Here is a 54,451-nt window from a genome sequence, read left to right as displayed (position 1 = left end):
TTCAGAAGCGGGACAACCGCGTAACGGTCCGCATGTTGATTGGCCACGGAGCTGATTTCGCGTAGCTCGTTAGCCGCACGCTGACGCAGCAACGGCGACTTGGCCGAAGCCGCCGCCACGCTGGTGTTGATGATCCAGGCCCATGGCTCGATCCCGGCACGGCGCAAGTCGGCTTGCAGGTTGGCGGCCTCCAGTACCGGCGTCGTCTCCGCCAGCGTGACGACCAGCACCTTCGTTTGCTTCGGGTCCTGCAATTGCATCATCGGCGTCGTGAAGTGCATGCCGGTCTTGCCCACCTGCCGGGTCACTTCGCGGTGATAGGCGCCCGTCGCGTCGAGCAGAAGCAAGGTGTGCCCGGTCGGGGCCGTGTCCATGACGACAAACTTCTTCCCTGCCTCACGAATGATCCTGGAGAACGCCTGGAAGACCGCAATCTCTTCCGTGCAGGGCGAACGCAGATCCTCTTCCAACAGCGCGCGGCCTTCGGCATCGAGTTGAGCGCCCTTGGTTTCCAGCACGTGCTGGCGATAGCGCTCGGTCTCTGCATGCGGATCGATCCGGCTCACGGTCAGATTGTCGAGCGAGGAATTCAGGGTGTCGGTCAAGTGAGCAGCAGGATCGGAGGTCGTCAGATGCACCGGCAAGCCGCGATGCGCCAATTCAACTGCGATGGCGGTCGCCAGGGTCGTCTTGCCTACACCGCCTTTGCCCATCAACATGACAAGCCCATGTTCATCCGCCGCGATGCCGTCGATCAGGTCGGCCACGCCGGGCTCGTCGAGTTCGATCGGGGAATCAGCAGCGACGGGAGCTTGTGGGGGAAGGTCGGTCAGCAACTGCCGCAACGCGTCGAGGCCGACGAGATTAAAAGGCTTGAGTTCTACATGGTCGCGCGGAAGCGCGGTCAACGTAGCCGGGATGTTCTTAAGCGCCGTTTGTTCCCGTTCGTGGATTGCTGCGGCCAGCGGGTCGGTGGCGGCTTCGATGTGAGGTAGGATGCCATTGATGACGAGATGTTGCTTTTTGAGGCCTATGGCAGCCAGTTCTTCGTGGGTTCGGGCTACCTCGCGCAAGGTCGCCTGCTGGGCGCGAGCGACCAGCACCAGCCGGGTTTGCGGCGGATCGGCCAAGGCTTCAACAGCCGCCTTGTACTGAATACGCTGCTTTTCCAGACCGGCCAGCGGGCCGAGGCACGAGGCATCGCCCTCGCCGGCCTCCAGGAAGCTGCTCCACGCGCCCGGCAGTTGCAGCAAGCGGATGGTGTGGCCGGTGGGTGCCGTATCAAAGATGATGTGCTCGTAATCAGCCGTGAGCGCCGCGTTGGTCAGTAGCGCGGTGAACTCGTCAAATGCGGCAATTTCGGTGGTGCACGCTCCGGACAACGATTCTTCGATGCCCTTCACCACGTCATCAGGGAGCACGCCGCGTACCGGGCCGACCAGGCGCTCCCGATAGGCGCTGGCCGCCGCCTCGGGATCAATTTCCAGGGCAGAAAGATGTGGAACCGCCGGAATCGGTGTGACGCGATTACCAATATCAACACCAAATACCTGCCCGACGTTGGATGCCGGGTCGGTACTGACCAGGAGGACGCGCTTTCCGGCTTCGGCCAACTGAATGGCCGTGGCACAGGCAATCGAGGTTTTGCCGACGCCGCCCTTGCCGGTGAAAAACAGAAAGCGGGGAGGAAGTCGCAGAAAATTCATCGTCATTTTTTCCATGTTGTTCAGCAGCAGCCACGCGGGCCGGCGCAGCAACCGCCCGTCGCCAGCTTGGCGGCGTCCGCCGCTTGATCAATGCCGATCCAGAGGGCCAACTCGGCCCGCTTCGGATAACGCCCCGCGAGGGCTACTTCCCCATCGACCAGGATCAGTGGTAGCGCATCCTGACCGGAGCGCCGCAGAAACCCTCGAACGGTCGCATTGTCGGCAAACATCTGTGGCTGCTGCGCTAGGTTGTAGCGCTCGATGTGCGCGCCGTTCTGCTTCGCCCAATCGACATCAGCGGCAAAGATAACCAAAGCTTGGTCAACATCGACGCCGCAGACGCCGGTGCTGCAACACAGCGACGGGTCAAACACTTCGATTTTTTTCATTTAAATTCTCCATCAACTATACAAATGTCAGTCCAAAAAAAACGCCTCAAAGCGCCCCAATCCGATCCAGTTCCGCCTTCAAGCGTGTGCGGTCGTGCGCCAGTTGCGCCAACGGCAACGCGAGGAAGGCCGCGATGCGACGCCGCAAGATACGGTAGGTTGTCGTGAACGCGGCTTCGATTTCCGCTTCGGTCCCTGTGGCATGAGCGGGATCGTCAACGCCCCAATGCGCACGCAGTACCGGGCCAGGATACGCTGGACAGGTTTCCCCGGCGGCATTGGCGCACACGGTGATGACCACATCCGGAGCCAGCGGCAGGTTGTCCCATGATTTACTGTGCAGTCCATCTGTGTCGATACCTTCACGTGCCAAGAGCGCCAGGGAACGCGGATGGACCGTCCCGGTCGGCTGACTTCCCGCGCTCATCGCTTTCCAGCCTATCGGAGCCAAGTGGTTGAAGGTCGCTTCCGCCAAGATAGAACGGCAGGAGTTACCGGTACAAAGAAACAGAATATTCATGTTGTCGCTTTTGCCGGAGTGGGTGACAAGGGCGGCAAGAGTTCCTCTGAACACATCGAGGCGGTACGCAGTTCAAGGCATTGATCGGGGCTACCCGAACAGCATTCTTCGGTGAGATACGCGATCAAATCCAACATTAAGTGGATGTTCGCTCGGTAACGTTGGAAGCGGCCCTCCTGCTCAACCGTCACTAGGCGAGCCTGCGACAATGCCTTGAGATGAAAGGAAAGGTTGGCCGGCGGTACATCCAGCGCGTTAGCAATCTCGCCTGCCACCATGCCGCCCGGCCCCTTCTTGACCAACAGCCTGAACACGTCCAAGCGCAGACCCGAGGAGAGAGATTCGAAGATTGATGTTGCGGCTTTCTTTTCCATATTCAAATAATACTACAACTATCAAAACGATGCAATCATATCGTCGTGTCCGATTAGGCTATGGATCGCTTGGCGCGCCCCGTCGCCAGACGGCGCTCCAGCTCCGAGACATTGAGCCGCGCTTGCCGGGCGAGCGCGGCCAGTTCATCTTTCTCTTCCGGGGTTATCCATGCGCCGATCAAGACGCGGTTTTTCGCCGGCATATCGATCGCCCTCTATCGGCTAAAATGGGGTCTGGTGGTTTTTGTCGAGCGATGGCAGGGGGACGAGACCCTCAACCGGGACACCCAGTTGTAGGGTGAGGCCTTTCGTCGCACCGTCCGTGAGTAAGGTTTCACGGCGAGCCTGAACCACCTTGACCGTAACGTTGCGCTGATCCCAAGTTTCCCCTTGAAGCTTTTTAGGATCGAGCCGCGGGGTTTGCTCGTATATCGGCGCGGACTGACAGACCGAGCCGCGTTTTATATCCTGAAAATCGACCGGCGGCATCAGCTTGGAAAAGTTTGAGATCAAACGCGGCAATATCACTGAAACCACCCTCGATCGGGGGTCGGGTCCTATGATTCAGCCTTTGCGACGCCATTTTTCTAAGGATTGACGGTTTTTGGCTCTGAAATAATTTAGGAAGGGATCCGGGTGGTCCGAAATTCTGGTGTGGATTCCACCGCGAAGTCGGGGTCGCTAATTTTTTTATCGCGTGATTTTTGCGTTGTGCGCGACTGTTGTCGGCGGAAAGTTCCTGTCGCCATTGGGGGGCATTTGGCGTTCGGAACGGACCTTGTCAAGGTCGCGAAGAATACACAAGATTTAATCTTGTGTGGGGGCATTATGTTGTTGCGGATCCGTTGTTTTTGATCCGGTCGCGAAAATCAAACAGCCATTTTAGGTTGCGTTCGATTTGGGAAATGTCGTGATCCAGCCACGCGACCAAAAAGCCGCCGTCGTCGGCGTGATGGGCGCGCAGGTCTTCGATGCGGGCCAGTTCGGTTTGCGCCGCCTCGATCAAAAGTTCGGCTTGGTCGTTTTGCTCATCGGGGTTCAGGAGATTGAGGAAACGGAATTTTAGGGTCACGATCAGCTTGTTGAATTCGCTGGCGCTAGAACGAATGCTGGCGGTCATCAAAAGGCGCAGTTCCTGGCGGCCTTGTTCGGTAAGCGCCAATTCGGCGTCGTCTTCCATGCCGGTCCCGGTGACCGCTTCGACCAGGCCTTCATATCTTAAAAGTTCGACGGAGGTCCCCATAACATCGAGGGAAGGCCCCGTAATGCGGCTGGTGAAATGCCGAATGGCGTTCGCTAGAACGCTGTAGCGCATCGGTGATTTGGACTGTGCCAAGGTGCCTAAGGCACACAGTCGAACCGCTTCTTTGGGGGTCAGTGTGTTATCGGCGTACATGACGTTTCGATGAGCTTCTCGACGGTTCCAAGGGCGCGCGCGCAAAGGCGGCGTTTCACGCTTCGCGAACGAATCCGCAGGCAGTGTACCGCAATAAAGATAATTTTGACGAGGGCGTATCGGCAAGCCCGATGGCTTGATGGATAGGCGCGGCGGTAAAGGCTACCACCCACGAAGCCGGGGCGCTCACGAAGCAAGGGTGAGGACGACACACGCATATCCGGCGACGTAAGGAAAACGAGGTTAGGCGGCGGCCTTTAACCCCAACCGAGTCCAGACCTCTTTCAGCGCATCGATCAGATAGTCCATGTCCTGGTCGCCGTGCAGGGGGGTCGGGGTAAAGCGCAGCCGTTCAGTGCCCCGCGCTACGGTAGGATAGTTGATTGGCTGAACGTATATGTCGTGGCGGTTCATCAGGTCGTCGCTGGCCTGCTTGCACAGCACCGGATCGCCGACCAGTACGGGAACGATGTGACTGACCGAATCCATCACCGGGAATCCCGCCTCGCGCATGCGCCGTTTCAAAGTGGCGGCGCGTTCTTGGTGACGTTCGCGTAGCTCGTTGTGGGCTTTGAGGTAGCGGATGTTCGCCTGCGCCGCGGCGGCGACGGCGGGGGGCATCGAACTGGAAAAAATAAACCCGGCCCCGTAGGAGCGGATGAAATCGGTCATCGCCTTGGACCCGGCGATGTATCCGCCGACGACGCCAAAGGCCTTGGCCAAGGTTCCTTGAATGATGGTCAGGCGGTGCATCTGGCCGTCGCGTTCGGCGACCCCGCCGCCGCGGTTGCCGTACAGGCCGACGGCATGTACCTCGTCCAGGAAGGTCATTGCCCCGTACTGGTCGGCCAAGTCGCAGATTTCCTTGATCGGCGCGATATCGCCATCCATCGAATAAACCGATTCGAAAGCCACCAGCTTAGGCGCGTCCTTCGGCGTTTCGCGCAGCTTGCGTTCCAGATCGTCAAGGTCGTTGTGGGCGAAAATTTTCTTGTCGGCGCGCGAATGGCGAATGCCTTCGATCATCGAATTGTGGTTTTCGGAATCGGAGATGATGACGCATCCGGGGATCAGCGCGCCCAGGGTGCTGAGGGTGGTCATGTTGGCGATCCAACCCGAACCGAACAGCAACGCGGCCTCGGTTCGGTGCAGGTCGGCCAGTTCTTCTTCCAGAAGGACGTGGTTATGGCATGTCCCGGAGATATTGCGCGTCCCGCCGGCGCCGACGCCGCGCCGTGCGATAGCGTCGTGCGCGGCGTCAATGGCTTCGGGGTTTTGCCCCATGCCCATGTAATCGTTGGAGCACCAAACGGTGATTTCCTTGGTCGAGCCATTCTGAAGATGAACCCTGGCGCGCGGAAAGGCTCCGGCGTGGCGGTCGAGATCGGCGAAAACGCGATAGCGTCCCTCGGCTTTTAAATCTTTAATTTTATTTGAAAAAAAATTCTCATAGTCCATGTAGGGAACCTCCGCGGCATACCCGAAACGGGTCCCGCCCCTTTAAAATACCCCTCCGATTGTAATCTATTCGCGGGACGCACCGCAAGGCGGCGTTTCGTATTCGGGCTTTGGATGAAAAGGTGTGACGATTCCAGGGGGGAATCCAGGGGCGGAAAATTACCCAGGTCGAATTCCCGTCTCATCGGCCCAGCGCGCGGTCGCGTCAAGGGCCGCGCCGAGGCGGCGCGCGATGTCGGAAATTTCATCCTCGGTAATGATCAGCGGTGGCGACAGGGCGATGCTGTCGCCCAATGCGCGCACGATCAGGCCGTTTTTCTGGGCCTGCGTGACCAGCCGCGCGCCGACGCCGTCGGCGGGGGCAAAGCTTTCGCGGGTGGATTTATCGCGCACCAGTTCCAGGGCGCCGACCAGGCCGACGCCGCGCGCCTCGCCGACCAGGGGGTGGTCCCGATAGCGGCGCAGCATGTCTTGGAAGGCGGGGGAAACCCGCCGGACGTGCCCGAGAATATTGCGCTCTTCATATATTTTCAGGGTTTCCAGAGCGACGGCGCACGACACCGGGTGGCCGGAATAAGTAAAGCCGTGGGCGAAAGTCCCCAACGTGGCGCTGTGTTCGCGCACGTCGGTGTAAATTTCCTCGCTGACCATCAGCGCCGAGATCGGAAGGTATCCCGACGACAAGGCCTTGGCCATGGTCATCATGTCGGGCTTTAAAGAGAAGGTTTCGCTGCCCCACATGTTGGCGGTGCGCCCAAAGCCACAGATCACCTCGTCGGCGATGAGCAGGACATCGTATTTTTTCAGAATCGCCTGAATTTTTTGAAAATACGTCGCCGGCGGGACGATCACGCCGCCCGCGCCCATCACCGGTTCGGCGAAAAAGGCGGCGACGGTTTCGGGGCCTTCGTCCAGGATCAGCTTTTCCAGGTTCCGCGCGAGGCGGGTGGCGAAATCTTCCTCGCTTTCGTCGGCCTCGGCGAAGCGGTAATAATGCGGGCAATCGGTATGCAGGACGCCCTTGATCGGCAGGTCGAAATCGCGGTGGTTCAGGGGCAGCCCGGTTAGGCTGGCCGAGCCGATGGTGACCCCGTGATAGGCCTTGTGGCGGGCGATGACTTTCTTCTTTTCCGGTCGGGCGCGCTTGTTGTTGAGATACCAGACCAGCTTCAACGCGGTGTCGATCGCCTCGGAGCCCGAATTGGCGAAGAACACCTTGGACATTGGGACCGGGGCCAGCGCCAAAAGCCGTTCGGCGAGATCGACCGTGACGTCGGGCACCTTGGCGGTGAAGCAGTGATAAAATCCGAGGCGGCGCATCTGCCGGGCGGCGGCCTCGACCAGGCGTTCCTCGCCCCACCCCAGGGAGGTGCACCATAGACCGGACATGGCCTCGATATAGGGGTTTCCCTCATCGTCGAAAACGCGAATCCCTTCGCCCCGTTCGATCACCAGGGGGCCGTTCTGCGCCAGGGCCTCCAAGTTGGTGTAGGGATGAAGGTGCGACGCGATGTCGCGGCTTGCCGTCGAATTTGCCTGTGGGGTCATGGCGCGATCCTGCCTGAATGCTGTGTGTACCGCCTGCGGTTTTACCTTTCGTGGGCGCGATATTCGGGTGTCGCAGCTTTTGCGGATGTTTTCAACTATGATCGCGCGCCGCAACAGGACATTTTGGACGCATCACTTGTTGCCCTGGAGGGTAATCGGTTTAAACTGAAACATTATTTTGATCTTCGTTCCTGTTTGGGACATATCGCGAGGAATGCACTCATGCTTAAGGATATTACGGTTCACGTTGACGCGGGGCGGGCGAACGGGGCGCGCGTGGATGTCGCCTGCGCCCTGGCTAAGGCGCAGGGGGCGCGGCTGGTTGGCGTGTTCGTGATCACGCCCCCCGATATTCCGCCTTATTTGGAATCTCAGGTCGGCAACGAGGTGATCGAGGCGCAGCACGAAAACGCCCGTGCCGAAGCCCACGCCGCGAAGGCCGTCTTCGAAAAGGCCGCCGCGGGGATGGGGGTCGAACACGAATGGCGGATCACCGAAGGCATTACCGCCGATGTCCTCGCCCAGCATGTGCGCTACAGCGATATGATCGTGGTCGGGCAAAACGATCCCGACGAGCGCCTGTTCACGGGCGGCGGCGCGATGCCCGACGAATTGATCATGGGGGCGGGCCGTCCGGTCCTGGTGGTGCCTTACGTGGGCGGCTACCCCACCGTCGGCAGCCACGTCATGATCGCCTGGGACGCCAGTGTCCAGGCCGCGCGGGCGGTCAAGGATTCCCTCGATATCCTGCGCCAGGCGCAGCGCGTCAGCGTCATGGTGATCAACCCCGATAGCAACGCCGCCGGGGGAAATCCTTTGCCCGGGGCGGATCTGGCGACTTATTTGGCGCGCCATGGCATCACGGTCGATGCCCAGCATATCAATGCTTCCGATATTGATCCGGCGAATATGCTGCTGTCGCGCGCCGCCGATGAAGGAATCGATCTGATGGTGATGGGGGCCTACGGCCACGCGCGTTGGCGCGAAATCGTGATGGGCGGCGTCACCCGCGAATTTTTGTTGCACATGACGATGCCGGTGTTGATGGCGCATTAAACGGTAGCCTGGGAAAACCGGCAGGATTTGTTCCGTTCCGCCGTGCAAAGGGGCGTCCCATTGGGGACGCCCCTTTTGTCATGCGCGACGAAGAAGATAGGATCAGTTGACGGGGTGACGCATTCCCGTGCTTGGATCGACCTCGATTTTGCGCACCAACGACCCATCGACGGTGACGATTTCGGCGACGATGTTTTTGTCCTTCGTCATTTCGACCTTGCCGACCTTGAGGCGCTTGTTGCCGCGCCATTCCAGGCGTTTTTCAAGTTGGGCGGTGACGTCCTTGACGGTCAGCGGCGTGGCGAGCTTCGCCATCCCGGCGCCGTCGCATCCGCCGCGGGCGCCGTGACGAACCATCATGGGGCCCATCATGCCCCGCTGTTTCATCATCATCTCCATGCGGTCCATCATGGCGTAGCCGTTCCTGCCGCCACGCCAGTCGCCTTGCGGATCGTGGGCGAGGGCGGTGGCGGCGCCTAGGGCCCCGACGCCGACGACGGCGGCGATGGCGAGGGCGGCGTGTGTGCGTTTCATAGCGGTTCTCCTTAAGACTGTGGGGACATTTCGAGGATAGTTTCGGCGAAAAATGCCGGACGGCCCCGCAATGTCGTTTCGGAGCCTCCATGAAACCGCGTAGGTGTTGCTGAAAGATGTCTCAAAGGAAGCGTTTTGTAACCGAATGTGGCTGGCCCGGTCCCGGTAACATCGGGTTACCAATTTTCCCTCCGGAGGGTCATCGCCCGCGCTATAGTCACGATAATCGGCGAGATAAAAAAGAGGTGCGTATGTCCCCCCATATTCTGGTCGTTGATGACGATCGTGAAATCAGAGATCTGGTGGCGCGTTTTTTGGGTGCGCAAGGCTATCGCGTGAGCACGGCGCGTGACGGCGGCGAAATGAAGCAGATATTGGAAACCGCCAACATCACTTTGATTGTTCTTGATTTAATGATGCCGGGGGTCGATGGCCTGACCCTGGCGCGCGACCTGCGCGCGGGGCGGGTAGATATTCCGATTATCATGCTGACCGCCATGGGCGAGGAAACGGACCGCATCGTCGGCTTGGAAATGGGGGCCGACGACTATTTGCCCAAACCCTTCAATCCTCGTGAATTGTTGGCGCGAATCAAGGCGGTGCTCCGGCGCGCGGGCGCTGCGCCCACCCAGCTCAAAGACGTGCACAGGGTCACGTTCGAGGGATGGGTTCTCGATGTCAATCGCCGGGAATTGGTGTCGCCTAAGGATGTTCTGGTTCCCCTCAGCGGCGGTGAATATGAGCTTCTCAGGACTTTGGTCACGCATGCCCAACGCGTTTTGTCGCGCGATCAGCTTCTCGATATGGCGCGCGGGCGCGACGCCCAGCCTTTCGATCGCAGCATCGACGTGCAGATTAGCCGATTGCGTAAGAAGATCGAGGACGATCCGAAAGAACCGCGCCTGATCAAAACGGTCCGTAACGGCGGCTATATCTTTACCCCGGATGTCCATGTTCGCCGTCGCGCCGACGCCGGGGATACCTTGATATGAGGATCGTTCCCCGGTCGTTGTTCGCTCGAACGGTCTGGGTTGTTCTGCTTGGTCTGCTTGTCTCCAACGTGGTCGCCCTGGGTTTGTTTTACGGCGATCGGCGTTCGGCGTTGACCCTGGTCGGCGGGCGCCATCTGGCGGAAAGGATCGCCGGTGTGGTGCAGGCGAGCGAGACGATGGCCGCGCCGCGCCGCATGATGGCGCTGAGGACTTTTTGGGGGCCGGGTTTTAAGGTCACGATGTCCGAACACAGCGCCATCGACGCCGCGCAAAACCTGCGTTGGGATCGGCGCGCCCGCTTGGTGCGTTCGGCGATTCGGGATTTCCTGGGGGATTTTCGTTCCGGACGACTGCGCATGGCTTACAGCGATCATGGTCCGGTCGAGGCGCGAACCATCTGGCGGGCGATGAACGCCCACATGCGCGAAATGATGGGCGGTGACGCCTATATGACGCGCATGTCGCGATTGTGGGACAATCGCCCGGTATTAAACATTTCCTACCAACTCTCGGATGGGACGTGGCTCAATTTTTCCGCTCCGGCGGTCGTCCCCAAACCACTCTGGCGCTCCCACTATGTCGTCGCCAGCGTTTTTTCGACGATCCTCGTCGTTCTGATTTCGCTTTGGTTAGTGCGCCGTTCGACCGGGTCGTTGGCGTTGTTCGCCCGTGCCGCCGAACGCTTAGGGTTGGACGTCAACGCCCCGGCGCTGGCGGAAGAAGGTCCCAGCGAGGTCCAGCGCGCGGCCCGGGCGTTCAACGAAATGCAGCGCCGGTTGCAATCGTTCGTGCGCGACCGCACCCACATGCTGGCGGCGATTTCCCACGATCTGCGCACGCCGATCACCCGGCTTCGCTTGCGCGCCGAATACATGGGCGATCCCGAACAGCAGACCAAAATGCTGGCGGACCTGAAAGAGATGGAGGCGATGATCTCCGCCACGCTCAATTTCGCCCGCGACGCGGTGACGGACGAACCGCGGGTGCGCCTCGATTTGGCCTCGTTGGTGCAAAGCGCCTGCGACGACGCGGTTGACGCGGGGGGGGACGTGACGTGCGACGCTCCGGATCATTACGCCTGCGAAGGTCGTCCGTTGGCGTTGAAACGAATGATGGACAATCTGATCGCCAACGCCGTCAAGTACGCCCGCGGGACCCGGGTGGAGGTGGTGCAAGGCGAGAGGGGCGCGGTTATCCGCGTGCTTGACGAAGGCCCCGGAATTCCCGTTGACATGATGGATAAGGTGTTCGATCCCTTCGTGCGCGTCGAAAGGTCCCGTTCACGCGAAACCGGTGGGGTCGGACTGGGCTTATCGGCGGTGCGCTCCATCGCGCGCGCCCACGGCGGCGAGGTCGTGTTGATCAATCGGCCCGAAGGCGGACTTGAGGCGCGCGTTTCGCTGCCCCAGGAGCGCGCGGACCCTTCCTAGTGGTTTGAGTTTAACATTTGAGTCCGATGCAATTGGACACAAATGTGTGAAGAAATCAAACTGCAACAAAAAGATAGATAGTGGTCGGTCCGATGGTTCGCGGGAGCGAAACGTCGGCCCGATCCACTAGCCGAGGCCTTTTTCCGTGCGTCATATGTGCACCGTATTTCAGTTCCAGGTGACTAGGGTCAGGACCTACCAATCTGATACGTTTGGTTTGTGAAAAATGTCACAGACCTAGGAGAAGACTTTCCGCGAAAATTCTTATTTGCCGCCGTGGGCTTTGGACCAGGCCAGCGGATCGGTCAAAAAATCGCGCACCCCGTCCAGGACGTGCGGGGGGAAACGACGTTCGCGTTCGGCGACGGCGAGGACATCCCACCACGTCGCCAGATAGTGCATGGTCATGCCGCTTTTGGCGAGATTTTCCTCGGCCCCCGGAAAGGCGCCGTAGAAAAACACGACGAAGGTGTCCGTTACCGTGGCTCCGGCGGTGCGCAAGGCATCGACGAACAACATCTTCGACGCCCCGTCGGTGGCTAAATCCTCGACCAGAAGCACCCGCTCGCCCTCTTTCATATCCCCTTCGATTTGGGCGTTACGCCCGAATCCCTTGGGTTTTTTGCGCACGTATAGCATCGACTTATCGAGGAGTTGGGCGATCCACGCCGCGTAGGGAATGCCCGCCGTCTCGCCTCCGGCGATGGCGTCGAGTTTGCTCAAATCCAGTGCGTCGCCGAGCAAATCGACGGCCATTTCCATGACCCGGGCGCGTTCCCGAGGGAAGGAAATCAGCTTGCGGCAATCGATATACACGGGGCTGGCCCAACCCGAAGTCAGGACATACGGTTCCTGGGGGCGAAAATTGACGGCCTCGATATCGAGTAGGATTTTCGCCGTTTTCGCGCCGTGGGGGCGCAAGTCGGGATTGGATGGGGCGGCGGGCGGCGGTGTGTTCATCGGCGGAGCGGCCTTGCTTCGGTCAGAAGAGGGTTCGATCAGTGGGTTTTGTCACGGGAAACGTAAGAATCGTCGCGGTAACCCTCGAAATGTTCGGCGACTTCGGGATGATTGATCGGGTCTCCCGACGTGTCGGCCTCCAGATTGCGTTCGGCAACATAAGTGCGATGGTCCGCGCCGTCCACCAGAACGTGATACCACGGCGTGTCATAGCGGCGGGCCCGGTCTTGCGTCGTCTTCCTCTCCCATCCCCCGGTGGTTCTAAAGCACGGGTCCACATCGACGATAACGCCGCGATAATCGAACAGAGTGTGATGAATTTTCTGTCCGACGCTGAATTTGGCGCTATTGAAGATCGTCATCAAAAAAAATCCTGGACAAGTGTGGTTAAGATAAGGTGCGATCACGCGGTGACGCCGCCTAGGATGTCTCCGAACGAAGGGGCGGGTCAACCTGCCGGCGCGTCCGCCCCGGTATGCGCCACCTTAGCGAACCGACAAGAGAGTTCAGCCATGATCGAATCCTCGGCGAATCCAAAAACCGGCGGCCAGTTGGTGGCCGAAGGTCTGCACCGTCACGGTGTGGAAAAGATATTCTGCGTGCCCGGTGAAAGCTATCTTGAGGTGATCGACGCCCTTTTCGATTATCGCGACGCCATCGATCTGGTGACCTGTCGTCATGAAAACGGCGCCGCCAACATGGCCGAGGCCTACGGCAAGCTGACCGGCAGGGCCGGCGTATGCATGGTGACGCGGGGTCCCGGGGCGTGCAATGCGTCGATCGGGGTGCACACCGCGTTTCAGGATTCGACCCCGATGGTGCTGTTGATCGGACAGGTGGCGCGCCCGGATCTTGGCCGCGAGGCTTTTCAAGAGGTCGATTACGAGAAAATGTACGCGCCCTTGGCCAAGGCGGTGCGTCAGGTCGCCTCGGCCGCGGATGTGCCCGAGACCATCGCCTGGGCCTTTCACGAAGCGCAAAGCGGCCGCCCCGGTCCGATCGTCGTGGCGTTGCCCGAAGATATGTTGCGCGAAAGCGCCCAAAGTGTCCCTTGTGCGCCGCGTTCCGCCGAACCCACCGCGCCCGCCCCGCGAGATATCGGTCGTCTTCGCGATGTACTGGGGCGAAGTCGCCGCCCGATCGTTCTGGTCGGCGGCGGCGGCTGGGACGATTGCGCCCGCGCCGATATCCTGGCCTTCGCCGAAGCCTGGGATCTTCCGGTGTGCTGTTCCTTCCGCCGTCACGATATCGTCGATAACCGTCATCCATGCTTCGTTGGCGACATGGGGATCGGTCCCGATCCGGCGTTGCTCGCCCGCTTTAAGGATGCGGACCTGATCTTGGTGGTGGGCGCGCGCCTGGGCGAGATGACGTCGCAGGGCTACACCCTGTTGGAACCGGGGGCGCGCCGCGCGGGGCTGGTCCACGTCCACCCCGACGGCGCCGAATTGGGCAAGGTGTTCGTTCCCGAATTGGGGATCGTCGCCGCCGTCGCGGAATTTGCCGCCGCCGCGCGCGACCTCACCCCCGCCCCCGGCGCCGTCGAATGGGCCGCATGGCGCGCCGAGGCCAAGGCCGATTACATCGCCAACCGACGGCCCGCCGCTTTCGATGCCGCCCTCGATCTGGGCGCGGTGATGGGGCGGTTGGACGAAACATTACCCGCCGACGCCGTGATGACGGTGGACGCCGGAAATTTCGCCGGATGGCCGCAGCGTTTTTTAAGTTTTGGCGGCGGACGTAGGCTATTGGGGGCGACCAACGGGGCGATGGGCTACGCCGTGCCCGCCGCCGTCGCGGCGGCGATCGCCGATCCCGCCCGGCTGTGCGTCGCCTGCGTCGGCGACGGCGGGTTTTTAATGACCGGCCAGGAAATCGCCACGGCCATGGCCTGGAACGTCCACCCGATCATACTGGTGTTCAATAACGCCATGCTGGGCACCATCCGCATGCATCAGGAACGCAATCATCCGGGGCGGGTCATCGCCACCGATCTGGCGAACCCGGATTTCGCCGCCTTGGCGCGCGCCTACGGGGCGTTTGGCGCGGTGGTCGAAACCACCGATGCGTTCGCTCCCGCGTTCGAGGCCGCGCGGGCGTCGGCGAAACCCGCCGTGATCGAACTGCGCACCGCGCCGGACATCAGCACGACGCGCACCACGCTGAGCGCCATCCGCGCCCAGGCCCAGTCTTTGGCGCGGGAGACTTAACGCCGTGAGCGAAAAAAAATTCCAAGACCGCCCGCCGATCATCTGGTTGCTGGTCGATGACGACCCCGAGGGTGAAGCCATGGTGATGGCCTGCGGTCGCGCCTTGGAGCGGCTTATGGGCTGGCGTTTCGAGATCAAGGAATTGCGCTACACCCACAGCGCCGCCTTGCCCGATTACATCATGCAGGAAAGTTTCGCCGTGCTGACCCAGTCGGGGCGCGTCAACCTGGTTGCGCCGTGGCCCGATATCGTGATCGCCACAGGGAAACGCTCGGTTCCCGTGGAGCGGCGCATTAAGGTGTTGTCCCAGGGCAAGGCGTTTTTGGTTCATATCGACTTTCCCGGCGCTTTCGGGGCGGAAGATTTCGATCTCATCGCCGTCGCCCGCCATGATGCAATTCCCGCCGCCGAAAACACGATGACGACGGGTGGCGTCCCCCATCTGGTGATGGAGGAAACCCTGCACGAGGGACGCAAGGCCCGGGCTGAGATCTGCGAACCCCTGGGTGCGCCGCGTCTTGCCGTGTTGGTCGGTGGCGATACCCCGCGGCGCGTTTTTTCACCGCAGATGGCGCGCGATTTCGCGGCGGACGTCGTGCGCTTCGCCGAGCGCAACGCGGCGGCCTTGATGGTTCACATCGGCGCGCGCATGAGCGAAGAGGCGGCGCGCGCGTTTCGCGACACAATCGCCGTTTGGAACGGGGGCAGCCGCCTTTACGCCGTCGGCGACGGGGGTGACGATCCGTTCTTCGGCTATTTGGCGTGGGCCGACGGCGTCATTGTCAGTGGAGAAAACGCCGCCCTGTGCTGCCGGGCGGCGGGAGGGGGAATGCCGGTATACATTCATGCGCCGAAGAAGCTGGTCTCTCACAAAATGGTGCAATTGCACCGAGATCTGTATGAGAAGGGATTGGCCGTCCCCTTCGATGCGGACGGCGCGCTGACGCGGGAGACCCACCCGCCCCTGAACGCGGCGTTCGAGATCGCCGCCGAGATTAAACGTCGCCTGGAGGAGAATGAGAAGGGGTGACGCGGGAACGTCTGATATGGAGGTAAAGAAAGCCGACGGCGGGAGGTTAACGCTCCAACTCCATTCGCGTGCGTACGAGATCGGCGATGAAAGTGGTGTCGTCGAGCGGCGCATATTCCCAGTGTTCCAGTTCGCCCGTGAACGGCCGTGTGATGCCCTCTTCACGGAGCATCCGGTGAAAGGCGGCGAAGCGTTTCGAGCCGCCTTCGAGGTCGATGATCGACACGGGCTTTCCCGTGGCGCAGGCCTCCGACACCATGGATACCGAATCTCCGGTGGCGACGATGTGATCGGCCAGCGCCAACATGCCGAGATAGGGGTTTTCGCCGCCGCCGTCCCACACCACGGCCCCGGTTCCCGATAGCCGGTCGCGTAAAATTTTCTCATTTTCGGCCCCGGTGCGGCGCGACGGCGTAACGATGACGCCGACGCCGTGGCGGTTCATTAATGCCTTCAGCCGTTCGGCGATTTCCACCGTTTTTTGCGCCGACAAGCGGAACGCCTTGCTGTTTCCGCCAATCAGGACGGCAAGCAGGGGGCGAGGCAGATCGGCGAACAGCGGGGCGAAATGCGCTCCGGCGGCGGCGAGCTTTTGCGCCGTTAGGCCGTGCAACGCCCCCCGGGTGGCGAAGACATTGTCGCCGGCGATCTTGTCATGGCGCAAGGAGGCGACGACATCGAAATGACGCGGCGCGATTAGCGGGTCCTGAATGTGTACGGTGAAGGTTTTTCCACCGCTGGCGTTTTTGATCGCGATCGAAAACGCCGCGCTGCGCCGCCCGCAGCTGATCAGTAACCGGGGCCAGGGCGGGCTTAGCGTGCGCCGTTCTCCCCCGAGAGCGCCGAAGCGTCCCAGGTTTCCCGGCAGCCAGCGCCAGGGCGCCCCCAGGTGGACGCGCTTTTCCGCGAAATCCAGCCCGATCCTTTCGGCCAGACCGATGGCCTGCGCGCGCATTCCCGCTTCGCCGGTGGTGAGGGCCCAGCAGGGGGGGGGCTTAGGAGGAGTCATCGCGTGTGCTCATTCCCGAAGGGGTCAGGCGCGCGTGCCGATGGGCTGCTCGGGGAACGCCAACTCGTGGCGCGCGCGCCACTCGTTGGTGACGTAATTGACGATCAGGCTCTTGCGTATTCCATTGATCGGGCGCTTTTCGAAACCGTGCCAGGTGTTGTCGGCGGGGATGAAAATCAGTGCGTGATTGCAGACGTAAGGGGCGGCGCCGATGTGGCGCTCGGGGCTTTCGTAGATATCGGTGCCCCAGCCGTGCGCGTCTTCATCGCGAGAAAGGTAAATCAACATGGTGAATTTTTTGACGCCGATGTCGGTGTGCGGTTCCAGCCAAAAACCATCCCGGTCCTGGGTGTACTCGACCCGCAAATACGTGCCCGCGAGTTCGACGCCGCAGGTTTCTTCGATGGCGCGCACGACTTCAGGGCTTTGCAAGGTGTCGCACAGCACGGCGCAAGAAGGAAAATTGCGCTGGCGTTCGCCGTCGAAGTAGCCGCGCTTGTCGTTGTTGGTGGCGCGCCGACCTTGAGTATAATCCATCTCGGACGGGTCGTCGGGCAGATCCTCGAACCCGCGGAGGACGGCGTCGTCAAGAACATCGCCGAGCAACCAATGCGGATACGGCGTCGTCTTACGGGTGGATTTGCGCAGACTATCCGTGAATATTTTTTGCGATTCAGCCAGAGAGTACATCCAACCTCCGAGAAAATGGGGGGAATTCGATACCGGGTATCGACAACGATCAGCTACGCTTATACGCCAATTTTTCAATAATTCCAGCAACGAGGACTTGAAAAATAGACCCCTGCATTATAATCAAGTGTAAACATAAAAAGAAAAGCGACGCTGGGTTGAATCTTTGTGGACTCTATTTTCCTGACGCTGTAATCTTCGCCCGCCCGTGACCGTATGGGGTGTATTTCGTCACGGCCTCATCTTGCAAAATACGAATTAAGCAGTGGGCGGCATTCGGATATTGTATCCGAGGGGGAGAAATGGCAGCGATTGACCGCGAGAAACTGCACGAGATTTATCTCGGTCGGCAAGACGCCTTAGTCGCCAAGATTGCGCAAATCGTGGCTCCTGAAATTCCCGCCATGGTCAATGTGTTTTACAGCGAATTGCTCGGCCACCCCGAGGCCGATGCCTTCCTCAACAGCGAATTGGTGGCGACCCGGTTGACGCACTCCATGGTGGTGTGGGTCGAATCTCTTTTCAAACCGAAAACGGCGGCGGACATCGACGCCTTGATCGCCCGCCAAAGAGAGGTCGGCCAAGCGCATGCGCGCATCAACATCCCCCTTTATTTGGTGGTGGAGGGTGTCCGTATCCTGCGGCGCGAACTCAGCGCGTGCATTATGGCGTCGGATATGGGGCGCGGCGATCTGGTGCGCTCTTTGGTGCTTGTCAACGAACTCCTCGATCATGTCATTTCGTTAATGAACGAAAGTTATATGAGCGGCATGATCGCCAACGATCGCAATGTCAGTTCCTTGCGTATGCAAATCCCACCTTACGTGCTCGCCCTCGATTGCGAACGATTGCGCTCATATCTCTTCGACTGGATGCGCGAGAACGTTCTCGCCTTATACCAAAACAGGACCCGTAGCGCGGTGCAGTGCCGCTCCTTGGGGCGTTCGGAATTCGGCCTTTGGGTCGAACATCGTGCGCCGTTCATGTTCGCCGACGGATTTGGAGGCGACGACTTACTCAATCAGGTGCGCAAGATCGACGTCCTGTGTGACGTCGCATCCAAAAATCGCCGCGAAGGCAACGATGAAATTTTCAAGCGGGCTCTTTTGGAACTGAACGACGCCGTGGATCATGCCGCTTGGACGATGTCGGAATTGATTAAGCAGACCCTCGAATTGGAAAGCGGGCGCGATTCTCTGACTCGCGTTTTCAACCGAAGATACCTGTCCACGATCATGCAGCACGAAACCGGCATCAGCATGAAGCATGGCCATCCTTATGCGGTTCTTTTGCTGGATATTGACCACTTTAAAAAGGTCAACGACAGCTATGGTCACGATTTCGGCGATCGGATATTACATCAGTTCGCGGAAATTTTATCGCTCAATGTGCGGATTAACGATTATGTTTTTCGCTACGGTGGCGAGGAGTTTTTGATCCTTCTGGGTGATATGGACGAGGAACGGGCGATGCAACTTGCGGAAAAAATCCGCGAGGCGGTGGCCCAGGCCTCTTTCACGGCCCCGGACCAGAAGCCGATTCGGGTCACCACCAGCATCGGCGTCGCCCTGCATGACGGCCACCCCGATTTCGAACAAATCATTTCGCGCGCCGATACCGCGCTTTACACCGCCAAGAAAGACGGCCGCAACCGCTGTGTCTACATCCACGGCGATGCATGTAAAACGGAATAACGCGGGGCGTGTCCGCCGCCCGTTTTTTCGTGCGTTTCGGCGCGCGGTCTTGGACGCTAAGGCGCTCGTGCGGTCTTGGACGCTAAGGCGTCACGGCGCCGGTCGGCCCATGGATGCTTCATAAATTTGGAACCAATCCTGACGATCAAGCGTCAACGCCGAGGCCTGGATCATGCTTTCGAGGTGCCCGGTGCGCATGGAGCCGGCGATGACGACCGGCGCGCAGGGCAAGCGCAGCAACCATGCCGTGGCTACGGTGGCGGGGGCGTTGCATCCGATCCGTCGGCCGACTTCGGTAAGGGCGTCGCGCACGCGCCGGGCCCGCGCGTCGTCCGGGTCGAAAAGCCCACCCAAGGGAGACCAGAACATCGCCGTGCGGCCCAGGCTCTGCATCTGATCCAAGGCGCCGTCGGTAAGGGCGTCCGTCGCCAGGGGCGAACATTCGATTTGATTAGTGACCAGCGGCGCATCCAGGCGGCTTTGCAGGAGGTCGAATTGGGCGGGCGTGAAATTGGAGACGCCGAAATGGCGAACCTTTCCGGCGGTGCGCAGACGGGCGAAGGCCTCGGCGACCTCGTTGGCGTCCATCAAGGGATCGGGGCGGTGCAAAAGCAGAACGTCGATGTGCGCGATCCCTAAGTTGCGCAACGAACGCTCCGCCGCGTCGATGATATGGCGGGCCGAGGTGTCGTAGTGTTTGACGCGGGCGTCGGGGCGCGCCGGGTCGGGCGGGACGATGTCGCACTTGGTGACGATTTCCATCCGTTCGCGCAGGGCGGGGGCCAGCGCCAGCGCCGCGCCAAAGGCGGCCTCGCAGCCGTAATCGCCATAAATATCGGCATGATCGATGGTGGTGACGCCGTGATCGATCAGGAATTCGATCAGACGTAAAACATCCCGAGGTCCCTGCAGATGATCGCTGTCCTGTAGGCGCCACGCGCCCCAGGCCAAGACCGAAAAGGTTAAATCGTCGCTCACCCGCCGCCGTTGCATCATGGGTGTCCTTATTTCCAAAATGACCGGGCTAAATTTAATGACCGGAATGCCCTCCGTTATGCCACAGTCCGGATGGGCGCGCATTCGCTTGAGGAAAATTTTCTCCTTTTTTCGTCGCGGCGGCGTCGAGGTCGCCGTTTGGGTGGGCAAAGGCGTTGACTTTGCGCCCCCCGGGACGTATAAGCGCCGATCCCACGTGCTTGATGCGTTTACCGTGCGTGGGGTTGGTGAAGCCGCTGCCTGAGGCCGTAAAGACAAAGTCCGGTTTGTTCCGATTTCGATGATGATCCTGACGCAAGGATCGGATCTTTTTCGAACCGGCGCCACAGGGCGCGAAACGGAAAAAGAGAGAGCGATACCATGTTCGCAGTAATTAAGACCGGCGGGAAACAGTACCGCGTCAGCGAAAACGATATTCTCACCATCGAGAAAGTGGCCGGCGACGCCGGCGACGCCGTTGAATTCAACGAAGTTCTGATGGTCGGCGAAGACGGCAAGGCCCCCAGCGTCGGCACGCCTCTACTCGACAAAGCGGCCGTCTACGGCGAGGTGATCGACCAAACCCGCGGCGCCAAGATTATCGTGTTCAAGAAAAAACGCCGCCAGAACTATCGGCGTAAAAAGGGCCACCGTCAGGATTTGACCTTGGTGCGCATCACCCAGATCAGCGCCACCGGCGCCAAGAAAGCCCCGGCGAAGGCGAAGGTTGAAACCGCGTCCGCCGAAGCCCCTGTCGAGAAGGCCCCGGTGAAGAAGGCCGCGCCGAAAAAGGCCGCCGCCGAAGCAAAGCCCGCGGCGAAGAAGGCCGCCCCTAAAAAGACCGACAAGAAGACCGAGGAGTAAAGCGATATGGCGCATAAAAAAGCAGGCGGGAGTTCCCGCAACGGCCGCGATACCGCGGGACGTCGTTTGGGCGTGAAAAAGTTTGGCGGCCAGATTGTGATCGCCGGCAACATCATCGTGCGTCAACGGGGCACCAAGTACTACCCCGGCGCCAACGTCGGCATCGGTAAGGACCATACCCTGTTTTCCAAGGTTGAGGGTCGCGTGATCTTCAGCCACAAGGCCAACGGAAAAGTTTTCGTCGGCGTGGAGCCGGCGGCGGCGTAATCCGCCCTGGTTCGTGCGCATCGATGGGTGCGATTCAAAGGGGAATGGCCAGCCATTCCCCTTTTTGCCGTCCCGGTTCGCACTGCGTTATCCCGGACGGGTATCATCTTAAGGCGGCGATATGAAATTTCTCGATGAAGCCAAGGTTTATGTCAAAAGCGGTGACGGCGGCAACGGGTGCATGTCGTTTCGCCGGGAAAAGTACATTGAATTCGGCGGTCCCGATGGCGGTAACGGTGGGCGCGGCGGGGATGTCATCTTGGCGTGCGCCGAGGGTCTGAACACCCTGATCGATTTTCGTTATCAGCAGCATTTCAAGGCCGGGCGGGGCGTTCACGGCATGGGCCGCGATCGCACCGGGGCCAGGGGCGTGGATAAAATCATCACCGTTCCCGCGGGGACTCAAATCCTGGCGGAGGACAAGGAAACCCTGCTTGCCGACCTGACCGTTCCCGGTCAGCGCGTGGTGCTGCTGGAGGGCGGGCGTGGCGGTTTTGGCAATGCACATTTCAAAAGCGCCACAAATCGTGCGCCCCGCCGCACCGAACCCGGCGCGCCGGGTTCGGAAGCCTGGATATGGCTGCGTCTTAAATTAATAGCCGACGTCGGCTTGGTTGGCATGCCCAACGCTGGAAAATCGACCTTGATTTCCGCAGTGTCGCGGGCGCGACCGAAGGTGGCCGATTATCCCTTCACCACGTTGCATCCCAATCTGGGCGTGGTGCGCCGTGACGATCGCGAGATGGTGATCGCCGATATTCCCGGCCTGATAGAGGGCGCGAGTGAGGGCGTCGGTTTGGGAACGCGCTTTTTGGGCCATGTGGAACGGTGCGGGGCTTTGTTGCACTTGATTGACGCCACCGCCGAGGATCCGCTGGCTAACTACCGGACCGTTCGTTCGGAATTGGAAGCCTATGGTCCCGTACTCGCCGATAAGCGCGAAATCGTCGTCCTCAACAAGTGCGACGCCGTGGATGACGAAGCCTTGGCGCGGCTTCGCAGTGACCTGGAAGACGTCAGTGGTCGGGATGTGATGGTGATTTCCGCCGTTGCCGGAACCGGGGTGGACGCGACCTTAAATGCGCTGTTCGACGCCGTGGCCGAAGCCCGCGGGGGCGAAGAGGAGGGCGATGACGATGCGGACGAAGATGTGGATGCGTTTCTCCATGATGGGGGCGCGTGATGGGCGCATCCGGCGACACCTCTTCGATCGCCACGGCGCGGCGTATCGTCGTTAAAATCGGCTCGGCGCTTCTGGTCGATGATGAAACCGGCGCGGTGCATCGCAAATGGCTGGCGGCGCTGGCCGACGACGTCGCCCGCCTGCGCGCGCGCGGGCAGGACGTTCTCATCGTCTCCTCGGGGGCCGTCGCCGTGGGCCGCCGTCGCCTGAAAATGCAAACCCAGGCCCTGGTTTTGGAAGACAAACAGGCCGCCGCCGCAATAGGCATGGTGCGCTTGGCCCACGCCTATCAAGAGAGCCTGGCCCAACACGACCTGACCGTGGCGCAGGTTCTCCTGACCCTGGACGATACCGAAAATCGGCGGCGTTACATCAACGCCCGCAACACGTTAAACGCCTTGCTTCGTCACGGCGCGGTGCCGATCATCAACGAAAACGACACCGTGGCCACCGATGAAATCCGCTTTGGCGACAATGACCGCTTGGCCGCCCGCGTCGCGGCCATGCTCGGCGCGGATGTGTTGGTGTTGTTGTCCGATGTCGATGGCTTGTATAGCGCCGATCCATTATCCGACCCAAACGCGCGCTTTTTTCCCGAGATTCGCAAGATTACGCCCGACATCGAGGCGATGGCCGGGCAGGCCCGTCAGGGCGTCGGCACCGGCGGGATGGTGACCAAATTGGCGGCGGCGAAGATATGCCTGGATAACGGATGTCGGATGGCGATCGCGCCGGGAAAGCCGTTGGGACCGTTGACACGGATCGAAGAGGGCGCGCGCGCGACGTGGTTTGTGCCGGAGGCGACGCCGAAGACGGCGCGCAAAAGATGGATCGCCGCCAGCCTAAAGCCGGTCGGCGCGTTGGTTGTCGATGGCGGCGCGCGCCGGGCGCTGGAAGCCGGGAAAAGCCTTCTTCCGGCGGGGGTGATCGCCGTCGAGGGGGTCTTCATGCGCGGCGACGCCGTGGTTGTCAAAACCGAGGATGGCCGCGAAATCGCACGTGGGTTGATGGCCTATCCATCGCACGACGCGACCAAGATCGTGAGATTGCATTCGGCCGATATCGAGGCCAGGATCGGCTATCGAGGGCGTGACGAAATGATTCACCGTGACGATCTCGTCCTGACCTGACGGCCTCGTCCTGGTGACGGTATGTCCGGGGCGGCTTCTCTTCGGTGTGCCGTCTTATCGGCAAATGCCGACGGAGCCGGGTTTGCAGCGCCGCCCGTCGCTCCAGACCGCGCGATCGAGCTTGGTGTTGAAAAGGGATACGCCATCCAGATTGGCGTCCTTAAGGTCGGCCCCACGCAGATCGGCAAAGTCGAGCTTAGCGTCCTCCAAGTTGGCCCCACGCAGTTTGCCGCCTTGTAGGCGGGCGCTTTGTAGGTTGGCGTCTGTCAAGTTGGCCTGTTCGAGATGGGCCTCGATCAAGTACGCGCCCCTTAAATTCGCGCCTTGAAAATTGGCTCTCCGCAGCGACGCCGCGGATAAATTAGCGCCCCGCAGGTAGGCGTCTTCCAGATCGGCCATATCCATGTTGGCGTGCATGAGTACCGTGGTGGGCATCTTGACCTTGGTCATTTTTGCTCCAGATAGTTGGGCGTCTTTCAGGTTCGCCTTGGTGAAATTGGCGTGTGACAGATTGGCGTTTCTGAGATCGACCGCGACCAGGCGGGCGCCTTTCATGACGCATCCCGACCAATCGACTCCGGGGATGGGGGCGTCGGTGCAGGCGGCGTGCGCCCTGGAGGAAAGCGCAATCACGCCGACGATGATCCCCGTCGGTATGATTAAAATTTTCAAGGCCCATGAGAGCCGGGGACGCAAGGAGAAGGAAGTCATGGAAAAGGCCTTCATTAAGTTCGGCGGGTGGAGGTCGTGCCTCCGTCGGCGGTGATCGTGCGTTCGCGCCGGTTCCGCATTGACGCTCGATTTTGAAGCGCGGCGTTCCCGTGGTGACGAAAAGACGTGAATTTTCCGCGATGTTGCTTTATTTTTCATCGGATATTCGGGGACGCGTACCGTATCGAACTATGCAGGATTGGCGGCGCGACAACAAGGGGGCAGTGGCGCTCGTGGTTTGCGTTTAACATTTGAGTCCGGTGCCATTGGACACAAACGTGCGAACAAATCAAACCACAACAAAAAGAGAGATCGTGGTCGGCCCGATGGTCCGCGGGCGCGAAACGTCGCAGTCGATCCACCGGAGGGGCGCGCATTTCCGGTTTTGCCCATTTTTTCGTCCGGGATGAAAACTTTTCCGTGCCTCGGATGCGAACGAACAATTTTATTTTGGATTCACAGGCGCTCGATCGGCGCGCCGACGGCCAGGAAAGAACGTGAAGATGACGGCGCTTGCCAAGGAAGCCCAAAGTGGAAATATCGCGGCGATGATGCGTGCGCTCGCCCATGGCGCCAAAACGGCGAGTCGGGAGCTGTCGCAGGCTTCGGGCGCGGCCAAAGACAGCGCCTTGAGAGCGGCGGCGGGCGCGCTGCGCGATAACGAGGCCGAAATCCTCGCGGCCAACGTCAAGGATGTCGCCGCGGGACGGCAAAAGGGCCTGAGCGCGGCGATGGTCGATCGGTTGACCTTGAACCGAGAACGGGTGGCGGCGATGGCCCGGGGGTTGGAAGATATCGCCGCTCTGGATGATCCGGTCGGTGCGGTTCTTGGCGAATGGACGCGTCCCAACGGTCTTCTTATTCAACGCGTTCGTGTGCCGATCGGGGTTATCGGGGTGATTTATGAATCGCGCCCCAACGTCACCGCCGACGCCAGCGCCCTGTGCCTGAAATCCGGCAATGCGGTCATCTTGCGCGGCGGCTCGGAAAGTTTTCATTCCAACCACGCGATCATGGCGTGTCTTGGCGTCGGACTGGCGGCGGCGGGGTTGCCGGCGGCGTCGGTTCAACTGGTGCCGACGCGCGATCGCGATGCGGTCGGCGCGATGCTTAAAATGGACGACCTGATCGATGTCATCGTGCCGCGCGGGGGGAAATCCCTGATCGCGCGGATCACGGCGGAAAGCAAGGTGCCGCTGTTCAAGCACCTGGAAGGAATCTGCCACACCTATGTCGATAAAAACGCCGACCCCGCGCGGGCGCGGGACGTGGTGGTGAACGCCAAAATGCGTCGTACCGGGATTTGCGGGGCGACCGAAACGGTGTTGATCGACGCCGCCGCCGCTCAAACGCTGGGGCCGCAAATTGTCTCCGGGCTGCTCGACGCCGGTTGTGAGGTGCGTGGCGACGCCGCCGTGCGCGCTCTGGACCCCCGGGTGCGCACGGCGGACGCCGCGGACTGGGATAGCGAATACCTGGATGCGATCGTTTCCGTCAAAACGGTCGAAGGCGTGGATGGCGCGATCGCTCATATTGAAGAGCATGGTTCCCACCACACCGACTGCATCTTGACCGAGGACGCGGATGCCGCCGAGCGCTTCTTGAACAAGGTCGATAGCGCGATCGTCATGCTCAACGCCTCGACCCAGTATGCCGACGGCGGCGAATTTGGGATGGGGGCGGAGATCGGCATCGCCACCGGCAAGTTGCATGCGCGTGGACCGGTCGGGGTCGAGCAGTTGACCACCTTTAAGTACTTGGTGCGTGGCCAGGGGCAATGCCGTCCATAAGAATACATGCCGCCATAAGGAATATGACGTGATCGCCGATCCCGCTTACGATGCACACGGTGAACAGGCGCTGCCCCGGTCCACGGACGCGCAAGGTCTCGTGTCGCGTGTGCGGCGGGTCGGTCTGTTGGGGGGATCGTTCAACCCCGCCCACGAAGGTCATCTGCACATTTCACGCGCGGCGCTCAGGCGCCTGAAGCTGGATCAGATCTGGTGGCTGGTGTCGCCCCAAAACCCTCTTAAGCCCGTGCGCGGCATGGCTCCGTTCGAAGACCGGGTGGCCCAGGCCCGTCGTCTCGTGAGCGCGGCGCAACGCACAACGCCCCGTCTCGCCGGTCGGATCGTGGTTAGCACCCTGGAGGCGAAATTGGAGACGCGCTATACCTGCGATACCCTTGAACGGCTGGAAACCGTATTTCCCAAAATACGGTTTGTCTGGATGATCGGCGCGGATAATTTAATTCAGCTGCCCCGCTGGTTCGGTTGGCGCGATGTTATCCGTCGCGTTCCCATTGCGGTTTTTCCCCGACCCCCCTATTCTTATAGGGCGTTGGCGTCACAGGCGGCGCGGCTTTTCGCGCAGGCGCGCGTACCCGGCGATCGGGCCGCCTTCTTGGCCGAGATGACGCCGCCGGCGTGGCTTTTCTTGCCTGGGCGCGCGTGTCGCGTGTCGGCGAGTGAAATTCGCCGGGTCGGGGCGTGGCGGAATGGGGCGCGGAATGGGGCGCGGAGTGGAACGGGGCGAGACGGATGACGGCCCCGTGGAGCGTGACGGCATATCTCCTCCCCCCGCGCGCTCGACGATGCATGTGTTCCCCGACGATGCATGTGTTCAACGGCGGATATGACGAACAACACATTGGAAAAAAGGATTACGACAATACCTATCCAAAAAAATGAAGACCCTTCGGCGCAAACGCTGCTGAAGATCGCCGAGGATTCGCTCGCGGAAGATAAGGCGCTGGATGTCACGCGGATCTCGTTGCAAGGCAAAAGCGCGATGGCCGATGACATGGTGATCGCCACCGGCACCTCGGCCCGCCATGTCGGGGCGATCGCCAATCATCTGCGCGAACGCCTGAAAGCGGGCGGGGCCAAGGGCGTCGCCGTGGAAGGATTGGAGCAATGCGACTGGGTCTTGGTCGATGGCGGCGATATCATCGTCCACCTTTTCCGCCCCGAGGTGCGGGCCTTCTACAATCTCGAAAAAATGTGGCTTGGTGACGTCGTTTCCGCCGATCCGCCCGAACACGTGAAGACGGCGGGTCTCTGACGCCGCCCACGGATGGGATCATGCAGGTTCATCTGATTGCCGTCGGCCGCGCCAAGGCGGGGGCGCAACGGGCGTTGTTCGAACACTTCAACGCCCGTATTTCGCCGTCGATCCGCCTGCGGGAGGTCGAGGAAAAGCGCCCTCTCGCCGCCGCCGAGTTGATGCGCCGCGAGGCGCTGTTGCTCCTTCAGGCGGCGCCCGTCGGGGCGTATCTCATCGCTCTCGACGAGCGGGGGAAAACGCTATCCAGTCCGTCTTTCGCCGAACGCTTGGGGGAATTGGTCGATGGTGGGCGACGCGATATCGCCTTTATCATCGGCGGCGCGCATGGATTGGACGAAAGCGTTCGCCGGGCGGCGGGTTTGTGTCTTTCATTCGGTGCGCAGACGTGGCCGCACATGTTGGTTCGCGGGTTGTTGGCCGAACAGGTCTACCGCGCCCAGTGTATTTTGTCGGGCCATCCCTATCACCGGGCATGATCGGCGTCGGGAGAGAAAAAACGGATGAGGAACATCGAGCGCCATCATTCTTGACGCGGGAAACTTTTTATCAATCTTCCTATGGTTTTCTCGTCCTTCTGAAACATTTATGGAATAAACGGGTTCGACGATGAAAAAACCGGACATGCCCTCAGACGTCAAACGCCGATCTTCGCGGGGTGGAGAAATTCCGCGTCCCGTAGTGCTGTGCATCCTTGACGGATGGGGCGAACGCGAGGATGGGGACGATAATGCGATCGCCCTGGCGCGTGCGCCGCATTGGTCGCACATTAAGGCGCACTATCCCCATGCCCGTCTGGAAGCGTCCGCCCTGAAGGTGGGGCTGCCCGAGGGGCAGATGGGCAACTCCGAGGTCGGCCATATGACGCTGGGGGCCGGTCGGGTGTTGCTGCAGGATCTGCCGCGGATTGATAAGGCGATCGCCGGAGGTGATTTGGCGCGCCATCCGACTTTGGTGAAAATGATCGCGACACTGAAGGAAACCGGAAAAATTTGCCACTTGATGGGGTTGCTCTCTCCCGGTGGGGTTCATTCCTACCAGGCCCATATCGAGGCATTGGTCAAAATCATCGCGGGGGCGGGGGTGAAGGTGCGCCTGCATGCTTTTCTCGATGGACGCGATACTCCGCCCAGCAGCGGCCTCGGTTATATGCGCGCGTTTTTGGAAACCTGCGCCGACGTTCCCGGGGTTTCCGTCGCCACGGTGAGCGGGCGCTACTTCGCAATGGACCGGGATAATCGTTGGGAGCGTGTCGAACAGGCCTATCGAGCTCTTGTCGGCGCGGCGGGGACGCCCCGCTCGGCCTCGGCCCTGGAGGCGATCGGCGACGCCTATGACAACGCTGTCACCGACGAGTTCGTTCTCCCGACGGTGGTCGGCGATTATCGGGGCATGGATGACGGCGATGCCGTGGTGATGGCCAATTTTCGCGCCGATCGCGCCCGGGAAATTTTAACCGCCCTGCTGGCGCCCGATTTCAAGGGTTTCGCGCGGGACCGCAAGATCGATCTTTCGGCATGCATCGCGATGACCGACTATTCCGCTCAATTGACGCCTTTTTACGATGTTCTTTTTCCCTCCGAGGCGCCCCGGCGCATCCTCTCCGAGGTGGTTTCGGACGCCGGGTTGCGTCAATTGCACATCGCCGAGACGGAAAAATACGCACATGTCACCTTCTTTTTCAACGGCGGACGCGAGGACCCGTTCCCCGGAGAAGAGCGTATTTTGGTGCCTTCGCCGAAAGTCGCCACCTACGATCTGAAACCGGAGATGTCGGCGCGGGAAGTCACCGATAACATTCTCGATGCGATCCGTGGAGAACGTTTCGATCTCATCGTGGCCAATTACGCCAATGGCGACATGGTCGGACACACGGGCAAATTGGACGCCGCGATCAAGGCCGTCGAAACCCTGGACGAGGTCCTCGCTCGTCTTGAGCGGGCGTTGCTGGATGTCGGGGGCGTGATGGTTCTGACCGCCGATCATGGCAACTGCGAAACCATGCGTGACGGCGATCAACCCCACACCGCCCACACGCTGAATTCGGTGCCGGTTGTCTTGGTCAACGGCCCTCGGCGTGTTCTCGGCGTGCATGACGGCGATTTGGCGGATGTCGCACCCACCGTGCTCGATCTTCTCGGCTTGGCGCAGCCTGTGGAAATGACCGGTAAAACCTTGATCGACAGCGCACCGCGTGATCTGGACGCGTGACGTGGGTATGTCGATCGCCAGTGCTTCTGTAAGATTGGCGCTGATTTTGCTCCTGGGTTTGGGGTGCGTGTTCCCGTCCTCTTCATGGGGGCAGTCGCCGGGTGCGACGACACGCCCCGACGCCGGGCAGTTGAAGCAGGTCGAACGGGCTCTCGAAAAAAAGAAAAAGGAAAGCGCCGCGCTGAAGTCGAGGGCGAATACGATCGCCGCAGAAATCGCGGCGCTCGACAAGAAAACGGTGGCGGCGGCGAAGAGGGAGCAAGACTTGGAAAGCGAGGTCACCCGGCTTGAGGGGCAAGTGCGGGATCTTAGGGTACAAGAAGGGGTCCAACGGCAAAACTTGGCGCGATCGCGCAAGCAATCGGTTTCGGTTTTGCTGGCGCTTGAACGTTTGGCTCTTTTTCCTCCGCAGGCGTTGGTTTTTCAGCCGGGCGACATCAACGACACGGTGCGCGGGGCGGTGGTGTTGCGCACGGTTGTGCCGCGCATCGAGGACCGCGCCAACACACTGCGCGACGCCCTAACAAAATTGGCGCAATCGCGCCGAGCGGTCGCCGCCCGAAAGGTTCAGTTGTCCGCCGCGATCGCCGCCCTCACCCAGGGACGCGCGTCGCTGGACGCCCTGATCGCGCGCAAGGGCGCTTTGCGGCGCAAGACCTTGGCGGCCAGTGTCAGGGCCCGGCGGGAGGCTCAGAGCCTCGCGGCCAAGGCGCGCACGTTGCGCGATTTACTCGATCGCATCGAGGCGGAGGGCCGCCGTCGGGCCGAACAACGCCGGCGGAACGACGCCACGTCTTCGCACACCCTTAATCCCGCGCCCACGCTCGGCCCCGACAAACATCAGGGTACGCCGGTGCGCATCGCCGCGATATCGGGCATAGGGTCGATCACTCGGGCGCGGGGGAAACTGCCCTTCCCCGCCGCGGGGGCCGTGATCGAACATTACGGCGACGCTCTGGGCACGGGCATGACCCGCAAGGGCATTACCGTCAGAACCCGTCCTTTCGCCCGTGTCGTGGCGCCTTTCGACGGCAAGGTTGTTTTCGCCGGTCCGTTTCGGGGGTACGGCGAACTCTTGATCATTGATCACGGCCAAGGATATCATAGCCTTCTGTCCGGATTGGGGCGTATAGATACCCAAATCGGACAATCCGTTCTCGCCGGCGAGCCCGTCGGCGTTATGGGCGGCGCCGGTGTTCGCGCGCCAATCGACACGAAAGCATCGCACAATAAAGTATCGTTGGAACAAAGGCCCCGGTTGTATATTGAACTGAGGCGCAACAATCAGCCCATAAATCCCCTGCCGTGGCTGGCATCACGCAAAGGTAAGGTAAACGGATGACATATCGACAGTTTTGCGGTCCCTTGAAGACGGGCTTGAAGGTGGGCCTTGTGACGGGGTTCGCCCTGATCGCCTTGGCGGCGAGTCCGCTTTACGGCGAACGCGCCTTTGCCGCGCAGAAGACGAAACCGGCGAACCCGGAGGCCGCCTACGAATATCTGAGTTTGTTCGGCGACGTTTTGGAAAAGGTGCGCGACGATTACGTCGAAAAGCCGACCGAGAAGAAGATGATCGAGGCGGCGATTTCCGGAATGTTGAGTTCCCTCGACCCTCATTCGAGTTATATGGACGCCAAAAGTTACGCCGACATGCAGGTCGAAACCAAGGGCGAATTCGGCGGCCTGGGAATCGAGGTGACGATGGATAACGGCGTGATCAAGGTCGTCTCGCCGATCGACGACACCCCGGCCTTCCGCGCCGGGATCAAGCCCGGCGACTTGATTATCAAACTCGATGGCCAGCCGGTGATGGGGATGACCTTAAACAACGCCGTCGATAAAATGCGCGGCAAAGTGGGCGCGCCGATTGTTTTGACCATCATGCGCGGCGGGGGCGAGCCTTTTGACGTCAGCATCAAGCGGGCGATCATCCAGATCAAGTCGGTGCGCGGTCACATGGAAGGCGATGTCGGTTATGTGCGGATCACCTCGTTTAACGAACAGGCGGACATCGGCCTAAAAAGACAAATCGCCGGGTTTAAAAAGAAGATGGGCACCCGCCTGCGCGGGTTGGTGCTCGATCTGCGCAACAACCCCGGCGGGCTGCTTAATCAGGCGGTCAGCGTTTCCGATGTATTCCTTGATCGCGGCGAGATCGTCTCGACCCGCGCGCGCCGTCCCGAGGACAGCATGCGCTTCAACGCCCGCCCCGGCGACATGATTGACGGTAAGCCCGTTGTCGTTTTGGTTAACGGTGGTTCGGCGTCGGCTTCCGAAATTGTCGCGGGGGCGCTGCAGGATCACGGCAGGGCGATTGTTCTGGGCACGAAAACCTTCGGCAAGGGGTCGGTGCAAAGCATCATTCCGCTGCCTGGTCACGGCGCCATGCGCTTGACCACGGCGCGCTATTACACGCCGTCGGGCCGTTCGATTCAAGGCGTCGGCATTACCCCCGACATCATCGTGCCGGTGGCCAAGGTCGAAGTCGTCGCCCAACCCCAACGGGCGCGTGAGAGCGATCTGCGCGGAGCGATCAACAACGGCCTTCCCAAAACGGGAGGGGACAAGAATAAGGGCGCCGCCACCGGGGCCAATGACAATCAGGCCCAAGGCGATGATACGGCCAACGACTACCAATTGACCCGAGCGCTGGATTTGATCCGGGGTATTTCTCTTTACGAAAAACGCGCCCGGAACGGCGTGCAATAAAGATCGACGGAACGACGCGGTTGGTCGCGTCGTTCCGTCGCTGGACGCGAGGCCTCCACGCCGGCGGTGGACGAAGCGAGGAATGCGGTGAAATTTCCCTTTAAGTTCGGATCATCGAAAAAAAAGAAGACCGAAGAGGATGACGACGTCTTCGATGGCGATGATATTGACGCCGAGGCCGAAACTGGGGGCGCCGGAACCGACGCGCCCAAGGGTCGCGCGACCGATGGCGACGCGGAAGGGGTGGAAGATCCCCCTTCGGCGCGCGGGGCGGGGCGGGTGGATGACGCCATTCCGGATTTTTTCGATGAAGATATCGACGATACGCCGGAACCGGGAAATTTGGCGCGCCTGAAAGCCTGGTTTGGCGGAGGTGGCGCAAAGCGCCGTTTGGCGTTGGCGGCGGCGGGCGTGGTTGTTCTCGCTTTGCTTGGGGGTGGGATTTGGTTTTACCCGTCGTCCACGCCGCAGCCCGAGGGACCGCAAAACGGGCGTGACGGGCGAGGCGTGGTGATCAATTTGGATCAGGCCTTGGCCGAAGAAAAAGCCCGGGTTTTGGAAGCGTCGCCGCAAGGGGCGCCGGAGGTCCCCGCGCCCGCCTCGACGGGGTCCACATCCACATCCACATCCACATCCACATCCACATCCACGCCCGGCGCGGACAGTCCCTTTCAGGCGATTTCTCCGCAAGGACCGGGGAAAGGCATGATCGTCCCTCCCGTGACGGCGGCCTCTTATCGGGGCATTCCTTCGTATGCCGGCCCTGTGACCGCATTGTCGCCGGCTCCGGACGCGGCTCTTTTGGTGCAGGGCGAAGCCGGCGCTTTGCCCGTTGTCGGACCCGACGGGCGGACGTCGCTTGCGGTTTACGCCCGGCCTTATCAGGCCAAACAGGGAGAAAAAATAGCCCTCATCGTAACCGGCCTGGGGTTGGATCGGGCGGCGACCGAAGCGGCGATCCGCATTTTGCCGCCACAGGTGTCATTGGCGTTTTCCATCTACGGGCGGGGGCTTGATTATTGGACGCAAAAAGCGCGTGAGGCGGGGCATGAAACCTTGCTCGAACTGCCGATGGAATCCAAGGCGTTTCCTGTCGAGGATCCCGGTCCGCACGGGTTGCTGACGGAAAATTCCCCTAAGGAAAATATCAAACAACTGCACTATGTTCTAAGTCGCGCCAGCGGCTATATCGGGGTCGTCGGAACCATGGGGTCGAGATTTACCGCCCACGAAGATGTCCTGAAACCAATATTTGCGGAATTGAAATCCCGGGGCCTGCTTTATGTGGATGGCGGCGGTGCGGGCTCGGCCGGGCCGGCCCTCGCCGCCCAAATGGGGTTGCCTTGGGCGGTCGTCGATATGAAGCTCGACGACGACCCCTCGGCGGTGGCGATCGCCCTTAAGTTAACGGCGCTGGAGGGTGTCGCGCACAAGCGCATGGTCGCCGTGGCGACGTTGCAGGCCTATCCGGTAACCTTCGGCCAGATCAGCGCCTGGGCGACGACGCTAAAGAGTAAGAAATTGGAGCTGGCGCCGGTGTCGGCCCTGGCGGATAAACAGCTATTGCGGTAGGGCATGATGAACAACAAAAGCACACCGAGCGAACGTGATCCGGACTTGTATCGCAGCGGCGTCGGGGCCGCCCTTTTTAACGATTATGGCGAGGTTTTTGTCGCCAAGAGGATAGACACGCCCTCGGAGGCCTGGCAGATGCCGCAAGGGGGAATGGATCGCGGCGAGGCTCCCAAGGATGCCGTCATGCGCGAATTGAAAGAGGAAATCGGCACCGACAAGGCGGAAATCATCGCCGAAAGCGCCGAGTGGCTGTATTACGACATCCCCGCGGAGCTTTCCAAGACGCTCTGGAAGGGGCGCTATTTGGGTCAAAAACAAAAATGGTTCGCCCTGCGCTTTACCGGGCGTGCCGAGGATATCGTTCTCGACGCCGACGATCATCCCGAATTCAACGCCTGGCAATGGACCTCGTTTGCGAGGATTCCCGACCTTATCGTCCCTTTCAAGCGTACGCTTTACGCCCGTATCGTAACCATGTTTTCTCATATCCCCGGTCATATCAGCTCTGAAAATGGGTAACCGACGATGAGCTATCTTGAGGTGTTCATCGGTTTGGTGTGTCTATTGTGGGGCGCCGAGGTCATGCTGCGCGGAACGGTGGCGGTGGCCTCGCGCATGGGAATTTCTCCTCTGGTGATCGGCATGACGGTGATCGCTTTCGGGACATCGGCGCCCGAATTGGTGGTCGGCGTGACCTCGGCGCTGTCGGGGTTTGGGGCCATCGCCTTGGGCAACATCGTCGGTTCCAATATTGCGAACATTTTCCTGATTTTAGGAGCGACCGGGATCGTCGCGCCCATCCTCGTCCATCCCAGGGCGCTGCGCGCGGACGCCACGGTGATGTTGCTCTCGACGCTTTTTTTCGCCGGGTTGAGTTGGCGCGCCACGATCGGGCGCGGGGCGGGCGGCATTTTGGTGGCGGTGTTGATCGGCTCGCTTTGGAACGCCTATCAGCGCGAGAAGAAAGGGCGTAGCGCGGCGGCCCATCTTCATGTTCGCGAGGCCGAGGAATATCGCGACGTCGATGTCAACATTTGGGCGGCATGGGGCTTCATGGTCGTCGGTTTGTCCGGGGTCGTGTTCGGCTCGAAGCTTCTTGTCGATGGCGGCGTCGATATTGCCCGCACCTGGGGCGTTTCCGAGGCGGTCATCGGCCTGACGCTGGTGGCGCTGGGGACCTCCTTGCCGGAACTGGCGACGGCGTTGGTGGCGGCGCGGCGGGGCCATGGCGATGTCGCCTTGGGCACCGTGATCGGTTCGAATATCTTCAACGTGCTGGGGGTCGGCGGAATATCGGCGCTTACCCATCCTCTCGGCGTGCCCGAACAGATGCGGCATTTCGATTTGTGGGTCATGCTGGCGGCGACTTTTGCAATTTACTACATGCTGATGCTTGGCCGTCCCATCGGACGCAAAATCAGCCTTCTGTTCCTTCTCGCCTACGGGCTTTACATTTTCGCCCAGGGCATTGGAGCGGACAAGATCGCCGGGTGGTTCGCCGGCTCTTGAAACCCCGGTGGAGATGGCGCATTGTCCGCCATGGCCTCGTCCGCCGGGGGACGTAAGGTCCGGCGAGCCGAGATGATGATCTCACGGCGACACATCGGTAATAGAAGGGCGACACATCGGTAATGGAAAAAAGATGACGCAAAATCCGGCCTATCGCACTGCATTGGTGACCGGCGCCGCCCATCGTATCGGTCGGGCGATCGCCCTCGATCTCGCCGCGCGGGGCTGGACGCTCGCCGTGCACTATGGGACGTCCGAGGACGCCGCCCGGGCCCTGGTTGAAACCATCGAGGCGCAAGGCGGGCGCGCGGGTGCGTTTAAGGCCGATCTCGCCGTCGAAAAAGACGTCACGGCCTTGATCCCCGCGATCGCGCGCGCGATCGGCCCGTTGTCTTTGCTGGTCAACTGCGCGTCGGCGTTCGAATTCGATAGCTGGGATAGCGCCGATCGGGACGGTTGGGACCTGCATATGGAGGTCAACCTGCGCGCGCCCTTTGTTTTGACTCAGGAATTCGCCCGCCAAGTCCCCGAACGGATTCCCGCCAACGTCATCAATATTGTCGATCAGCGTGTGTGGTCTCTGACGCCGTTCTTCACCACCTATACTTTGAGTAAGGCGGGGTTGTGGACCCTGACGCAAACCTTGGCGCTGGCGTTGGCGCCGAAGGTGCGGGTCAACGCCATCGGGCCGGGGCCGGTTTTGCGCAATGCCCGCCAATCCGAGGAGGACTTCGCCCGCCAGTGCGCCGAAACTCCGCTGGGCCGGGCCGTCGATCCCGAAGAAATTTGTGACGCCGTGCGTTTTATCGTTGGCGCGCCATCCATGACGGGCCAGATGATCGCCTTGGACGCCGGCCAGCATCTGGCTTGGGGGGCCGCTTCGAATACGGTTCTTCCACAAGAATGACGGACATGCCCGCACGTGCCTGCGATGAGGAGAAGACTATGACCGCGCCATCGGTGAGATTGATTGCTCCGGCTAAAATCGCCGACGCCCGTGCCGGCGTTCGGCATGTTTTCGTGCGCGACCTCGTTCTCGATGCCTTGATCGGCGTGTACGATCACGAGCGGACGCGGACGCAACGGGTACGCATAAATTTGGATTTGGCGGTTCTTGAGGGCGACGCGCCGTTGAACGACGATCTCGCCAATGTGCTGTGCTACGAGGACCTGAGCAACGCGGTGCGCGCCTTGGTCGCTCAAGGTCATATCAATTTGGTGGAAACCTTGTGCGCGCAAATCACGGATCTGTGCCTTTCCTATCAGCGGGTGCGATCGGCGCGGGTGCGGGTGGAAAAATTGGATGTCTTCGCGGACGCCGCCAGCGTCGGCGTCGAGATCGAGCGATTTAACCCGGAAATATGAACGCATCCCATGTAAGAGATGCCGCAACCCCTTGCAATCGCGGAGTTTGCCTTGTTTGCGCCGCAAGTTGTGCACAGGACAGGCAAGATTTCAAATTTGTGTCAAGGGGGGTGTTCACAGAATCGTGACTAAAAGGTTGCATCTGAAATTAATGTTTTTTTGTTTTATATCAAGGCATTAATAAAATGCTTATTTTTTAGGCAAAGACCTGAAAGCCCAAGCCTTCATAGGGTCCGGCGTTGCGTTCGAGTATTATCTACAATGTTATCCACAGTTTCGGTGGATTGTTTCCCGACACGTGGCCCGACACGTGAGATGAGGTCTGTCCCGGCGGTATGCAGGCCTACCCGAAGGGGGTAACCGGTGAACGAAAAGAAGCAAAAAGACATCGACGACACGTTTTCCGCGGCGGTGGCGGAGGAGCCGAAAGATAAGGGCTGTTCGCCACCCCCGGCGCGCCCGGCTGAAGGGGGCGCCGCGGTGATCGAGGGTTATCTGCAAACACTGGAAAACCGCCCGGGAGTCTATCGCATGATCGGCGCGGGCGGGCGCTTGCTGTATGTGGGAAAGGCGAAAAATCTAAAAAAACGCGTGGCGAACTACACCAAAGCGCACCGTCAGCCGATGCGGATATTGCGCATGGTTCACGAGACGGAGGCGATGGAGTTCGTCACCACCGAAACCGAAGCCGAAGCCCTGCTGCTTGAAGCCAACCTGATTAAAAGGCTAAAACCGCGCTACAATATTTTATTGCGTGACGACAAGTCGTTTCCCGAGATTTTAGTTGGCGCCGATCATCCGTTTCCTCGCGTGCTGAAACACCGTGGGGCGCATGCGACGAAAGGGGAATATTTCGGCCCTTTCGCCGATGTCCGGGCGGTCAATGAAACGCTAGAGGTCCTGCAACGCGCCTTCTTGTTGCGTACCTGCACCGATAGCGTGTTTTCGGCGCGCACCCGACCGTGCCTTTTGTATCAAATTAAACGCTGCTCGGCGCCGTGTGTCGATAAGATCGCCGCGTCTGCGTACGGCGAACTGGTCGAACAGGCGCGCAGCTTCTTGAGAGGGCGGAGCCAGGATATTCAGCGTCATCTGGCGCGACGCATGCAGGCGGAAAGCGATGCTTTGGCGTTCGAAAGGGCGGCGCAATATCGCGATCGGCTTCAGGCATTGACCCGCATTCAGGCGCGCCAGGACATCAATCCCGGAACCTTGACCGACGCCGACGTCATCGCCGTGCACCAAAGCGACGGTCTGAATTGCATCCAAGTGTTCTTTTTTCGCGGTGGGCGCAATTTTGGCAATCGACCATATTACCCTACCCAAGCCGCGGACGATCCGCCGCCCGTCGTCCTGGAGGCCTTCATCGGCCAGTTCTACGACGACCGCCCGCCGCCGCCGTTGGTGCTGCTCAATTGTGTTTTGCCGTCGCAGGGGGTGATGGCCGACGCCTTGTCGGTCAAGGCTGGACGTAAGATACGCCTGATTTGCCCCCGGCGCGGCGATCGTTTGCGTTTGGTAGGGCACGCCCTGAACAACGCCCGCGAGGCGTTGGCCCGGCGCGTCGGCGAAAGCGCGGCGCAAAAAAAACTGCTGGAGGGGGTGCGTCGGGTGTTCGCCCTCGACAGCATCCCCGAGCGAATCGAGGTCTATGATAATTCGCACAGCGCCGGACGTCAGGCGGTGGGTGGAATGATCGTCGCCGGGCCCGAGGGGTTTCTCAAAAAGGCTTATCGAAAATTTACCATCCGCGACGACAAGATTGTCCCGGGGGACGATTATGCGATGATGCGTGAAGTCTTGACGCGGCGTTTTGTCCGGGCGCGGAAGGAAGACCCCGCGCGCAGCCGAGGGGAATGGCCGGATCTCGTGTTGATCGATGGCGGCGCGGGACAATTGAGCGTCGCGCGCGCCGTTCTCGAAGATCTGGGGATCGGCGATGTCGCGATCGTCGGGATCGCCAAGGGGCCGGATCGCAACGCCGGACGCGAACGCATCTTCATGATCGGCAAGGCGCCCTTTTCCTTGCCCCCGCGCGATCCGGTGCTTTATTTTTTGCAGCGCTTGCGTGACGAGGCGCACCGTTTCGCCATTGGCGTCCATCGCGCCAAACGGGGGAAAACCATGGGGCGATCGGTTCTCGACGACGTGCCGGGAATCGGCGCCAAACGCAAAAAGGCGCTGCTTCACCATTTCGGTGCGGCGAAGGCGGTCGCCGACGCCGGGCGCGAGGATTTGGCTCAGGTCGAAGGAATCAGCACGGCGATCGCCGATCGCATTTATGATTGGTTCCATCGAGGCGGATAGCCCGCTACACTGTCGCGCCCGTTGTGCCGCGTCGGCGCTTCGGACGGTTTGTGGCGCACGGCGCATCTTCGGACGAGAACCTTTTTTATAAAGCCGATTTTCCTCATGCCTTTCAATTTACCCAATATCCTCACGCTTACCCGCCTTTTGGCGATCCCATTCGTCGTTGGCTTTATGTTGCTGGGCGGCCCTTGGGGAGCCTGGTTGGGGCTCGGTGCGTACACTTATGCCTGCATCACCGATTTTTTCGACGGCTATCTCGCCCGGGTGTGGTGCCAGCAGTCGGCCTTCGGGCGCTTTCTCGATCCCATCGCCGATAAGCTGCTGGTCGCCGCGGTGCTGTTGGCGGCGATCGGCATCGGCACCATTAAGGGGGTGACGGTGCTGCCCGCCGCGATTATTTTATGCCGCGAGATTTTGGTGTCGGGGTTGCGCGAATTTTTGGCCGAGGCGCAGGTGGGTCTGCCGGTCAGCCTGCTGGCGAAATGGAAAACGACAATCCAGATGCTGGCTCTGGGCTTTTTGATCGTGGCCGGCGAGGGGCCCGCTTTCGGCCCCCTATCGACCACTCGGGTCGGAGAGGTCGGGCTTTGGATCGCCGCCGTGATCACCTTGATGACGGGCTATGACTATCTGCGCGCCGGGCTGCGCCACATGTCGGACAAGGACGGCGCGGCGGGGAATGTTAAGAAAGAGGAGAAATCCGACTTATGAAAGTGTTTGGTTTGGTCGGGCGCAGCGGCACCGGCAAGACGACGTTGATGATTAAGCTTCTGGACGAAGTGATCGCTCGCGGTTATCGCGTTTCGACGATGAAGCATACCCACCACGATTTCGATCTCGATCAGCCGGGCAAGGATTCGTTTGAGCATCGCCGTGCCGGAGCCGAGGAAGTGCTGCTGACCTCATCGCGGCGCTGGGCGGTGCTTCATGAACTAAAGGGAAGCGCCGAGCCGGACATGGACACTCTGTTAACGAAGATGACGCCGGTTGATTTGGTCCTGGTCGAAGGGTTCAAAAAGCACAAATATCCGAAGTTGGAGATCCACCGCCGAGCGATCGACAATCCGCTGCAGTGCCTTGACGACGCGGCCATCGTCGCCGTGGCCAGTGACGAAGCGTTGCCGAACGCCCCGGTGCCGGTTCTCGACCTTAATGATTTTAGCGCCGTCGCCGATTTTATTCTCGATCATCTCGGGCTTAAGCGCAGTAGGCAGGACCGTGCGTCATGACCGTGGTGCGAGATGATTGCTTCGTCACCGACGAGCGGATGATCCCTTACGCCGAAGGTCTTGGCGTGTTGATGGCGCGGATCGCCCCGGTCGTCGGGCGCGAAACGGTCGCTCTCGGCGCAGCCCTGGGCCGGGTGCTGTGCGCCGATGTCGTCTCCGGGCGCGATGTTCCGGCTTTCGATAATTCCGCCGTCGATGGTTATGCCGTGGCCTATGGCGATTTGACGCCGAACGGGCAAACCCGTCTTGAGGTCGCAGGCCGGATCGCCGCCGGCCATCCTCTGGATGGCGCGGTGCAAAAGGGGGCCGCCTACCGAATTTTCACCGGCGCGCCGGTGCCTGCGGGTCTGGATACGGTGTTCATGCAGGAAGACGTCATTCAGGATGGGGACGGCGTCATCCTCCCCGCGGGTGTTCGCCGGGGCGCAAATTTTCGCCATTTGGGCGAGGATGTGCGCCGGGGAGAAACGGTGCTCGCCCCGGGTCGCCGCTTGCGCCCCCAGGACGTCGGGCTTGCGGCGTCCTTGGGGTGCGCCGAGCTGCCGGTTTACACGCGCCTTAAGGCGGCGATCTTTTCGACCGGCGATGAAGTCCGCGAACCGGGCGGGGACGCCCCCGAGGGATGCCTTTTCGACATCAACCGCTACAGTGTTTCGGGGTTGTTGACGGAAATAGGCGTGGCGGTGACGGATCTGGGCATCCTGCCCGACGATCCCGACGCGATCGTCCAGGCGCTAGACCGGGCCAGCGTGGATCATGACGTGATCCTGACCTCGGGGGGGGTCAGTGTCGGCGACGAGGATCACGTCAAGGGCGCGGTTAATCGTCTGGGGAGCCTTCATTTTTGGCGCCTAGCGATCAAGCCGGGGCGACCGATCGCCTTTGGCCGGATTAAGAACGCAACCTTTATCGGACTGCCCGGCAATCCGGTGGCGTCGATGGTGACCTTCATGTGTGTTGCGCGCGCCGTTATTCTGCGTTTGGCGGGGCGTGTGGCGGAAACGCCGCCACGGCGCTTCCCGGTGCGCGCGGATTTTGCCTATAAAAAGAAAACCGGTCGGCGCGAATGGCTGCGCGCCTGGTTGACCGTGGATGGCGATGGGCGGCTCTGCGCGGTGAAATTTCCCTCCGAAGGGTCGGGTGTTTTGACCTCGATGGTAAAAGCCGAGGGCCTGGTTGAATTGGAAGAAGATCGGGGGCCGGTGGCCCACGGCGACCGGGTGGCGTTTATTCCTTTTAGCGAGGTGCGGTTATGAAGATTCTTTATTTTTCCTGGCTGCGGGAAAAAGTCGGCGCGGGCGAGGAGGATGTTTCCCTGCCTGACGGTGTCGATACCGTGGGTGCGCTGGTGACTTGGTTGAGGGCGCGCGGGGCGGATTATGACGCCGCCTTCGCCGAGGCGGCTCAGGTGCGCGTCGCCGTCAACCTAGAACATGTAGACCTGGAACACCCGGTGGCGGATGGCGACGAGGTGGCCTTTTTCCCACCGGTTACAGGGGGGTGAGGCGATGATCCGGGTGCAACGCGAAGATTTCGATGTCGGGCGAGAAATCGCCCTGTTGCACGAGAATAACGCGGCGATTGGGGGAATTTGCACCTTCGTCGGTCTGGTGCGTGATTTTGCCGACGGCGACACGCTTGCGGCGATGACCCTGGAACATTACCCGGCGATGACCGAAAAGGCGCTTGGCGATATCGAGGCCGAGGCCCTGGCGCGCTGGCCGCTTGACGCGACGGTGATCATCCATCGCCATGGACGGTTGCGGGCGGGCGATCGGATCGTGCTGGTCGGGGCGGCGTCGGCCCACCGGGAGGCCGCCTTCGAGGCCTGTCATTTTCTGATCGATTGGCTGAAGACCAAGGCGCCGTTTTGGAAGCTCGAAGAAGGCGCGCGGGAACGCCGCTGGGTGGCGGCCAAGGTCGAAGACACCGCCGCCGCCAAAAAATGGGAATAGAAACAAAACCGTAGAGGAGGCGATGATGGCGGATGATTTCGACAATCCCCCCAAAGCTTATGAGAATAAAGAGTTCTTGAAGTCGAGCGCGTCGCGCCCCCTACGCATCATGGCCGAATTTTTCGAACCGGAAGACCGTTTCGAACGGTACAATATTAGCGACACGGTGGTTTTTTTCGGGTCGGCCCGAATTAAATCTCACGAACAGGCCGAAGCGGCGTTGGCGGCGGCCAAACGTCACGGCGGCGATCTTGATGTGGCCCAGCATGACCTTGCGATGTCGCGTTATTACGAAGAGGCCCGCGAACTGGCGTCCCGCCTGACGCAATGGTCGAAATCCCTAAAAGGTCGCCAGCGGCGTTTCGTGGTGTGCACCGGAGGCGGGCCGGGGATCATGGAGGCGGCGAACCGGGGGGCGTCGGAAGCCGGGGGGCTGAACGTCGGCCTTAATATCACGCTTCCTCATGAACAATCGGGAAATCCGTGGACGAGTCGCGAATTGAATTTCCAGTTTCACTATTTCTTCATGCGTAAATTCTGGTTCGCCTATCCGGCCAAGGCGGTCATTATTTTCCCCGGTGGGTTTGGCACCATGGATGAATTTTTTGAATTGATGACCCTGATTACAACCGGGAAAATGGGGAAAACGCTACCGGTGTTCCTCTATGGGGCGGATTATTGGAACGAAATCATCAATTTTGACGCGATGGTGAAGTTTGGCACCATTTCCGCCGGGGAACTGGAAAAGTTCAACCGCGTCAACACGACGGATGAAGCTTTCGCGGCGATCACCGAGGCCCTGGAGCAGGTCGCCATGACCCATCCCGGCACCACGCTATAGCGCGGACCCCACCCGCGATGGGCCGTGGCGATGTCGGTCGCTGCGAGTGGGGTTTTTCTTGGAGGAGGTCTCAGGGAAGGCGTTACGCCGCCGCTTCGGCGCTTGTCGGCGCCTTGCCGACGGCCTTTTCGTAGGCGTCGATTAACTTGAAGGTAACCTCGCCGGGGGTAAAGGTCAGGTCGTCGATAACGCCGACCGGCGTCACTTCGGCGGCGGTTCCGGTCAGAAAAACTTCGCGCGCATCGGCCATTTCACCGGGGAGGATGGCGCGTTCGACGACCTCGATCCCGGCGTCCTTGGCCAGGGCGATAACCGTGCGTCGGGTGATGCCGTCCAGGAAGCAGTCGGGCGTCGGGGTATGCAGTTTTCCGTCGGGCATCAAGAAGAAGACGTTGGCGCCGGTGGCTTCGGCGACCTGGCCACGATAATCGAGCATCAGGGCGTCGTGAAAACCGTCTTGCTCGGCCTGATGCTTGGATAGGGTGCAGATCATATATAGCCCGGCGGCTTTGGCGTGGACGGGGGCGGTGTCCGGGGCCGGTCTGCGCCAGGGTGACATTTTCAGGCGAATACCCTTGGCGCGCGCCTCGGGCGAAAAATAGCTGGGCCACGGCCATGCCGCGATGGCCAGGTGAATGGTGTTTTTCTGCGCCGACACCCCCATCATTTCGCTGCCCCGCCAAGCGATCGGGCGCACGTAGCCATCAACGATCTGATTGGCGGCGCAGATATCGCGGCAGGCTTGGTTGATTTCCTGGGCGCTATAGGGGATGTCGAAGCCAAGGATTTTCGCCGATGTGATTAGGCGGTCGGTATGTTCGTCCAGCTTGAAAATTTTTCCGCCATACGAGCGCTCGCCCTCGAAAACGCTGGAGGCGTAATGCAGCGCGTGGGTGAGCACGTGCACCTTGGCGTCGCGCCAGGAAACCATTTTACCGTCGTACCAAATCAGGCCGTCGCGATCGTCAAAAGATGTACTCGCCATGGGAGCGCCTTCCTCTTGTAATATTATTACCCAAACAAAACACCATCAAGAATGATCTTGCGTTTTCTAGCATTTCTTGGCATATATGTCAACAACACTGACTTAATATGCACATTTTTCTGTCGGTTTTGTGTCGGATGTGGCGTTGTGCAGGGTATTTGCGTGAACACCAGGGCCAAAATCAAGGACAGAGCCAGAGCCAGAGGTAAAGCATGAACCATCACAGTTCCCTCCCCGAAGGCGCGGGCGATGACGCATATCTGAGCGAGTTCGAGATGCGGCGCGCGTTTGAACTTTTGTTTTACGCCTACCGAGATTTTACCGCCGAACCGGACGCCCTTTTGGCGCGTTTCGGATTTGGTCGCGCCCACCATCGGGTGATTTACTTCGTCAAGGTTAATCCCGAGATTACGGTGAACCGACTGTTGGATATCTTGAAAATCACCAAGCAAAGTTTGTCGCGGGTATTGGGCCAACTGGTGCGTGAGGGATTTATCGCCCAGGAAACCGACGCCGGGGACCGGCGCCGACGGATGTTGACCCTAACCGCCAAGGGCGAAGACTTGGAACGCCAGTTGACGGCCTGTCAGTCGATTCGAGTCGGCCGGGCGTACCGGGCGGCGGGGCGGGACGCCGTCGTGGGGTTCAAACAGGTTCTGCTGGCAATGATCAATGACGAAGATCGGGAACGCTTCGCGTTAAACCCATAACGCTAAAGCCGGCCTTGTTTTTTTCGACCATGCTTGAGGACCGCGCGGGCCGACCGGCGCGCGACGGGTGGCGGGCGGCGAAGAGAGGGTATCGTGCGCGCGCCGTTGTGCTAGTCTGCCTGGGTGCGCCGATCGGCGCGTGGAACCCTTCGACATGCGTACCTTATGACGGCAAGTTATGACGGCAAGGATAGAATGACGCAGGATTTTTCCCATATTCTCGTGGTCGATGACGATGATCGCTTGCGTGAACTGCTGCGCAAGTATCTTAGCGAAAATGGGTTCCTCGTCGCCACCGCGCCCGACGCCCAGGACGCGCGCGCGAAGTTGGAGGGGCTTACCTTCGATCTCATTATCCTTGATCTGATGATGCCGGGGGAGAACGGATTCGATTTCGCCCGCAGCCTGCGCCAAAAAAGCACCGTTCCCGTGCTGATGTTGACCGCCATGGGCGAGGCGGAAGAACGCATTCGAGGCCTGGAGTGCGGCGCCGACGATTACCTGACAAAACCGTTCGAGCCGCGCGAATTGGTGCTGAGAATCAACAGTATCTTGCGTCGCGTTCCGGCCGCGGCGCCGGCCCCGGAAACGATTCGCATGGGGGATGCGACCTTCGATCGCACACATGGCGTGTTGGCGCGTGCGGGGAAACGGGTGCACCTGACATCCTTGGAACAGGCCTTGTTGACGGTTTTTGCCGAGGCTCCGGGGGTCATCTTAGGTCGCGAAGAATTGATCGTCCACACGGCCGCCGATGCGGGTGGGCGGGCCGTGGATGTCCAAGTGACTCGGCTGCGCCGCAAGATCGAGGACGATCCTCGCGCTCCGCGCTATCTGCAAACGGTGCGTGGGCGTGGCTATGTTCTGAAACCGGATTGATGGCCATGCCCTCTGTCAGCGCCCTTGTCAAACGCGTTTTGCCGAAGAGCCTTTTGGGGCGCTCGTTGCTGATTTTGGTGACGCCTCTGGTGTTGCTTCAGGTCGTTTCGGCGTTGATCTTTTTCGAAACCCACTGGAGCAAGGTGACGCTGAAAATGGCGCGCACCGTGGCGGCCGATATCGCGGTGGTGATCGACTTGATGCGTGAATTTCCCGACGCCCACCACCAGCAATGGATTTTTCATCGTGCATCGGACCTTAATTTTCGCCTTAAAATGATGCCGGGAAAAATTCTGGAAAACACGGTGCCGCAAGGAAACAATTTGGGGGAACGGATGCTCATCCTGGCGATGGACGAGTACGTGCGTAAACCCTTCCGTTTTTATCCTAATATGGAAGCGCGCCATATGGTGATCGACGTTCAACTCGCCCACGGCGTGTTGCGTGTGATTGTCTCCGACAAAAGGTTGTTCAGTTCGACGGCGAGCGTTTTCGTCTTGTGGATGGTGGGCACCTCGCTTTTGCTGTTCGGCGTCGCCACCATATTCATGCGCAATCAAGTGCGCCCGATTCGCAGGCTCGCTCGCGCCGCCGACGACTTTGGCAAGGGGCGGGATTCTCCGAAATTCAAGCCCGAGGGCGCCTCCGAAGTACGCCAGGCCGCCAGCGCGTTTATTGTTATGCGCGATCGCCTTGTTCGCCAAATCGCCCAACGGACCGAGATGCTGGCCGGGGTGTCGCATGATCTGCGCACGCCGTTGACCAGGATGAAGCTGCAACTGGCGATGATGGGCGATGTCGAGGGCGCAGGCGAGTTGAAACAAGATATCGACGACATGGAGCACATGTTGGGAGAGTATCTCGCCTTTGCCCGTGGCGAGGGTGGGGAAAAGCCCGCCGAGATCGAACTGTCGGAGATGTTGCACGACATTGTCGCCAAGGCTCGGCGCAAGGGGGGCAGAATTGATTTTCACAGTGAGGGCATGGTCGTCGTCACGGGGCGTCTTAATGCTTTGACGCGGTGCCTAACCAATCTTTTGGACAATGCCGTGCGTTATGGCCGGACGGTGGCGGTACGCCTGGGGGTGCGCGAGAACAGCGTCGAAGTCGTGATTGATGACGATGGACCGGGGATTCCCAAGGACAAAAGAGCAGATGTCTTTAAGCCCTTTTTCCGTCTGGACGGTTCGCGCAACCCGGTGACGGGCGGCGTCGGTTTGGGTATGACCATTGCCCGCGACGTGGTGCGCGCTCAAGGCGGGGACATTGAATTAACGGATGCTCCTCTGGGTGGATTGCGCGTTAAGGTGCGCTTGCCCCTTTAGGGCGTTCAGCTGGACCCTTCGAGCGTCTTTTTCCCGACGCGTGGTGGGTGTGTGGGGGGCGCGTCATATGACGTTTGACGCGTTTCGGCGTACTCAGTGCAACTTTCCGCCGTTGGGAACGCGTTGGTCGGGGGCGATCAGGACCACTTCGGCGCCGGGGCCGGGGAAGCCGAGGACGAGAAATTCGGACATGAAGGGGCCGATCTGGCGCGGCGGAAAGTTTACCACGCCGGCGACTTGGCGGCCGATCAGAGTTTCCGGCGTATACAGGTCGGTGATTTGCGCCGAGGTCTTCTTTTCGCCGATCTCGGGACCAAAATCGACCCACAGCTTGATTGCCGGCTTGCGGGCCTCGGGAAACGCTTCTGCGCGAACGACGGTGCCGACTCGAATGTCGATTTTGGTAAAGTCATCATAGCTGGCGCTCATCGGTATCTCCTTCGTCGCGGGTGTGCGGGGCGTTATCGTCGAGAGGGGGCAATATTCGCCGCGCCATTGCTTTCGGGCAAGGCAAAAAAAGGCCGCTCAATTAGAGCGGCCTCAGTTTGTTTGCAACAGGTCGTCGCAAGGGGAAAGAGATCTCGAGGTTCGGTTAGGCCTTCAGGCTGAGCACCATGTCGCGGGCCTCATCCATGCTCTCGGAGAAGCGGGCGTTGAGAATTTTGCTGGTCTCGCCGCTCGATTTGGTGATCGTGTCGCTTAAGGTGCGAACGTCCTTGAGCGCCTTTTCGTAGCCGGTCTTCAGAAGCTCGGCCTGCTTGGCCGCGGCGTCCTGAGGAGAGGAAATCGAGCCGGCCTGTTCGAATAGGTCACGCGATGTAGCCATCGCCTCGCGGACGAATTCGGCCTGTTGTTTGGTGATCGCCTGCACACCTTCGATCGCGGCCTTGTTGGCGGAGGTCAGCGCCTCAAAATTCTTGCGCTGATACGCGGCAAGCGCCTCCATGTCGATACCGGGCAGGGCGAAATTCTTACCCATATTCATGAAATCCTCGGAGATCTTGGTGGGATTGAACTGAGTGAAATAAGATGAATAGTCAAACGAAGCCGAAGGATCGGCCTTTTTCGTTGTCGTCGTCATGATCTTCTTCTCCTGATACATCGGCCTTGCGGAACTCAAAAGTTCTTCAGGGATATTGCGTTGCACACCCGCGGATTATAAGCATAACAGGACTTCTGGTCAATTGTTTTTGTGCAGCGCACAAAAACAACTCTCGGAGCAGGCTAACCTCCTGAAAGATGTTGTTAATATGCGATGGACAACCAAAAGGTTGTGGTGCGCCGGCGCGTTTCGTCAGGACGCCAGTTCTCGCGATCGTCGCGCCGCCGCTGCGATCGCCCTGTCGATGGCGTCTTGCCATCCGTCCCCGCGCATCAGAACGGCCAGGGCCTCGGCGGTGGTTCCTCCGGGGCTGGTGACGTTCTGGCGCAAGGTCGCCGGCGCTTCGCCCGATTGATCCAGGAGCTCCGCCGCGCCGATGACGGTGGCGCGGGCGAGGCGTTCGGCCAGGGCCTCGGGAAGTCCGGCGTGGACGCCCGCCCGAGCGAGACTTTCCACGAGTAGAAAGACATAGGCCGGGCCACTGCCCGACAATGCGGTGACCCCATCCATCAGGCTTTCGTCCTCGATCCAAAGCGCTTCGCCCACCGCCTCAAGTAGGGACTGACACAGAGCCTGGGCCGGCGCGCCGACGTTGGCTCCCGCGCAAGCGACGGTAATGCCCTTACGCACGGCGCACGGCGTGTTGGGCATGGCGCGGACAACCGCGGCGTCCGCACCCAATAGGGCCGTGAAACCATCCAAGGTTCGCCCGGCGGCGATGGATAAGAAGACGGTGCGCGGTCCAACGAAACGCCGATATTGCCGGGCGACGTCATCCATCATTTGCGGTTTGACGGCGAGAACAATGGCGTCGGGGGTTAGGGCCGGCGGGATATTATCGGCCGTGGAGAGAACGTGGACCCGATGACGGCGGACGATTTCTCCGGCGCGTTCCTCGTTGGGCTCTATAACGTAAATATCGTCCGGGGCGACCCCGCGGTCGAGCCAACCCTTGAGCATCGCGCCGCCCATTTTGCCGCCTCCGGCAAGCACCAATCGTGTCGCCATGATCCAAATATCTCCTCAAAACATCTTAAAGAGGGCGCAAGCGTGGAATTCGCCCCCAGCCTCATAGGGTGATCGGGATAAAGATTATGGGCGCACAAAGCAAGTCAGTGGAATGCATAATGCGATCAGGGAAACGCGAAATAAGGACCCGCGGGTCGCCGGGTTGGCGCGTCGGGCGCGTTGGCGTTTTGGACGACGGACGCTTACGCTTCGCCGACGGTTTCGAACATCGCCGCCATCAGCGCCTCATGAGGCGGGCGTCCGCCCCAGATGACCCATTGAAAGGCGGGGTAAAAGCGTTCGCATTCCAGCAAGGCGGTCTCCACCAAATCTTCGAGTTGGCCGGTCTCGAGCCCCTGGGTCCCGCGCAGCGGCAGGGCGTAGCGGAACATCGGCAAATTTTCGTCGTCCCACATGCAAAAATGCCCAAGCCAAAGCTTTTCGTTGGTCAGGCTAAGCAACTCATGAACGGCGGGCTTGCGTTCGCTCGGTACCGGCAGGTCGAAGGCGCAGGTGTAATGCATGGCGCTGGCGTCTTCGCTCCAGGCGAAATGCATTGAATAGTCGCACCATCGTCCGGGCACCTGAACCGTCATTTCTTGATCGCTGCACCTATCGAAAGGCCAGGCGTAGTCGTCCAAAATTTGTTCGACGACATCCAGAGGATTAAAATTTTCCGCACGGGTCTGCGTTTGAATGGTGGACATCCGACCGTCCCTCCTTGTGTGCCCCACCGCGCGGGCGGTTGACCGTCGCGTCGCGATTGACGCGTTTTGGGGCCTCTAGGTCAGCTTCCCGAAGCGCCTCGACAACCGACATGCGGCATGAAGACCGATATGTGGTATATTGAAGCCCATCGCGTACAATCTGTAGAGTGCCAAAAGAAGAAAACGGGCGCAAGAGGCGGTGCGTCGATATCCCCTGAAAGTTGTGGATAACGCAAAAAAGTGAGAAGAATTTATTCGGGTTTGGTCTTTGGCGCGGCCTTGGCGCGCCTGGGGGCGGGCTTTTTCGCGGCCTTCAGCTTTTCGATTTCACCGTTTAGGGCGTCGATTCGCTTCTCCAGGCGCTCATTTTCGGCGCGCGCCTTGGCGGCCATCGACTGCACGGCGTCGAATTCATCGCGGGCGACCATGTCCATATCCGCGACTAAGCGTTCGATCTGGCGGCGCACCAAGGCTTCGATATCCCCCTTCAAGCCCGAGAAGGACGACGCCGCCCCGCTGGCGACACGGGTGAGATCATCGAGCAAGCGATTGGTGGTCTGCATGGGAGGGCGCCTCAAATATCGGAATGTGAAACCTAGGGTCATTATGAGGCCTGCGCGCGCCGGGCGCAACCGTTGACCGACGGGCGGCGGGGTTGCCGGGTTAGGGCTGGGGGCTTATAAGCGTTGAGATGTATACCCGTTGGAATAAGGGCTTAAGCGAAATGATCATTGTCACCGGCGGGGCCGGGTTTATCGGTTCGAACATCGTGGCGGCGTTGGAAGCGCGCGGCGCGGCGCGTGTGGTGGTTTGCGACCGCTTGCGCGATGGCGTGAAATGGCGCAACGTCGCCAAGCGCGAACTGGCCGACATCGTTCATCCGGACGACCTGGACGACTTTCTCAAAGTTCATGCGGGCGAGGTTTCGGCGATTTTTCACATGGGGGCGATTTCATCGACCACCGAAACCGACGCCGATAAGATTATCGACAATAATTTCAAGCTGAGCCTGCGCCTGTGGACATGGTGCGCGGCCCATCGCGTTCGCTTTATTTACGCCTCCAGCGCGGCGACATACGGCGATGGCGGCGAAGGGTTCGTCGATGATTTCGCGATCGATTTTTTGGCTAAACTACGCCCGATGAACCCCTATGGCTGGAGCAAGAACCTGTTCGATCGTCGCGTCGCTCGGATGCAGGCGGCGGGTGACGCCTGTCCGCCGCAATGGGTGGGCTTGAAGTTTTTCAACGTCTATGGCCCCAATGAATATCACAAAGGGACGATGCAATCGGTGGTCAGTCACGTTTACCCCCGCGCCAAGGCGGGCGAGACGGCGTCGCTTTTCAAATCCCACCATCCCGATTACGAGGATGGCGGCCAACTACGCGATTTCATTTACGTGAAAGATTGCATCGACGTCATGATGTGGTTGCTGGACAATCCCCATGTTAACGGCGTGTTCAACTGCGGCACCGGCAAGGCCCGTTCGTTTAAGGATTTGGCGTGCGCGGTTTACCGGGCGCTGGGCAAGGAACCGATGATCGAATACGTCCCCACGCCGGAACATATTCGGGACAAATATCAGTATTATACCCAGGCCGACATGACGCGCTTGCGCGCGGCGGGGTATGATCGCGCTTTTCATACCTTGGAAGACGGCGTGCGCACGTATGTGACCGGGTTCCTCGATAGGGAAGACCCTTTCTTGTGAGAGTCCCCCGCACGGGGGGCGTTTTGGCTGTGGGTGAATTTTCATGAGTTTCGTTATCGCGTTTCCCAATATCGACCCGGTGCTGGTGCACCTTGGCCCATTGGCCATCCGCTGGTATTCCCTGGCCTATATCGTCGGTATTCTGGCGGGGTGGCGCTATATGGTGGGCCTGGCCGCGCGCCCGCCCTACGCGGCGACACGCGCCCAGATCGACGATTTTATCGTCTGGGCGACCTTGGGCGTGGTGCTGGGGGGGCGCACGGGGTATGTCCTCTTTTACAATCTCGAATATTACGCGCAGCACCCGCTGCATATCCTCTATGTCTGGGAAGGCGGGATGTCGTTCCACGGCGGCATGATCGGGGTCGCCCTCGCCGGTTATTTGTTCGTGCGTTCGCGGAAGATCGCCTTTTGGCCGTTCCTCGACCTGGCGGCCTGCGCGGCCCCGATCGGTCTGTTTTTCGGGCGCATCGCCAATTTCATCAATGGCGAGCTATATGGCCGCGTCAGCGACGTTCCGTGGGCGATGGTTTTCCCGCGAGGTGGGCCGTTGCCGCGCCATCCCAGCCAGCTTTACGAATCGGCATTGGAGGGGTTCGTGCTCTTTTTCGTCCTTCATTTTTTGTGGCGGGTGCCGGCGGTGCGCCGCCGCCCGGGCGTGTTGACGGGTGTTTTCTTGGCGGGCTACGGCCTGGCCAGGGCCTCGATCGAACAGTTCCGCCAGCCCGATGTCCAGGTCGGATTCCTGCCCGGCGGCACCACCATGGGACAATGGTTGTCCGCGCCGATGATCGTTGGCGGCGTGGTTTTGATCGTTTATTTTTTGCGCCGCGCGCCGGTCCCGTTGACCCCACGGCCCGATGAACTACAGGAAAACGCACCGAAAGGAGGGGCCTGAAATGGGGAACCCAAGCGATGGCGGCGAGGCTAAAAAGGGGGTGGACGCCGTGACCTCTTTGGGCGACGGCCTAAAACAGCAAATTGCGCGGCACGGGCCGATTAGCGTCCACGACTACATGCAGATGGCGTTGGCCGGCCCCGAGCACGGTTATTACATGCGCCAAGATCCGTTCGGTAAGGAAGGCGATTTCACCACGGCCCCCGAAATGACCCAGATGTTCGGTGAAATGCTGGGCCTGTGGGGGGCGTTGTGCTGGAAGACCATGGGCGCGCCCGACCCGGTGCAGGTGGTCGAATTGGGACCGGGGCGCGGAACATTGATGAGCGACGCCATGCGCGCCGGTGAAATTATGCCCGGGTTTGTCGATGCGGCGCAAATCTACATGGTCGAGATTAGCCCGGCCCTGCGCGCCATCCAGCGCAAGACCGTGGCCGGCAATGTCGGACAGGTTCCGGCGATGCGCGAAAAGATCGAAGATGTCCCCGCCGGGCCAATGGTGCTGTTCGCCAATGAATTCTTCGACGCCCTGCCGATTCGCCAATTCGTCAAGACCGAGGGCGGATGGTGCGAGCGAATGATCGACGTCGAACCCGAAAGCGGCGCTTTCGTCTTTGTTCCGGGGGCGCCGGTCAGCGACCGCACGGTGATCCCCGACGATCTGTTGGATGTTCCACCGGGCGCGATCTTCGAAGATTGTCCGCGCGCCCTCGAGATCGTTCGCGACATCGCCGCCCGTCTTAAGCATCACGGCGGCGCGGCGTTATTTATCGATTACGGGCACGGTGAATTCGCTATCGGCGAGACCCTTCAGGGGGTCAAGGATCATCGCTACCACGATGTTCTCATCGACCCCGGTTCGGTTGATCTGACCGCCCACGTCAATTTCGCCGCCCTCGCCCAGTGCGCGCGTGAACAGGGGGTGGATGTTCACGGTCCGGTGCCCCAGGGTGCGTTCTTGGCTCGCCTGGGCATGGGAGAGCGCGCCGAGATGCTGGCGCAAAACGCGAGCGCGGCGCAGGTAGGCGAGATTCGTTCGGCTTATCATCGCCTGACAGACGGCGATGAAATGGGCGTTTTGTTCAAAGTCTTGTGCCTCGCCGCACCGGGGCTTGCCGTGGCTCCGTGGTCGCAATAACCCGGTCCCGATACCGTGCCTGTCATATTTGAGGATAAAGATCGCGCAATGATAAGCAGTGACCTCCTATCGGGATACGCCACCGTGCGTCATGGGTTTTTAACCCGGCGCGGCGGCGTTAGCCGCGGCCTTTTCGACAGTCTCAATTGCGGCGCGGGTTCCGGCGACGACGCCGGGGCGGTGCGCGCCAACCGGGAAATTGCGGTGCGGCGCATGGGGCTTGACGAGGGTGCGCTCGTCACGGTCCATCAGGTCCATTCATCCCTGGCGATTGCGGTTGACGGGCCGTGGCCGGACGCACCACCCCAGGGCGACGCCCTGGTGACGAAAACGCCGGGCGTCGTGATCGGTGTGCTCACCGCGGATTGCGCCCCGGTGCTGCTGGCCGACGCCAAGGCCGGCATCGTCGCGGCGGCGCATGCCGGATGGAAAGGGGCCTTGGGCGGTGTGCTCGGGGCGACGGTCGAGACCATGGAAAGTCTCGGCGCGCGGCGCGGCGACATCGCCGCCGTGTGTGGGCCGTGCATCGCCCAGCAATCGTACGAGGTTGGCGGTGAATTTCGCGCCCGTTTCGTCCATGAGGACGCGGCCCATGGCGCGTTCTTTCGAACGGCGCCGCGAAACGGGCGTTTTTTGTTCGATCTCAAAGGGTTCGTCGCCGCCCGATTGGGCGCCTTGGCGCTAAAGGCCGTCGAGGTTCTTGAACACGACACGTACGCCTCGGAAGATGCATTTTTCAGTTACCGGCGCGCGACCCACAAAAAAGAGGACGCTTACGGACGACAGCTCTCGGCCATCGCGCTTCGCCCTTCGTCCGTGGACGCCTAGCGGTTTGCGTTTAACACTTGAGTCCGATGCCATTGGACACGAATGTGTGAACAAACCAAACCGTAACAAAAAAAGAGATCGTGGTCGGCCCGATGGTTCGCGGGCGCGAAACGTCGGGGGCGATCCACGAGTGCGGCGTGAACGAAAAGCGACCGCATGGCCTGAAGCCGCCGCATAGCATGAAGCCTATGACATGAGTACGGGAAAAACGATCAGGTCCACCATCGCCGTTGTCGTGTGCCTCGTTCTGGGAGGGTGCGCCGCGCG

The 54,451-nt window shown here is 60.4% G+C and carries 59 protein-coding genes (2 of these 59 cut by a window edge); 37 read left to right on the top strand and 22 right to left on the bottom strand.

Features of this window, described 5'->3' with window-relative positions; translation table 11 throughout:
* The 9 genes from arsA to P3M64_RS05030 all read right to left on the bottom strand — a co-directional run.
* Nucleotides 1-1,757: the 5' portion of an arsenical pump-driving ATPase gene (gene arsA, locus P3M64_RS05070; RefSeq protein ID WP_456119833.1), read on the bottom strand. 127 nt of this gene lie to the left of the window's left edge; only the first 1,757 of its 1,884 coding nucleotides appear in the window; the start codon lies at nucleotides 1,755-1,757; its stop codon lies off the left edge, out of view.
* A complete protein-coding gene (arsD, locus tag P3M64_RS05065; protein WP_132939679.1) occupies nucleotides 1,727-2,095 on the bottom strand; it encodes an arsenite efflux transporter metallochaperone ArsD in 369 nt (122 codons plus the stop codon). Before arsD ends, arsA begins: the two co-directional genes overlap by 31 nt.
* A gap of 46 nt (nucleotides 2,096-2,141) precedes the next feature.
* The gene (locus P3M64_RS05060; protein ID WP_132939680.1) at nucleotides 2,142-2,615 is read right to left on the bottom strand and encodes an arsenate reductase ArsC; all 474 of its coding nucleotides are present in this window, start codon (nucleotides 2,613-2,615) and stop codon (nucleotides 2,142-2,144) included.
* Nucleotides 2,612-2,989 (bottom strand): ArsR/SmtB family transcription factor, encoded by a 378-nt coding sequence (locus P3M64_RS05055; protein WP_132939681.1) that lies wholly within the window; start codon nucleotides 2,987-2,989, stop codon nucleotides 2,612-2,614. Before P3M64_RS05055 ends, P3M64_RS05060 begins: the two co-directional genes overlap by 4 nt.
* Before the next feature lie 53 nt (nucleotides 2,990-3,042).
* Nucleotides 3,043-3,192: a plasmid mobilization protein gene (locus P3M64_RS05050; RefSeq protein ID WP_165886371.1), complete on the bottom strand. Its 150-nt coding sequence runs from the start codon at nucleotides 3,190-3,192 to the stop codon at nucleotides 3,043-3,045.
* 19 nt (nucleotides 3,193-3,211) lie between these two features.
* Nucleotides 3,212-3,517, bottom strand: coding sequence for a hypothetical protein (locus P3M64_RS05045; RefSeq protein ID WP_132939682.1), 306 nt, complete (start codon nucleotides 3,515-3,517; stop codon nucleotides 3,212-3,214).
* A gap of 298 nt (nucleotides 3,518-3,815) precedes the next feature.
* Nucleotides 3,816-4,385: a hypothetical protein gene (locus P3M64_RS05040; protein WP_132939683.1), complete on the bottom strand. Its 570-nt coding sequence runs from the start codon at nucleotides 4,383-4,385 to the stop codon at nucleotides 3,816-3,818.
* Nucleotides 4,386-4,628: 243 nt separating this feature from the next.
* Nucleotides 4,629-5,843 (bottom strand): 5-aminolevulinate synthase, encoded by a 1,215-nt coding sequence (gene hemA / locus P3M64_RS05035; protein ID WP_132939684.1) that lies wholly within the window; start codon nucleotides 5,841-5,843, stop codon nucleotides 4,629-4,631.
* Nucleotides 5,844-6,002: 159 nt separating this feature from the next.
* Nucleotides 6,003-7,391 (bottom strand): aspartate aminotransferase family protein, encoded by a 1,389-nt coding sequence (locus P3M64_RS05030; protein WP_132939685.1) that lies wholly within the window; start codon nucleotides 7,389-7,391, stop codon nucleotides 6,003-6,005.
* Between the two features lie 222 nt (nucleotides 7,392-7,613).
* Here P3M64_RS05030 and P3M64_RS05025 point away from each other — a divergent pair, with 222 nt between their 5' ends.
* A complete protein-coding gene (locus P3M64_RS05025; RefSeq protein WP_165886372.1) occupies nucleotides 7,614-8,447 on the top strand; it encodes a universal stress protein in 834 nt (277 codons plus the stop codon).
* A gap of 102 nt (nucleotides 8,448-8,549) precedes the next feature.
* Here the strand turns inward: P3M64_RS05025 and P3M64_RS05020 are convergent, their stop codons facing one another.
* Nucleotides 8,550-8,981: a hypothetical protein gene (locus tag P3M64_RS05020; RefSeq protein WP_132939687.1), complete on the bottom strand. Its 432-nt coding sequence runs from the start codon at nucleotides 8,979-8,981 to the stop codon at nucleotides 8,550-8,552.
* A gap of 251 nt (nucleotides 8,982-9,232) precedes the next feature.
* Between P3M64_RS05020 and P3M64_RS05015 the strand changes: the two genes are divergently transcribed.
* Nucleotides 9,233-9,973, top strand: a complete 741-nt coding sequence (locus P3M64_RS05015; protein WP_207893194.1) for a response regulator — start codon at nucleotides 9,233-9,235, stop codon at nucleotides 9,971-9,973.
* A complete protein-coding gene (locus P3M64_RS05010) occupies nucleotides 9,970-11,403 on the top strand; it encodes an ATP-binding protein (RefSeq protein WP_243644811.1) in 1,434 nt (477 codons plus the stop codon). Before P3M64_RS05015 ends, P3M64_RS05010 begins: the two co-directional genes overlap by 4 nt.
* A 264-nt stretch (nucleotides 11,404-11,667) precedes the next feature.
* On the opposite strand, the gene P3M64_RS05005 is transcribed toward P3M64_RS05010, so the two are convergent.
* Together P3M64_RS05005 and hspQ are read right to left on the bottom strand one after the other, a co-directional pair.
* A complete protein-coding gene (locus tag P3M64_RS05005) occupies nucleotides 11,668-12,363 on the bottom strand; it encodes an orotate phosphoribosyltransferase (protein WP_132939689.1) in 696 nt (231 codons plus the stop codon).
* A 38-nt stretch (nucleotides 12,364-12,401) separates the two neighbouring features.
* Nucleotides 12,402-12,725: a heat shock protein HspQ gene (gene hspQ / locus P3M64_RS05000; protein ID WP_132939690.1), complete on the bottom strand. Its 324-nt coding sequence runs from the start codon at nucleotides 12,723-12,725 to the stop codon at nucleotides 12,402-12,404.
* Nucleotides 12,726-12,875: 150 nt separating this feature from the next.
* On the opposite strand from hspQ, the gene P3M64_RS04995 reads away from it, so the two are divergent.
* Both P3M64_RS04995 and P3M64_RS04990 read left to right on the top strand, forming a co-directional pair.
* Complete coding sequence (locus P3M64_RS04995) at nucleotides 12,876-14,573, top strand: thiamine pyrophosphate-dependent enzyme (protein WP_132939691.1); 1,698 nt, start codon at nucleotides 12,876-12,878, stop codon at nucleotides 14,571-14,573.
* Between the two features lie 4 nt (nucleotides 14,574-14,577).
* The gene (locus P3M64_RS04990) at nucleotides 14,578-15,603 is read left to right on the top strand and encodes an ELM1/GtrOC1 family putative glycosyltransferase (protein ID WP_132939692.1); all 1,026 of its coding nucleotides are present in this window, start codon (nucleotides 14,578-14,580) and stop codon (nucleotides 15,601-15,603) included.
* A 46-nt stretch (nucleotides 15,604-15,649) separates the two neighbouring features.
* Here P3M64_RS04990 and P3M64_RS04985 read toward each other — a convergent pair whose 3' ends face one another.
* Together P3M64_RS04985 and P3M64_RS04980 are read right to left on the bottom strand one after the other, a co-directional pair.
* Entirely contained in the window at nucleotides 15,650-16,612 is a 963-nt protein-coding gene (locus tag P3M64_RS04985) for a mitochondrial fission ELM1 family protein (RefSeq protein ID WP_132939693.1), read from the bottom strand.
* A 24-nt stretch (nucleotides 16,613-16,636) separates the two neighbouring features.
* A complete protein-coding gene (locus tag P3M64_RS04980) occupies nucleotides 16,637-17,302 on the bottom strand; it encodes a 2OG-Fe(II) oxygenase (RefSeq protein ID WP_132939694.1) in 666 nt (221 codons plus the stop codon).
* Between the two features lie 302 nt (nucleotides 17,303-17,604).
* Here P3M64_RS04980 and P3M64_RS04975 point away from each other — a divergent pair, with 302 nt between their 5' ends.
* Complete coding sequence (locus P3M64_RS04975) at nucleotides 17,605-18,996, top strand: GGDEF domain-containing protein (RefSeq protein WP_132939695.1); 1,392 nt, start codon at nucleotides 17,605-17,607, stop codon at nucleotides 18,994-18,996.
* A 90-nt stretch (nucleotides 18,997-19,086) separates the two neighbouring features.
* Here the strand turns inward: P3M64_RS04975 and P3M64_RS04970 are convergent, their stop codons facing one another.
* A complete protein-coding gene (locus P3M64_RS04970) occupies nucleotides 19,087-19,992 on the bottom strand; it encodes an aldo/keto reductase (RefSeq protein ID WP_207893195.1) in 906 nt (301 codons plus the stop codon).
* Nucleotides 19,993-20,352: 360 nt separating this feature from the next.
* Between P3M64_RS04970 and rplU the strand changes: the two genes are divergently transcribed.
* The 4 genes from rplU to proB all read left to right on the top strand — a co-directional run bounded on the left by rplU (nucleotide 20,353) and on the right by proB (nucleotide 23,415).
* Nucleotides 20,353-20,835, top strand: coding sequence for a 50S ribosomal protein L21 (gene rplU / locus P3M64_RS14365; protein ID WP_132939696.1), 483 nt, complete (start codon nucleotides 20,353-20,355; stop codon nucleotides 20,833-20,835).
* A 6-nt stretch (nucleotides 20,836-20,841) separates the two neighbouring features.
* Nucleotides 20,842-21,102, top strand: a complete 261-nt coding sequence (gene rpmA / locus P3M64_RS04960) for a 50S ribosomal protein L27 (RefSeq protein ID WP_132939697.1) — start codon at nucleotides 20,842-20,844, stop codon at nucleotides 21,100-21,102.
* A 121-nt stretch (nucleotides 21,103-21,223) separates the two neighbouring features.
* Nucleotides 21,224-22,285, top strand: coding sequence for a GTPase ObgE (obgE, locus tag P3M64_RS04955; protein WP_132939698.1), 1,062 nt, complete (start codon nucleotides 21,224-21,226; stop codon nucleotides 22,283-22,285).
* Entirely contained in the window at nucleotides 22,285-23,415 is a 1,131-nt protein-coding gene (gene proB, locus P3M64_RS04950) for a glutamate 5-kinase (RefSeq protein ID WP_132939699.1), read from the top strand. Before obgE ends, proB begins: the two co-directional genes overlap by 1 nt.
* A gap of 54 nt (nucleotides 23,416-23,469) precedes the next feature.
* Here proB and P3M64_RS04945 read toward each other — a convergent pair whose 3' ends face one another.
* On the bottom strand, nucleotides 23,470-24,126 hold the full coding sequence (locus P3M64_RS04945; RefSeq protein WP_165886373.1) for a pentapeptide repeat-containing protein: 657 nt from the start codon (nucleotides 24,124-24,126) through the stop codon (nucleotides 23,470-23,472).
* A gap of 503 nt (nucleotides 24,127-24,629) precedes the next feature.
* Here P3M64_RS04945 and P3M64_RS04940 point away from each other — a divergent pair.
* The 19 genes from P3M64_RS04940 to P3M64_RS04850 all read left to right on the top strand — a co-directional run bounded on the left by P3M64_RS04940 (nucleotide 24,630) and on the right by P3M64_RS04850 (nucleotide 42,893).
* Nucleotides 24,630-25,916: a glutamate-5-semialdehyde dehydrogenase gene (locus tag P3M64_RS04940; RefSeq protein ID WP_132939701.1), complete on the top strand. Its 1,287-nt coding sequence runs from the start codon at nucleotides 24,630-24,632 to the stop codon at nucleotides 25,914-25,916.
* Nucleotides 25,917-25,944: 28 nt separating this feature from the next.
* On the top strand, nucleotides 25,945-26,670 hold the full coding sequence (locus P3M64_RS04935; protein WP_322111147.1) for a nicotinate-nucleotide adenylyltransferase: 726 nt from the start codon (nucleotides 25,945-25,947) through the stop codon (nucleotides 26,668-26,670).
* 90 nt (nucleotides 26,671-26,760) lie between these two features.
* On the top strand, nucleotides 26,761-27,189 hold the full coding sequence (gene rsfS, locus P3M64_RS04930; protein ID WP_132939702.1) for a ribosome silencing factor: 429 nt from the start codon (nucleotides 26,761-26,763) through the stop codon (nucleotides 27,187-27,189).
* 20 nt (nucleotides 27,190-27,209) lie between these two features.
* A complete protein-coding gene (rlmH, locus tag P3M64_RS04925; protein WP_132939703.1) occupies nucleotides 27,210-27,668 on the top strand; it encodes a 23S rRNA (pseudouridine(1915)-N(3))-methyltransferase RlmH in 459 nt (152 codons plus the stop codon).
* 130 nt (nucleotides 27,669-27,798) lie between these two features.
* Entirely contained in the window at nucleotides 27,799-29,400 is a 1,602-nt protein-coding gene (gene gpmI, locus P3M64_RS04920) for a 2,3-bisphosphoglycerate-independent phosphoglycerate mutase (protein WP_243644812.1), read from the top strand.
* 7 nt (nucleotides 29,401-29,407) lie between these two features.
* Nucleotides 29,408-30,742 (top strand): murein hydrolase activator EnvC family protein, encoded by a 1,335-nt coding sequence (locus P3M64_RS04915; RefSeq protein ID WP_132939704.1) that lies wholly within the window; start codon nucleotides 29,408-29,410, stop codon nucleotides 30,740-30,742.
* Entirely contained in the window at nucleotides 30,739-32,109 is a 1,371-nt protein-coding gene (locus P3M64_RS04910) for a S41 family peptidase (RefSeq protein ID WP_132939705.1), read from the top strand. Before P3M64_RS04915 ends, P3M64_RS04910 begins: the two co-directional genes overlap by 4 nt.
* Before the next feature lie 87 nt (nucleotides 32,110-32,196).
* Nucleotides 32,197-33,681 carry a divergent polysaccharide deacetylase family protein gene (locus P3M64_RS04905; RefSeq protein ID WP_132939706.1) on the top strand — a complete coding sequence of 495 codons (1,485 nt, stop codon included), beginning with the start codon at nucleotides 32,197-32,199 and terminating at the stop codon, nucleotides 33,679-33,681.
* A 3-nt stretch (nucleotides 33,682-33,684) separates the two neighbouring features.
* Entirely contained in the window at nucleotides 33,685-34,203 is a 519-nt protein-coding gene (locus tag P3M64_RS04900; protein ID WP_322111148.1) for an RNA pyrophosphohydrolase, read from the top strand.
* A 6-nt stretch (nucleotides 34,204-34,209) separates the two neighbouring features.
* The gene (locus P3M64_RS04895; protein WP_132939707.1) at nucleotides 34,210-35,193 is read left to right on the top strand and encodes a calcium/sodium antiporter; all 984 of its coding nucleotides are present in this window, start codon (nucleotides 34,210-34,212) and stop codon (nucleotides 35,191-35,193) included.
* 133 nt (nucleotides 35,194-35,326) lie between these two features.
* Entirely contained in the window at nucleotides 35,327-36,100 is a 774-nt protein-coding gene (locus P3M64_RS04890) for an SDR family oxidoreductase (RefSeq protein WP_132939708.1), read from the top strand.
* A gap of 38 nt (nucleotides 36,101-36,138) precedes the next feature.
* A complete protein-coding gene (folB, locus tag P3M64_RS04885) occupies nucleotides 36,139-36,558 on the top strand; it encodes a dihydroneopterin aldolase (protein ID WP_132939709.1) in 420 nt (139 codons plus the stop codon).
* Between the two features lie 411 nt (nucleotides 36,559-36,969).
* Nucleotides 36,970-38,865, top strand: a complete 1,896-nt coding sequence (gene uvrC / locus P3M64_RS04880; RefSeq protein ID WP_407702170.1) for an excinuclease ABC subunit UvrC — start codon at nucleotides 36,970-36,972, stop codon at nucleotides 38,863-38,865.
* Between the two features lie 105 nt (nucleotides 38,866-38,970).
* Entirely contained in the window at nucleotides 38,971-39,579 is a 609-nt protein-coding gene (gene pgsA, locus P3M64_RS04875; protein WP_132939710.1) for a CDP-diacylglycerol--glycerol-3-phosphate 3-phosphatidyltransferase, read from the top strand.
* Nucleotides 39,576-40,097 carry a molybdopterin-guanine dinucleotide biosynthesis protein B gene (gene mobB, locus P3M64_RS04870; protein WP_132939711.1) on the top strand — a complete coding sequence of 174 codons (522 nt, stop codon included), beginning with the start codon at nucleotides 39,576-39,578 and terminating at the stop codon, nucleotides 40,095-40,097. The genes pgsA and mobB overlap by 4 nt, the downstream gene beginning before the upstream one ends.
* On the top strand, nucleotides 40,094-41,353 hold the full coding sequence (moeA, locus tag P3M64_RS04865; RefSeq protein WP_132939712.1) for a molybdopterin molybdotransferase MoeA: 1,260 nt from the start codon (nucleotides 40,094-40,096) through the stop codon (nucleotides 41,351-41,353). Before mobB ends, moeA begins: the two co-directional genes overlap by 4 nt.
* Nucleotides 41,350-41,601 (top strand): molybdopterin converting factor subunit 1, encoded by a 252-nt coding sequence (moaD, locus tag P3M64_RS04860; RefSeq protein WP_132939713.1) that lies wholly within the window; start codon nucleotides 41,350-41,352, stop codon nucleotides 41,599-41,601. The genes moeA and moaD overlap by 4 nt, the downstream gene beginning before the upstream one ends.
* A 4-nt stretch (nucleotides 41,602-41,605) precedes the next feature.
* Nucleotides 41,606-42,052: a molybdenum cofactor biosynthesis protein MoaE gene (locus P3M64_RS04855; RefSeq protein ID WP_132939714.1), complete on the top strand. Its 447-nt coding sequence runs from the start codon at nucleotides 41,606-41,608 to the stop codon at nucleotides 42,050-42,052.
* A 22-nt stretch (nucleotides 42,053-42,074) separates the two neighbouring features.
* Complete coding sequence (locus P3M64_RS04850; protein ID WP_207893196.1) at nucleotides 42,075-42,893, top strand: LOG family protein; 819 nt, start codon at nucleotides 42,075-42,077, stop codon at nucleotides 42,891-42,893.
* Between the two features lie 82 nt (nucleotides 42,894-42,975).
* Here the strand turns inward: P3M64_RS04850 and P3M64_RS04845 are convergent, their stop codons facing one another.
* Nucleotides 42,976-43,878 carry a branched-chain amino acid aminotransferase gene (locus tag P3M64_RS04845; RefSeq protein WP_132939715.1) on the bottom strand — a complete coding sequence of 301 codons (903 nt, stop codon included), beginning with the start codon at nucleotides 43,876-43,878 and terminating at the stop codon, nucleotides 42,976-42,978.
* A gap of 212 nt (nucleotides 43,879-44,090) precedes the next feature.
* Between P3M64_RS04845 and P3M64_RS04840 the strand changes: the two genes are divergently transcribed.
* The 3 genes from P3M64_RS04840 (at nucleotide 44,091) to P3M64_RS04830 (ending at nucleotide 46,792) form a co-directional block, all read left to right on the top strand.
* Nucleotides 44,091-44,588 carry a MarR family winged helix-turn-helix transcriptional regulator gene (locus P3M64_RS04840; RefSeq protein ID WP_132939716.1) on the top strand — a complete coding sequence of 166 codons (498 nt, stop codon included), beginning with the start codon at nucleotides 44,091-44,093 and terminating at the stop codon, nucleotides 44,586-44,588.
* Nucleotides 44,589-44,783: 195 nt separating this feature from the next.
* The gene (locus P3M64_RS04835; RefSeq protein WP_132939717.1) at nucleotides 44,784-45,467 is read left to right on the top strand and encodes a response regulator; all 684 of its coding nucleotides are present in this window, start codon (nucleotides 44,784-44,786) and stop codon (nucleotides 45,465-45,467) included.
* Between the two features lie 5 nt (nucleotides 45,468-45,472).
* Entirely contained in the window at nucleotides 45,473-46,792 is a 1,320-nt protein-coding gene (locus P3M64_RS04830; protein WP_132939718.1) for an ATP-binding protein, read from the top strand.
* Nucleotides 46,793-46,885: 93 nt separating this feature from the next.
* On the opposite strand, the gene P3M64_RS04825 is transcribed toward P3M64_RS04830, so the two are convergent.
* From P3M64_RS04825 to P3M64_RS04805, 5 genes are all read right to left on the bottom strand, one after another.
* Nucleotides 46,886-47,221 carry a tRNA-binding protein gene (locus P3M64_RS04825; protein ID WP_132939719.1) on the bottom strand — a complete coding sequence of 112 codons (336 nt, stop codon included), beginning with the start codon at nucleotides 47,219-47,221 and terminating at the stop codon, nucleotides 46,886-46,888.
* A 163-nt stretch (nucleotides 47,222-47,384) separates the two neighbouring features.
* Complete coding sequence (locus tag P3M64_RS04820) at nucleotides 47,385-47,873, bottom strand: phasin family protein (protein WP_165886374.1); 489 nt, start codon at nucleotides 47,871-47,873, stop codon at nucleotides 47,385-47,387.
* 213 nt (nucleotides 47,874-48,086) lie between these two features.
* Nucleotides 48,087-48,902, bottom strand: a complete 816-nt coding sequence (gene proC / locus P3M64_RS04815; RefSeq protein WP_132939721.1) for a pyrroline-5-carboxylate reductase — start codon at nucleotides 48,900-48,902, stop codon at nucleotides 48,087-48,089.
* 203 nt (nucleotides 48,903-49,105) lie between these two features.
* Nucleotides 49,106-49,609: a type III secretion system chaperone family protein gene (locus P3M64_RS04810; RefSeq protein ID WP_132939722.1), complete on the bottom strand. Its 504-nt coding sequence runs from the start codon at nucleotides 49,607-49,609 to the stop codon at nucleotides 49,106-49,108.
* A gap of 251 nt (nucleotides 49,610-49,860) precedes the next feature.
* Nucleotides 49,861-50,172: an accessory factor UbiK family protein gene (locus P3M64_RS04805; protein WP_132939723.1), complete on the bottom strand. Its 312-nt coding sequence runs from the start codon at nucleotides 50,170-50,172 to the stop codon at nucleotides 49,861-49,863.
* Between the two features lie 161 nt (nucleotides 50,173-50,333).
* Between P3M64_RS04805 and rfaD the strand changes: the two genes are divergently transcribed.
* From rfaD to P3M64_RS04780, 5 genes are all read left to right on the top strand, one after another.
* Complete coding sequence (rfaD, locus tag P3M64_RS04800; RefSeq protein WP_132939724.1) at nucleotides 50,334-51,320, top strand: ADP-glyceromanno-heptose 6-epimerase; 987 nt, start codon at nucleotides 50,334-50,336, stop codon at nucleotides 51,318-51,320.
* A 43-nt stretch (nucleotides 51,321-51,363) separates the two neighbouring features.
* Nucleotides 51,364-52,218, top strand: coding sequence for a prolipoprotein diacylglyceryl transferase (lgt, locus tag P3M64_RS04795; RefSeq protein WP_132939725.1), 855 nt, complete (start codon nucleotides 51,364-51,366; stop codon nucleotides 52,216-52,218).
* A gap of 1 nt (nucleotide 52,219) precedes the next feature.
* The gene (locus P3M64_RS04790) at nucleotides 52,220-53,356 is read left to right on the top strand and encodes a class I SAM-dependent methyltransferase (protein ID WP_132939726.1); all 1,137 of its coding nucleotides are present in this window, start codon (nucleotides 52,220-52,222) and stop codon (nucleotides 53,354-53,356) included.
* A gap of 48 nt (nucleotides 53,357-53,404) precedes the next feature.
* Nucleotides 53,405-54,184, top strand: coding sequence for a peptidoglycan editing factor PgeF (gene pgeF / locus P3M64_RS04785; RefSeq protein WP_132939727.1), 780 nt, complete (start codon nucleotides 53,405-53,407; stop codon nucleotides 54,182-54,184).
* A 193-nt stretch (nucleotides 54,185-54,377) separates the two neighbouring features.
* Nucleotides 54,378-54,451 carry the 5' end (the start) of a hypothetical protein gene (locus P3M64_RS04780; RefSeq protein WP_132939728.1) on the top strand. 904 nt of this gene lie beyond the right edge of the window, so only the first 74 of its 978 coding nucleotides appear in the window; the start codon lies at nucleotides 54,378-54,380; its stop codon lies beyond the right edge, outside the window.

The organism is Varunaivibrio sulfuroxidans, from assembly GCF_029318635.1.
Lineage (GTDB): Bacteria > Pseudomonadota > Alphaproteobacteria > Rhodospirillales > Magnetovibrionaceae > Varunaivibrio > Varunaivibrio sulfuroxidans.
Note: the sequence above shows the minus strand (reverse complement) of the source record. Positions and strands in the feature narration are given on the sequence as shown.

What these genes read in the sequence shown, in the direction of transcription:
- arsD (WP_132939679.1), bottom strand. Translation starts at nt 2,095, where the DNA reads ATGAAAAAAATCGAAGTGTTTGACCCGTCGCTGTGTTGCAGCACCGGC.
- P3M64_RS05060 (WP_132939680.1), bottom strand. Translation starts at nt 2,615, where the DNA reads ATGAATATTCTGTTTCTTTGTACCGGTAACTCCTGCCGTTCTATCTTG.
- P3M64_RS05055 (WP_132939681.1), bottom strand. Translation starts at nt 2,989, where the DNA reads ATGGAAAAGAAAGCCGCAACATCAATCTTCGAATCTCTCTCCTCGGGT.
- P3M64_RS05050 (WP_165886371.1), bottom strand. Translation starts at nt 3,192, where the DNA reads ATGCCGGCGAAAAACCGCGTCTTGATCGGCGCATGGATAACCCCGGAA.
- P3M64_RS05040 (WP_132939683.1), bottom strand. Translation starts at nt 4,385, where the DNA reads ATGTACGCCGATAACACACTGACCCCCAAAGAAGCGGTTCGACTGTGT.
- hemA (WP_132939684.1), bottom strand. Translation starts at nt 5,843, where the DNA reads ATGGACTATGAGAATTTTTTTTCAAATAAAATTAAAGATTTAAAAGCC.
- P3M64_RS05030 (WP_132939685.1), bottom strand. Translation starts at nt 7,391, where the DNA reads ATGACCCCACAGGCAAATTCGACGGCAAGCCGCGACATCGCGTCGCAC.
- P3M64_RS05025 (WP_165886372.1), top strand. Translation starts at nt 7,614, where the DNA reads ATGCTTAAGGATATTACGGTTCACGTTGACGCGGGGCGGGCGAACGGG.
- P3M64_RS05020 (WP_132939687.1), bottom strand. Translation starts at nt 8,981, where the DNA reads ATGAAACGCACACACGCCGCCCTCGCCATCGCCGCCGTCGTCGGCGTC.
- P3M64_RS05015 (WP_207893194.1), top strand. Translation starts at nt 9,233, where the DNA reads ATGTCCCCCCATATTCTGGTCGTTGATGACGATCGTGAAATCAGAGAT.
- P3M64_RS05010 (WP_243644811.1), top strand. Translation starts at nt 9,970, where the DNA reads ATGAGGATCGTTCCCCGGTCGTTGTTCGCTCGAACGGTCTGGGTTGTT.
- P3M64_RS05005 (WP_132939689.1), bottom strand. Translation starts at nt 12,363, where the DNA reads ATGAACACACCGCCGCCCGCCGCCCCATCCAATCCCGACTTGCGCCCC.
- hspQ (WP_132939690.1), bottom strand. Translation starts at nt 12,725, where the DNA reads ATGACGATCTTCAATAGCGCCAAATTCAGCGTCGGACAGAAAATTCAT.
- P3M64_RS04995 (WP_132939691.1), top strand. Translation starts at nt 12,876, where the DNA reads ATGATCGAATCCTCGGCGAATCCAAAAACCGGCGGCCAGTTGGTGGCC.
- P3M64_RS04985 (WP_132939693.1), bottom strand. Translation starts at nt 16,612, where the DNA reads ATGACTCCTCCTAAGCCCCCCCCCTGCTGGGCCCTCACCACCGGCGAA.
- P3M64_RS04980 (WP_132939694.1), bottom strand. Translation starts at nt 17,302, where the DNA reads ATGTACTCTCTGGCTGAATCGCAAAAAATATTCACGGATAGTCTGCGC.
- P3M64_RS04975 (WP_132939695.1), top strand. Translation starts at nt 17,605, where the DNA reads ATGGCAGCGATTGACCGCGAGAAACTGCACGAGATTTATCTCGGTCGG.
- P3M64_RS04970 (WP_207893195.1), bottom strand. Translation starts at nt 19,992, where the DNA reads ATGATGCAACGGCGGCGGGTGAGCGACGATTTAACCTTTTCGGTCTTG.
- rplU (WP_132939696.1), top strand. Translation starts at nt 20,353, where the DNA reads ATGTTCGCAGTAATTAAGACCGGCGGGAAACAGTACCGCGTCAGCGAA.
- rpmA (WP_132939697.1), top strand. Translation starts at nt 20,842, where the DNA reads ATGGCGCATAAAAAAGCAGGCGGGAGTTCCCGCAACGGCCGCGATACC.
- obgE (WP_132939698.1), top strand. Translation starts at nt 21,224, where the DNA reads ATGAAATTTCTCGATGAAGCCAAGGTTTATGTCAAAAGCGGTGACGGC.
- proB (WP_132939699.1), top strand. Translation starts at nt 22,285, where the DNA reads ATGGGCGCATCCGGCGACACCTCTTCGATCGCCACGGCGCGGCGTATC.
- P3M64_RS04945 (WP_165886373.1), bottom strand. Translation starts at nt 24,126, where the DNA reads ATGACTTCCTTCTCCTTGCGTCCCCGGCTCTCATGGGCCTTGAAAATT.
- P3M64_RS04940 (WP_132939701.1), top strand. Translation starts at nt 24,630, where the DNA reads ATGACGGCGCTTGCCAAGGAAGCCCAAAGTGGAAATATCGCGGCGATG.
- rsfS (WP_132939702.1), top strand. Translation starts at nt 26,761, where the DNA reads ATGACGAACAACACATTGGAAAAAAGGATTACGACAATACCTATCCAA.
- rlmH (WP_132939703.1), top strand. Translation starts at nt 27,210, where the DNA reads ATGCAGGTTCATCTGATTGCCGTCGGCCGCGCCAAGGCGGGGGCGCAA.
- gpmI (WP_243644812.1), top strand. Translation starts at nt 27,799, where the DNA reads ATGAAAAAACCGGACATGCCCTCAGACGTCAAACGCCGATCTTCGCGG.
- P3M64_RS04915 (WP_132939704.1), top strand. Translation starts at nt 29,408, where the DNA reads ATGTCGATCGCCAGTGCTTCTGTAAGATTGGCGCTGATTTTGCTCCTG.
- P3M64_RS04910 (WP_132939705.1), top strand. Translation starts at nt 30,739, where the DNA reads ATGACATATCGACAGTTTTGCGGTCCCTTGAAGACGGGCTTGAAGGTG.
- P3M64_RS04900 (WP_322111148.1), top strand. Translation starts at nt 33,685, where the DNA reads ATGATGAACAACAAAAGCACACCGAGCGAACGTGATCCGGACTTGTAT.
- P3M64_RS04895 (WP_132939707.1), top strand. Translation starts at nt 34,210, where the DNA reads ATGAGCTATCTTGAGGTGTTCATCGGTTTGGTGTGTCTATTGTGGGGC.
- P3M64_RS04890 (WP_132939708.1), top strand. Translation starts at nt 35,327, where the DNA reads ATGACGCAAAATCCGGCCTATCGCACTGCATTGGTGACCGGCGCCGCC.
- folB (WP_132939709.1), top strand. Translation starts at nt 36,139, where the DNA reads ATGACCGCGCCATCGGTGAGATTGATTGCTCCGGCTAAAATCGCCGAC.
- pgsA (WP_132939710.1), top strand. Translation starts at nt 38,971, where the DNA reads ATGCCTTTCAATTTACCCAATATCCTCACGCTTACCCGCCTTTTGGCG.
- mobB (WP_132939711.1), top strand. Translation starts at nt 39,576, where the DNA reads ATGAAAGTGTTTGGTTTGGTCGGGCGCAGCGGCACCGGCAAGACGACG.
- moeA (WP_132939712.1), top strand. Translation starts at nt 40,094, where the DNA reads ATGACCGTGGTGCGAGATGATTGCTTCGTCACCGACGAGCGGATGATC.
- moaD (WP_132939713.1), top strand. Translation starts at nt 41,350, where the DNA reads ATGAAGATTCTTTATTTTTCCTGGCTGCGGGAAAAAGTCGGCGCGGGC.
- P3M64_RS04855 (WP_132939714.1), top strand. Translation starts at nt 41,606, where the DNA reads ATGATCCGGGTGCAACGCGAAGATTTCGATGTCGGGCGAGAAATCGCC.
- P3M64_RS04850 (WP_207893196.1), top strand. Translation starts at nt 42,075, where the DNA reads ATGATGGCGGATGATTTCGACAATCCCCCCAAAGCTTATGAGAATAAA.
- P3M64_RS04845 (WP_132939715.1), bottom strand. Translation starts at nt 43,878, where the DNA reads ATGGCGAGTACATCTTTTGACGATCGCGACGGCCTGATTTGGTACGAC.
- P3M64_RS04840 (WP_132939716.1), top strand. Translation starts at nt 44,091, where the DNA reads ATGAACCATCACAGTTCCCTCCCCGAAGGCGCGGGCGATGACGCATAT.
- P3M64_RS04835 (WP_132939717.1), top strand. Translation starts at nt 44,784, where the DNA reads ATGACGCAGGATTTTTCCCATATTCTCGTGGTCGATGACGATGATCGC.
- P3M64_RS04830 (WP_132939718.1), top strand. Translation starts at nt 45,473, where the DNA reads ATGCCCTCTGTCAGCGCCCTTGTCAAACGCGTTTTGCCGAAGAGCCTT.
- P3M64_RS04825 (WP_132939719.1), bottom strand. Translation starts at nt 47,221, where the DNA reads ATGAGCGCCAGCTATGATGACTTTACCAAAATCGACATTCGAGTCGGC.
- P3M64_RS04820 (WP_165886374.1), bottom strand. Translation starts at nt 47,873, where the DNA reads ATGACGACGACAACGAAAAAGGCCGATCCTTCGGCTTCGTTTGACTAT.
- proC (WP_132939721.1), bottom strand. Translation starts at nt 48,902, where the DNA reads ATGGCGACACGATTGGTGCTTGCCGGAGGCGGCAAAATGGGCGGCGCG.
- P3M64_RS04810 (WP_132939722.1), bottom strand. Translation starts at nt 49,609, where the DNA reads ATGTCCACCATTCAAACGCAGACCCGTGCGGAAAATTTTAATCCTCTG.
- P3M64_RS04805 (WP_132939723.1), bottom strand. Translation starts at nt 50,172, where the DNA reads ATGCAGACCACCAATCGCTTGCTCGATGATCTCACCCGTGTCGCCAGC.
- rfaD (WP_132939724.1), top strand. Translation starts at nt 50,334, where the DNA reads ATGATCATTGTCACCGGCGGGGCCGGGTTTATCGGTTCGAACATCGTG.
- lgt (WP_132939725.1), top strand. Translation starts at nt 51,364, where the DNA reads ATGAGTTTCGTTATCGCGTTTCCCAATATCGACCCGGTGCTGGTGCAC.
- P3M64_RS04790 (WP_132939726.1), top strand. Translation starts at nt 52,220, where the DNA reads ATGGGGAACCCAAGCGATGGCGGCGAGGCTAAAAAGGGGGTGGACGCC.
- pgeF (WP_132939727.1), top strand. Translation starts at nt 53,405, where the DNA reads ATGATAAGCAGTGACCTCCTATCGGGATACGCCACCGTGCGTCATGGG.